The following is a 57,671-nucleotide window of genomic DNA, read 5'->3' as shown; positions in this document are numbered from 1 at the left end:
CGCCGTCACGCCGCGCCCAGGCCTGCGAACCGCTCACGCTACTTTTTCGGTACGCCGGAGCGCCGCCAGCAATGGTCAGCGTTCGCAGCGCCGGGCGCGCCGGGGGCCATGAGCGGCCGAAGCGCTGGGTGCCCCGGAGTGCCACGAGTAGCTGGAGCGCCGAGAGTGGCCCAACTCGCCCGTGACACCGGACTTGGGCCGAAGTTGTTGTTTCAACCTTGCATTTCCGTTTAGTTCGCGCCTCGTCGCCTCCGGAACGCGACCGTTTGGCCGGAAGGCTCGCGTGGAGAAAATCGGCGTCGGGGCGGGGTGTAGGGGACGGGCGGGTTGCGGCATCCCGGAGCCGGGCGTGGTGCCGTGGGGCGTACCGTTGAGGGGTGGATGCTGCCTTTGACGTCGCGGTCAACAACTTCGGGGACACCCGGTCCGGTGGGCTTGCCGGGCCGATGGGGCTCTTCATCATCGTGCTGATGTCCATCGCGACGGTGCTGCTCATCCGCAACATGAACAAGCGGCTGCGGCGGCTGCCCGACAGCTTCCCCACCGCGCGGGAGGCCGAGGTCGCCCGGCTCGAGGCCGATCTTGCCCGCAGTGAGAGCACGGCCACCGAGGTCCGCAGCGAGAGCACGGCCACCGAGGCTCGCGGCACGAGCGCCCCGGCCGCCGAGGCTCGCAGCACGGGCGCCCTGGCCGCCGACGCTCGCAGTGGGAGCGCCGCAGCTGCCGAGGCCCGCGCCGAGACCACCCCCGCCACCGACGCGCGCGCTGAGACGGCCCGCGCTGAGACCTCGACGGCCACCGAGGCCCGCGGCGAGGGAGTCGCCGGCGTCCAGGAGCAGGCCGGCAAGCTCGAGACGACCGCCACGACCGAGACGCTGCCCGCCGAGGCGACCGCGGCCGGTGCGCAGCCCGCCGACAAGTCTGAGGCCGGCACGGCGGCATCCGATGTGGCCGACGGCGCGCCCGGGTCCACGAGCGATGCCACGGCACCGGCGGGCGGCGGCGCGGCGAAGGGCGACTCGGTGCGCGGCTGAGGCGTCCGGCCGGGCCTCAGCGGGGCCTCGGCGGGCGTGAATAATCTCAGGTGCGACGTGAGTGAACTCATTCCACTTTGTCAAGGCGCCCAGGCCGGCCGCCCGGCCATGGTTCGGCCGCCGCCGATATAGGTGACCGTCGTCGCTCTACCCCTGTTGCGTTCCGCCGGATTGGCTTAGCCTTCCGCCGGGGGGCTTTACCGTCCCTCGACCCTGCGCGGAAAGGGGGACGTCGATGACTCGTTTCCCGCTTCCGCTCCCTCCACTGCAGATGCACGTGCATCCGCCAGTGCTGCTGGTCAGGGCTCTGCGGTGTGACCTCGGACAAGATCGATCAGGTGATCTGCGCGTCCGGGTCCGGGCCGGCTCGATCCACTGTCCGGAAAGCGCCGACCCGGCCGTGCGCCGGGTGCGTGCGAGCCGGCCTGGAGGTGCGACGCCCCTCCGCGGTGATCTCGCCGGCGCCCGTGCATCCGGCACGAGCGTGTCGACGTATGCACATGAAGCGAATTCGGACCGAGCGCCCCGGGCAAGCCGCACCGGCTGCGAGGGCATCAAGGTCACCGGGAGCCGCGTCACCCGCGGCTCGGTGACACCAGCCGGCCGCATCGGCGCCGGCATCACGCCCGATCGGGCATGGCAGACGTCGGTGCCCACCCGGGCGCCGCGGAACAAGGCGCCTCGGATGACCCCGGCGCTTCGGATCGCCCCGGACTCCGTGAACCGGAGAGCACCCGGGCGGGCTCGATCAGGCGAGGAGGTGTCATGACTTCGCCTTCCGCCGTTCCGGCTGTGGCTGCCCGTGACTCCGGTGGCGCGGTTGCTGCGCCTGTCCGGCGTGCTCACGGCGTACGCGTGCTGAACGGTCTTGTCCTTGCCGCCGCGGTGACGCTCGCCGTCGCCGGGCTGCTCGTCCCGTTGTCGCGTCCGTCGGCGTTCGACCTGACCCAGGCCACCGGCGCGGGGATCACCGTGCTGGTCGTGGCGGCCGCGCAGTTCGGCCGGCTGCGGTTCCGGGTCGGGCGTGGCGCCGTGAGCGTGTCGTGGGGCGAGGCAGCGTTCATCATCGGGTTCGCGCTCGCGCCGCCCGGATGGCTGCCCGCGATCGCCCTCGTCGGAGTCGCCGGCGCGTGGCTGCTCATCACGTGGCTGAACGATCAGCGTGCGGTCGCCGACGTGATCCATCTCGCCGCGTCACTGAGCCTCGGCGTCGCCGGTGCGACGCTGGTCACGTACACAATTGCGGGGCCTGCCACCCCGCTGGGCGACTCGCGCACCCAGGTCGCGCTGATCGCGGGCTCGGTGGCCTATCTGCTGATCTCGCTCGGCCTGGCCGTCCTGACGCTCACCGTGCACCGCGACGCGTCGCCGCGCGCGGCCGGCACGCGAGGGCTGCATGCGAAGCTGCCGATGTTCGTGGGCAATGTCATCGTCGGGCTCGCCGCGGTCTATGCCCTGCAGAACGGCCCGCTCTGGCTGATCGGGCTGCCCGCCGTGCTGTGGCTGCTCCAGCGCACCTACCGCTACCACCTGCGGGCAGAGGAGGAACGGCGGCTGTGGGAAGCGTTCGCGCGCGCCACCCGTACGCTCGGCGGCGCGACCGAGGCTCAGGTGGCCGCGGCCGGGGTGCAGGGTGCTCTGGACGTCTTCGGCGCTCGGAGGGTGGAGATAGAGGTCACGTTGACGGGCGGTAGCGAGGAGCGCCGCTACGTCGGCGAGGCGGCGCCCGATCCGATGCCCGCCCCGGCGCCCGGCCCGGTGATCACCCGGGCGATGACCGTGGGGACGACGCCTGTGGGCGATCTCACCGTGTGGCTCGCCGAGCCCCGGCTGCCCGCGGCGCAGGACGAGCTGGCCGTGTCGGCCTACGCCGATGCGCTGGCCGCGGCGCTGCATGATGCGGCGGCGCACGAGCGGCTGGCGCAGCTCGACGCGCGGCTGGCCCACGACGGCGTCCACGACCAGGTCACCGGTCTGGCCAACCGCGGCGCCCTGCTCGCCGACGGGGACGCGCTGCTCAAGGCGCTGCCCCGGGAACAGCCCGTCGCGGTGCTGCTGCTCGACCTCAACGACTTCCGGGACATCAACAGCACGCTGGGCTATCGGGCGGGCGACGACGTGTTGCGTACGGTCGCGGGCCGCCTCACCGCCCTGATGCGCGCGGGTGAGCTCGTGGCGCGGCTCGGCGACGACGAGTTCGCGCTGCTCCTGCCCATTGTGGCGACGCTCGCCGACGCGACGCCGCTGCTCGAACCCCCCACACCCCTGCCCCATGCCGTACGCCGCGCGCGTCACGTGATCGACGAGGTCAGCCGGCCCATCGACGCGCATGGTGTCCGGCTGGTGACCGACGTGGCCGTGGGCGTCGTGGTCGAGCAGGCCGGCTACGCGGATCTCGGTGAGCTGATCCGGCGGGCCAGTGTGGCGCTCGACCAGGCCAAGGAACTGAACGTGCCGGTCGCCGCGTACGACAGCGCCCACGACGCCACGAGTACCGATCACCTGGCGTTGCCGGCCGAGCTGCTCGACGCCTTGGGCGCGGAGGACCAGCTCGTGTTGATGCTCCAGCCCGAGGTCGACCTCGAGACCGGCGCGCCGACCGGCGTCGAGGCGCTGATCCGGTGGAACCATCCGCGGCGGGGCTTCCTGACGCCTGACTGCTTCGTGCGTACGGCCGAGAACGGTGAGCTGCTCGGCCCGTTCACGCGTTACGTGCTCGACCGGGCGCTGCATGCCGCTGCGAGCTGGGCGGCGGCTGGGCTGGACGTACCCGTGTCGGTCAATGTCTCTTCCCGCAGCCTGCTCGACGTGACCTTCCCCGCCCAGGTCGCGGAGGCCCTGCGCCGGCACCGGCTCACCGCGGAGAGCCTCGTGCTCGAAGTCACCGAGTCGCTGGCCGTCAGCGATTCCCCGATCGTCGACGAGGTGCTCGTCGCGCTGCGTGAGCTGGGCGTGCAGATCTCGGTCGACGATTTCGGTACGGGCTTCTCCTCGCTCGCGTTCGTCACCCGCGTCACGGTCGACGAGCTCAAGGTCGACCGCTCTTTCGTGATGAAGATGACCGACTCCGCTGCCGCCGACGCGATCGTGCGCGGCGCCGTCGAGCTGGGCGCGCGCCTCGGCGCCCGGGTCGTCGCCGAGGGCGTCGAGACCGCCGACCAGCGGGCCGCGCTGCTGGCGCTGGGCTGCACCACTGCTCAGGGCTACCACTTCAGCCGCCCGATGCCCGCCGACAAGATCATCCCGGCTCTGCAAGCACTGGCCGACGCGGCTCCGGCCAAGGTCGTGCCCCTGCGGGCCGACGGGGCTTCGTAGTTCGGATTCGTGTCGGACCCGGCGGGTAGGTTCGGTCCATGGCCAATCGTCTGGCGAGCGCGACTTCGCCCTACCTGCTGCAGCACGCCGACAACCCGGTCGACTGGTGGCCGTGGTCCCCGGAGGCGTTCGCCGCCGCCCGCGAGCGCGACGTGCCCGTGCTCATCTCGGTCGGCTATGCGGCGTGTCACTGGTGTCACGTGATGGCGCACGAGTCCTTCGAGGACGAGGCCGTCGCCCGCCAGATCAACGAGGGTTTCGTCGCGATCAAGGTGGACCGGGAGGAGCGGCCCGACGTCGACGCCGTCTACATGACCGCGACCCAGGCCATGACCGGGCAGGGCGGCTGGCCCATGACGGTCTTCGCCGCCCCCGGCGGGGAGCCCTTCTTCTGCGGTACGTACTACCCGAAGGACACCTTCACGCGGCTGCTCACCTCGGTGTCGTCCGCCTGGCGCGACCAGCGGGAGGAGGTCCTCAAGCAAGGCTCCGCCGTGGTCGAGGCCGTGGGCGGCGCGCAGCTGGTCACCGGTCCGACGGCGCCGATCTCGGCCGACCTGCTCGACACGGCCGCGCTCGCCCTGGCCAAGGAGCACGACACCACGCGCGGCGGGTTCGGCGGCGCCCCCAAGTTCCCGCCGCACATGAACCTGCTCTTCCTGCTGCGCCACCACCAGCGCACCGGCTCCGGCGACGCCCTCGAGATCGTCCGCCACACCGCCGAGCAGATGGCCCGCGGCGGCATCTACGACCAGCTCGGCGGCGGTTTCGCCCGCTACGCCGTCGACAACACGTGGACCGTGCCGCACTTCGAGAAGATGCTGTACGACAACGCTCTGCTCCTCCGCGTCTACACCCAGCTGTGGCGCCTGACCGGCGACCCGCTCGCGCGCCGCGTCGCCGACGAGACCGCGGCCTTCATGCTCCGCGACCTGTCCACGCCGGCCGGCGGTCTCGCCTCGGCCCTCGACGCCGACACCGACGGCACCGAGGGGCTGACCTATTCCTGGACGCCGGCGCAGCTGACCGCGGCGCTGGGCGAGGAGGACGGTGCCTGGGCCGCCGACCTGTTCGGCGTGACGGCGAAGGGCACCTTCGAGCACGGCACCAGCGTGCTGGTCCTGGCCCGCGACATCGACGCCGCCGCCCCGGAGCTGGTGGGGCGCTGGCAGGAGATCCGCTCGCGCCTTTTCCGGGTACGCACGGAGCGCCCGCAGCCGGCCCGCGACGACAAGATCGTGGCCGCCTGGAACGGGCTGGCCGTGACGGCGCTGGCCGAGCACGCGTCCCTGGTGTCCGCCCTCTCCGCGTCGTCGGGCGGGTCGTCTTCGCCGGCCGGGGACGCGGACGTGGCGGCGGCTTCGCGGGAGGCGGCCGTGGCGGTGGCGACGGTGCTGGCCGAGCGGCACTTCGTCGACGGGCGGCTGCGGCGGGTCTCGCGGGACGGCGTGGTGGGCGAGCCGGCCGGGGTGCTGGAGGACTACGGCGCCGTGGCCGAGGCGTTCTGTGCCGTGCACCAGCTCACCGGCGAGGGGCGCTGGCTCACGCTGGCCGGGCAGGTGCTCGACGTGGCGCTGGAGCACTTCGGCACCGAGCGGGGCGGCTTCTACGACACCGCCGACGACGCGGAGCAGCTGGTGACGCGGCCCGCCGACCCCACCGACAACGCCACCCCGTCCGGCGTGGCGGCCCTCACCGCGGGGCTGGTGGCCTACGCGGCGCTCTCCGGCGAGACCCGCTATCGCGAGGCGGCGGACAAGGCCCTCGAAACGGTCGGTCCGCTCATGGCCGGGCACCCGCGTTTCGCCGGCTATTCGGCCACGGTGGCCGAGGGGGCGCTCGCCGGCCCGTACGAGATCGCCATCGTCACCGACAACCCCCACGACCCCCTCATCGCCACCGCCCAGCGCCACGCCCCGCCCGGCACCGTGATCGTCGCCGGCCGCCCCGACCAGCCCGGCGTCCCCCTGCTCGCCGACCGCCCCCTCCTCGACGGCGCCCCCACCGCCTACGTCTGCCGCGGCTTCGTCTGCGACCGCCCCGTCACCACCCCCGCCGACCTGGAGGCCCGCCTGACTGCCTGACTCTCGCCAGTCGTCCGCCGGCGTGCCGGCCCCGGCAGGAGCGCCGGACCGCCTGCCGTGTCGCGGTGCGCCGGCTCACCTACCGTGTCGCGGCGTGCCGGACCGGCTGCTGTGTTGCGGTGCGCCGGACCTCTTGCCGTGTCGCGGTGCGCGGACCACCTGTCGTGTCGCGGCGTGCTGGCCCTGTGGGCACGCCGGATCACCTGCCGTGTTGCGTGTCCCGGGCTCGGCGGCGTCTGGCCCGGTCGGGGCCGGCCGACGCCGGTGGCGCCGCTGGCCGAGTTCGACCGGTCGGCTGCGGCTGGCTGCGTGGTGGGCCGGGGTGGTTCAGGCAGCCTGGGCGTTCAGGCAGCCGGAGGTCAGATGGTGGCGAGGACGGCGACCAGCAGCGTGGTGCTGAGGGCGCCCGCGACGATGCCGAAGATCGCTCGGCCGCCGCCGTGGGTGCCCTCGCGGGCGGCGCGGCGGAGAGCCCAGATGCCGATGGCTGTCGCGACGGGGCCGAGGATCCAGATCACCAGCGTCACCAGGCCCAGGTAGCCGGCGACGATCGACTGCCAGCTGCGACCGGTCGGGACGAGCCAGTGCGCCGCGTCCTTCGGGGAGCTGCCCATGGCGGGAGGCGTCGGGGCGGCATACCCGCCGTAGGGCTGCGGCGCGTAGCCGAGGTAGGGCGAGGCGCCTGGGTGGGGCGCGGTCCCGGGGTAGGCGCCGACGTGCGGCGCGGCGCCCGGGTAAGCACCGAAGTTGGGCTGTGGCGCGGCGCCTGGGTTAGCGCCGAAGTGGGGCTGCGGCGCGGCAGCCGGGTAGGCAGCGGTCCGGGATGCGGCCGGATAGGGCGCGGCAGGGGGCGGTTGGGGCGGTGGCCATGGGAGATGCTGGTCCGGCACGGGATGTCCCCTCGGCGAGCGGGTGGTTACAGAAGGTCGGGCGGGCGGTTGCGGAAGGTCGGGCGGGTGCTCTTCGGGAGACCGGGCGGGTGGTTCCGGGAGATTCGGCGGGGGCTGGGCCGAGCTGAGGGTGAAGTCGGTCTCACCCGGAAGCGGGCGCCGCACCTCGGCCGGGGCGGGCCGTCGGCGGGTGGTTAGGCTTGGCGCGCGATGGACACTCGAACTGGACTTCCTGTGGTCGGCATGGTGGGCGGCGGTCAGCTGGCGCGGATGACGCATCAGGCGGCGATCGCTCTGGGGCAGTCGTTGCGGGTGCTCTCCGAGTCGCCCGACGACAGTGCCGCGCTTGTTGCGGCCGATGTGCGAATCGGGACGCACACCGATCTTGCGGCCCTGCGGGAGTTCGCCAAGGGGTGTGACGCGGTCACGTTCGATCACGAGCACGTGCCGACCGGGCACATCGCCGTGCTGGCCGCCGAGGGTGTGAAGATTTACCCCGGTGCCGAGGCGATCGTCTTCGCGCAGGACAAGCAGCGGATGCGCGAACGGCTCACCGACCTCGGCGCGCCCGTTCCGCTCTGGCGCCCGGTGTCCAGCGTTTCCGACATTTCCGACTTCGCGGCCATGGTTGCCGCCAATCGCGCTGCCAAGCGAGCCACCGCGGGCGCCGCCCAGCAAGGCAGTCCCGCTCAGCGGATCGGCACCGGCGAGGCCGGCGCTGAGGACACCGGCTGGCCGGTCGTGGCGAAAGCCGTTCGCGGCGGCTACGACGGGCGAGGCGTCTGGATGCTCGACGGGCCCCAGGCGGCCGAGGAGCTGGTCGTCTCCGGGACGCCGCTCATCGTCGAGGAGCGCGTACCGCTGCGGCGGGAGCTCGCCGCCCTGGTTGCCCGGTCGCCGTTCGGGCAGGTCGCGGCGTACCCGGTGGTCGAGACCGTGCAGAAGGACGGCATCTGCGTCGAGGTGCTGGCGCCCGCGCCCGGGCTGAGCGAGGAGCGGGCCCTCGAGGCGCAGCAGCTGGCCATCGACCTGGCGAACGCGCTCGGGGTGGTCGGGCTGCTGGCCGTCGAGCTGTTCGAGACCGAGGCCGGCATCGTGGTCAACGAGCTGGCCATGCGCCCGCACAACTCCGGGCACTGGACGATCGAGGGCGCGCGGACGTCGCAGTTCGAGCAGCATCTGCGGGCCGTGCTCGACTATCCGATGGGGGAGACGTCGCTGACGGCGCCGGCCGTGGTGATGGCGAACGTGCTCGGGGGGCAGCCCGGCGGCATGTCGATCGACGAGCGGATGCACCACCTGTTCGCGAGCGACCCCGGCGCCCGGGTGCACCTCTATGGCAAGCAGATCCGGCCCGGCCGCAAGATCGGGCACGTGACGGTGCTCGGTGACGACATGAACGAGGTACGCGCCCGCGCCGTGCGGGCCGCCAAGTGGCTTCAGGAAGGCGAGTGATGGCACCCTCCGTCGGCGTGATCATGGGCAGTGACTCGGACTGGTCCACGATGGAGGCCGCCGCGCTGGCGCTCGCCGAGTTCGACGTGCCGTTCGAGGTGGGTGTCGTGTCCGCGCACCGGACCGTGCAGAAGATGGTCGAGTACGCGACCTCCGCCGCCGACCGCGGACTCAAGGTCATCATCACCGGGGCGGGCGGCGCGGCGCACCTGCCGGGCATGGTCGCCGCGATGACGCCGCTGCCCGTGATCGGCGTACCCGTGCCGCTCAAGTATCTCGACGGCATGGACTCGCTGCTCTCGATCGTGCAGATGCCGGCCGGCGTGCCCGTCGCCACGGTCTCGATCGGCGGCGCCCGCAACGCCGGCCTCCTCGCCGTGCGCATCCTCGCTGCGTCCGACCCGGTGCTGCTCAAGAAGATGCAATCCTTCCAGGCCGCCCTCGAACAGGTCGTCGCCGAGAAGGACGAAGCCCTCCGCCGCAAGCTGATGGGCTGAAACGAGCCGCAAGCTGATGGGCTGAAAAGACCCGCGAGGACGCAGGCGCGTGACCCGCGAAGGGCGCCGGCGCAAGAAGCGGAGGGCCGGACCTCAGCGCATCCGCACCAGCGCCCCCCGCAGCCGCTCCTGAGTCCGCCGCCGGCTCTCGTTCGTCGCGCCGAGGAAGAGCAGGACGACCCCGACCGGCACGAGCACCAGCCACGGCCCCACCAGCGTCGTCGCGAAGTGCAGCGTCGCCACCACGGTCGCCGCCGCGCCGATCACCACCGGCGCCTGTTGCTGCAGGCGCGAGCCGATGATCAGTGTCGCCACGGCGCCGAGCAGCAGCAACAGCTCCCTCAAGTCGCCGGCGTCGGTGGCGATGACCAGCGCGGTGGTCGGGACGAACGCGGCGAGCAGCGCCGGCCCGTACGCCGCCCAGCTGCTCAGCTCCGGCCGCTGCCGCGCCTCCAGGATGCCGACGAGCAGGGCCAGGGCGGCGAACGGCAGCGTGTACGCCTCGGGCAGCGCGACGTCGGCGATGGCTACGAAGAGCCAGATGCCGACGACCTCGACGCCCACCGCCAGCCAGAACAGGTTGCGGCGCTGGGCGGGGGAGCGGCCGGGACGGGTCGCCGCCAGCCCCAGGACCGCACCCCAGGCGGCGAGCAGGGCCGCGAGGTGGGCCGGCGAGCTGTACGCCAGCAGGCCCGCCAGCAGCGCCGACGCATAGCCGCTCCACTCGACGGTGGTGGCCTCCAGCCGGTATTCGGGCAGGCCCAGCCGGGGCAGCGTCGCCTCGAGGACGAGCAGAGCCGCGCCGACGGCCAGCACCCCGAACGCCGCCCACGGCGCGCTGAGCCCGGCGACCAGCGCCACGGTCAGCACGAAGAACTGGCCCATGACGGCGGTGAACAGCCAGCCCAGCATGCGGGCGTGACGGCTGCGCCCGGCGATCGCGGCGACCAGGCCGACGCCGACCGCGGCCCCGACCGTGAACATCGTCAGCTGTTGCGTCGCGAGGCTGCCCGCGAGGCCCGCGCCACCGGCGAGCAGGCCGAGGACGAAGACGACGATGCGGGTCCAGCGGATCATCTCGGCGCGCTCGGCGACCGGGGGCGGGGTCAGCGCCAGCCCGAGCATCGAGATGGTGAAGACCACCAGCGCGGCCGCGATCGCCGCGGACCATTCGGCCCCGAGCGCGATCGGCGCGATCAGCAGGGTGATGGCCAGACCCGGCAGGATCACCGGTACGGCCTCCGCCGGCCGCCCCCCGAACCCGAGCGCCGCCAGGGCCGCCGCCATGGTCAACAGCACGGCCGCGACCACGCTCGTCCCGTCGGCGCTGCTCGGAGCGGCGTCGGTGAGCGCGGCGACCGGGCCGTCCCAGATGGCGTTGAGCTGCTGGAGCGGGTCGACGAGCGCGGCACTCAGCGCGGGCGCCAGCGAGACCAGCGCGAGCGCCGTGGGCAGGGCGGCCACGACGACAGCGCCCTTGGCCGGGTCGACGATCCACCGGCTGCTGATGCCGCCGGGGCGGATCGGCATCCAGCGGGTCACGCCGTAGCGGCTGGCCATCGGGCGGCGGCCGTCCGGCAGCACCCGCTCGACGGCGGGCCCCGGGGCGGGCACGGCGCCGCGCAGCAGCTCGGCGATCACGCCGAGCAGGGCGGCCGCGGCGGCGTAGAGGGCCGTCGGATATTCGCTCGGGATCGACGCGATCGCGGTGACCATCGCCCCGCCGACCAGGCCGAATGTCGCCCACGGCAGGTACTGCGGGATGCTCTTGGCGACGAGGGCGAGCACGGCCAGCAACAGGCTGGACCCGGCGACGGCCGCGGTGAGCACGACCTGGGCCGAGTGCCCCTGGGACGCGGCCGTCGCGGCGAGCACACCCGGTGCCGCGGCGAGCGCGGCGGCGGTGGCAGCCCCACCCAGCTGTACGACGTGCCGGGGCAGACCGGTCTCGTCGACCACGAAGGCCGGCTCGTCGGTCGCCGATCGTCCCGTGCGCGCGAGCGCCGCGACCAGCGTGCCCGCCGCCACCACGAGCAGCAGGGCGAAGGCCGTGGACCAGGGGCGCACGAGCCCGGCCCCGGCGGCGTGCAGCCCCGCGACGGCGGCGACGGCGGCGCGGTCGAACGCGGCGCGCGGGTACTCGGCGGCGACCGCCGCGACGCCGTACCCGAGCATCACCGCGCCGCCGATCAGCAAGGGTGACCACCACGGGAGGCCGAACGCGGCCGGCGCGCCGACGGTCGCGAGCGCCATGCAGACCGCGCTGACGTCGTCGCGCCAGGGCCGCGGCAGGGCGGTCGCCGTCGCGATCGCCACGATGACCAGGGCGACCGGGGCCTGCCAGGCGCCGGCCGGGACGTCGCCGGGCACGTTGCTGACGTCCGACGCCCAGATCGGCCCGGGCGCGGCGAGGATCCGCAGGCCGAGGCCGAGCGCCTGCCACGCGGCGAGGGCGGCGACCACGAGACCGGCGAGGGTCAGCCCGCGTACGGGCCCCCGCCGCCAGTCCTCGGGCAGCGCCCGCACCCCGAAGCCAACCGCCAGCACGACGAGCGCGGCCACGACCAGCGGCGCGTCCGGGAAGGCGAGGGCCGCGACCCGGGCGAGCGCACCGCAGATCGCCACGGTGGCGGCGCCGGCCGCGATGTCCTGCCCGTCGACCATCCGGTCGGCCCGGCGCCCGTTGTCCAGCGTCTTGTTGAAGAGCAGCAGCCCGGCTGCGCCCAGCAGCAGGATGCCGACCCAGATGTCCGGGGCGGTGGAACCCGGGGCGACCAGCGCGGCGATGGCCAGCGCGATCGCGCCCAGCGAGCTGCCCGCGGTCAGCGGCAGGCTGATCTCACGCCGGGCCACCTGGAACACCGCGGCGTAGGTCAGCGTGCCCGCGACCGCGAGGAAGCCCAGGGCCAGCGCGGGCACGGTGACTGCTTCGGTGGGCGGGGGCCCGTCGCCGGGGTCGTTGACCGCGAGCGCCGCCGTCACCACGGCACCCGGGATGGCGAGAGCGGCCGCGCCGGAGGACCAGTCGCCGACCAGCCAGGCGTACAGGCGTACCGGAATCTGGCGGGCAGCGACCGCGACCATCACGCCCGCACCGGCCAAGGCAGTGAGCGTGGCGGCAGTGAGCCAGGACGCGCTCAGCGCCGAGCCCGCGCCGAACAGCCCGACCACCCCGGCGGCCGCGATGTGGGTGATGGCGACCCGGCGGGTCGGCGCGAGCAGGCCCGCCGCGCCGATGCCGATCGCCGCGAGCACCAGCGGCCACGGCGCCTCCGACCAGCGCAGGGCCAGCGAGGCGGGCACGGCCAGCGCGGTGAGGGCGACGCCGATCACGGCACCCTCGCGCCGCCACTCGGCGGGCAGGGCGACCGCGGCCGCCACGGTGAGCAGCAGGGCACTGAGCGCCAGCAGCCAGCCCGACTGGCCGGCCGCGGCGGCGATGCGATCCGCGTACGCGGCGGTGTCCGCGTGCCAGATCGGCCGCGCGGCCTGCACCGGGGCGAACGCGGCGCGCAGGGCGTCGACGGCGACCAGCACGCCGATGACCGTCAGCGCGGCGGCCGACGCCCACTGCGGACCCCGGCGCGCCTCCTCGGGCACCATGCCGACGACGGCACCGGTGAGCGCCACGGCGGCGGCCGCGGCGGCGAGCGTCCAGGCGGGCGTGGTCACGTCCGCGAGACGGGCGGCGACGCCGATCACGGTCAGCGTGAGCACGGCGCCGGAGATGTTGCGGGCCAGGACGTGCTCGGTCATCCGCGCGGCGGCCCAGGCGGCGACCGCGGCGACGAGCATGATCAGCCCGGAGCGCAGCGCGTCGGGCAGGACGTCGGCGCCGAGCAGCGCCCCCGTGCCGTAGAGCAGGGAGGCGGCCGCGGAGATCAGCAGCAGCAGGAAGGTCAGCTGGCGCAGCCGGCCCGCGGAGGGTGGCGTGGCGGGCGGCGCGAGCGGGACCGTGCCCGCGGCGGGCGCTCCCTCGGGGCGCGGGCCGGGGAAGATGCGGGTCGGCAGCCAGCGCCGGCGGCGGCGCCCGGTGAGCCCGTCGATGATCAGATCGGGTTCCTCCGGCTGCGACTCCGGGCGGAGGGGGGTCTCCAGCGACTCGTCGAAGTCGCGCTCGCCGATGCGGCGCGCGTCGGCCTCGGCCAGGGACTCGCGGTCACCCGCGACGGGCCGGCCCAGCGGCCACTTGGGCAGCAGCCGCCCCTGCCGGATCACGGTCGTGAGCAGCACGAGGTCGATCACCGCGGTCGCGGCGAGGGCGCCGGCCCACCCCGCGGGGCTTTCCACGATGGGGTACGCCAGCAGGGACGGGACGGGCTGGGCGGCGACGACCGTGGCATAGCGCGGCACCGCCAGCCGCGTGACCCCGGCATAGACGAAACTGGCCGCCGTCGTGATCAGCAGGGTCACGCCGAGGAAGACGGGGGCCGGCACGGCGGAGCCGCCGAACGTCTCGCTGCCGTGCAGGGCGTACAGGGTCATGGGGAGCAGGACCAGACCCACGGCCGCAAGCGTCTCGCCCGTGGACGTGAGACCGCGGCGCGCGATGGCCGGGGCCGCCGCGAGCGCGATGCCTGTGAACACGGCGAGGATCAGGGCCCGGCCGACCGCGTTGGTGGCCGCGCCGGCGAAGACGACCGCCGCGACGCCCAGGACCAGCGCGCTGAGGCCGAGCAAAATGTTTTGCACCGACTGCGACGAGGTCTCGGGCTCGTGCGGCGGCGGCTCGGGCAGCGGGGCGACCCGGGGCGGGCGGCGGCGCGGCGGCGCGGCGGCGTCGGTGGGCGGCGGATCGTCGACCAGCACGGTCACGCCGTCGGTGGCGGCCCCGGGCGGCGGTGGCGGCTCCTCGACCAGGGTGCGGGTGGCGCCGGGCGGCGGTGGAGGCGGCGGCTCGGGCGGCCGGCGCCGGGTGCGGCGCGAGGCGGCGGCAGCCCGCTTCTTCTGCTGGCCGGCGTGGGCGAGGATGTCCCGCTGGAACTGCGCGGCCTGGATCTGGCTGGCGATGAGCGAGCGCTCCTTCGCCGCGGCCATGTCCTTGATCTTCAGCTCCGCGATGGACCGGTCGATGCGGGCAAGATCATCCTCGTCGTACCTGTCCGAATCCTGGCCCTGTGCCACGGCACCTCCTCGACCCGGGCTATGCCCACCCGACACCTCATTAGAACAGTCTCAGCGGGGTCCAGATCAATGGAAACGGCCGCGAACCGTACAGGTTCGCGGCCGGTGCGTGAAAACGGTCAGTCGTCAGAGGGCTGGTGCGGGCCGTCCCATGCCGCGATACTCCCAGCCGGCCCGGGCCCACAACGCCGGGTCCAGGCAGTTCTTGCCGTCGATGATCCGCCGGGCCGCCACGAGGTCACCGAGCGCGTTCGGGTCGGCGTTGCGGAACTCGGCCCATTCAGTGAGCACGCACACAAGTTCCGCTCCGGCGACCGCGTCGGCCATGGACGCCTCGTACGCCAGGTGCGGCTGGACCACCCGGGCGTTCTCCATGCCCTGAGGGTCGTAGACGCGCACGTCGGCGCCGGCCTTGGACAGGGCGGCCGCGACGGCGAGGGCGGGCGCGTCGCGTACGTCATCGGAATTGGGTTTGAAGGCAGCACCCAGCACGGCGATGCGCGTGCCGGACAGATCGGGCCCCGCCGGGCCGGGCCGCCGGTCGAGCAGCTGCGCCGCGAGCTGGACCACGCGCGACCGGCGGCGCAGGTTGATCAGGTCGACCTCGTGCAGGAAGCGCAGCGCCTCGCCCGCGCCGAGCTCCTGGGCCCGGGCCTGGAACGCGCGGATGTCCTTGGGCAGGCAGCCGCCGCCGAAACCGACCCCGGCCTGCAGGAAACGGTTGCCGATGCGCGGGTCGTAGCCGATCGCGCGGGCCAGCTGCGTCACGTCGCCCCCGGCCACCTCGCAGACCTCGGCCATCGCGTTGATGAAGCTGATCTTCGTGGCCAGGAACGCGTTCGCGGCCACCTTGACCAGCTCGGCGGTCGCGAAGTCGGTCACCACCAGCGGCACCTCGCGGTCCTCGGTGGCGGCCAGGTCGAAGACGCCCTTGTGCGCGGCGTAGAGCATGGCGTTGGCCCAGTCGCTCTTGACGCCGACGACGATCCGGTTGGGCCGCAGCACGTCCTCGACGGCGAAGCCCTCCTGCAGGAACTCCGGCGACCACGCGACCTCGACACCCAGCTCGGGGGCGGTGTGCTTGGCGACCAGCTGCTCGACCCACTCCGCGGTGCCGACCGGAACCGTCGACTTGCCGACGATGAGGGCCCGGCGCTTCAGGTGCTTGGCGAGATTGGTGACGGACGTCTCGACGTACTTGAGGTCGGCGCCCATGCTGTCACCGCGCTGCGGCGTCCCCACGCAGATGAAGTGGACGTCGGCGAAGTCGGCCACTTCCTCGTACGAGGTGGTGAAGCGCAACCGGCCCGCGGCGAGGTTGGCCCGCAGCAGCTCGTCCAGCCCGGGCTCGTGGAACGGGACCTGTCCCGCGGCCAGCTTGGCTATCTTCGGCTCGTCGACGTCGAAGCCGAGCACCTCGTAGCCCAGCTCGGCGAAGCAGATGGCGTACGTCGCGCCCAGGTAGCCCGTGCCGAGGAACGCCAGCCGCGGCCGGGGCGCGCCGGACGGCACCTCGAGCTGCATTGTCGGAACCGGGATGGTCACGTGGAACTCCAGTCAAGACGGGGGGAGCACACCTTCTCACGGCGTCGCACAAAGCGTCCGAGCACCGTCCGGCGGAGAAGGATAGTGCGCGTACCCTACGCGTCGGTAACATAGGCTTTCTTTACCGGGAAGGCGGGGCCATGTCCGAGTTCGACGTGTATCAACTGCCCGAGGATCACGAGGCGATCCGCGCGGCCGTCCGCGAGGTCTGCGACGCCAAGGTGGCCCCGAACGCGGCCGAGGCCGACGAGACCAGCGAGTTCCCCAAGGCGTCGTACGACGCCCTGCGCGCCTCCGACTTCCACGCCCCGCACATCCCGGCCGAGTACGGCGGCGCCGGCGCGGACGCCCTGGCCACCGCCATCGTCATCGAGGAAGTCGCCCGCGCCTGCGCCAGCTCCTCGCTGATCCCGGCGGTCAACAAGCTCGGCACGATGCCCCTGATCCTGGCCGCCTCCTCCTCTCTGAAGGAGCGCTATCTCACGCCGGTGGCCGCCGGTGAGGCAATGTTCTCCTACTGTTTGTCCGAGCCGGAGGCCGGCAGCGACGCGGCCTCGATGACCACCCGCGCGGTCCGCGACGGCGACTCCTGGGTCCTCAACGGCGTCAAGCGCTGGATCACCAACGCCGGCGTCTCCGAGTACTACACCGTCTTCGCCGTGACCGATCCCACAGCCCGCTCGAAGGGCATCTCCGCCTTCGTCGTCGAGAAGTCGGACGAGGGCGTCAGCTTCGGCGCCCCCGAGAAGAAGCTCGGCATCAAGGGCAGCCCCACCCGCGAGGTCTACTTCGACAACGTCCGCATCCCGCTGGATCGCATGATCGGTGAAGAGGGCACGGGCTTCGCGACGGCGATGCGTACGCTCGACCACACCCGCGTGACCATCGCGGCCCAGGCGGTCGGCATCGCCCAGGGGGCGCTGGACTTCGCCCTGGGGTACGTCAAGGAGCGCAAGCAGTTCGGCAAGCCGGTCAGCGACTTCCAGGGCATCCAGTTCATGCTGGCCGACATGGGCATGAAGCTCGAAGCCGCCCGCCAGATGACCTACGTGGCCGCGGGCAAGAGCGAACGCGGCGACGCCGACCTGACCTACTTCGGCGCGGCGGCCAAGTGCTTCGCGTCGGACGCCGCGATGGAGATCACGACGGACGCGGTGCAGCTGCTGGGCGGGTACGGCTACACGCGCGACTACCCGGTCGAACGCATGATGCGCGACGCCAAAATCACCCAGATCTACGAGGGTACGAACCAGGTCCAGCGCATCGTCATGGCCCGCCAGCTGCTCAAAGGCTGATGTCCTCACCAGGGCTTGTCGTGCGTTAAGATGGGCGTATGAGCGCTGAAGCCTTCGGTAGGTACGTCCCTGCCGTGATCACGCTCGAAGACTTGGCGGTGTGGACCGCCGCCGATCGATACGGCCATCGTTATGAGTTGAGCCCTGGGGGGCGCTGTCTGTCATGCCGCGGCCCGACTCGGAGCACGCGGCGATCGCCAGTCGCCTCTTTGCCCGGTTGCTGCTTGCCGGTTGGCCGGCGGATCAGATCTTGCAGGCCGTCGGCATCCGGCTCCCCGGCGCGGATGTCGACGGCGGGCGGATCCCGGATCTGACGCTGTGGGCGGGCGTGCAGCCGCGCAGTGTCTGGCTCGATGTCTCGGAGCTGTTGCTGGTCATTGAGATCGTCTCACCGGGCTCGGCTGCGACGGACGAGGTCATCAAGGTCCGCGAGTATGCCGCGGCGGGCATCGAACGCTACTGGCTGGTCGAGCGGGACGCCGCACAGACGGTGACCATGCACGTCCTCGGCCCGGATCACACGTACGACGTCGCGGCGAAGATGCCGCTCGCCTGGCTGCTGCGGACTTCGCCGGCGGATCACCTCCCGGCTGTGTGACGACCCAGGCGGTTCCGCGTCTACCGTGGACGCTGTGGACACGCGTCCTTCGCCGGCGGACCGCCGGCCCTCGGTTGCTGAGTTGAGGCAGGCCGCGCGGCTCGTGCGGCGCGCCGAATTCGGGGCCGAGGTGCGCGACTGGCTGCGGCCGAGACACCTCGGGTTGCTGCGCGACCGTGGGCCCATCACTCTGCAACTGTTCCGCGCGGCGGCCGAGGGACGGCTGGTCTGGCGGGGCTTCGACTCGTTCGCGATGCTGCGCAGCCCGGGCGATCGGCCGGGACGGGGCGGCCGGTTCGCGGTGCTGCGAGCGGTTGACCACTCGTGGCACCTGGCCCTGGTGGTCGGCAGCTTCCTCATGTTCCTGGGCGGGGCGCTGATCCTCGTCGCGCTGCGGGACGTTCTCGATCATGCCGTGCTCTATCTGGTCGCGGTGCTGCTCGAGCTGGCTCTGCTGCTGGTTGTCGTCACTGACCAGGTGACCGGGCTGGTGCGTATGTGCGTGCGGGGTCTGCGGTCCCTCGGCCGCCCGGGCCTCGCACCGCACGAGGCCGCGGCCCAACGGTGGCCGTACGAGCGGTGGACCTTGGCCGTCTGTCACCACCCGGCGGCGACCGGCGGGTCGGAACTGCTCGACGAGGTGTGGCAGCGGCTTGTCGCGCTGGCCGGGCCCGACCCCGCACTGGCCTGCCCGCGCGCGGCGGTGAGCACGAGCGGCATGCGGACGCTGGTCGGCGACTGGGCCCACGGCGTCGACATGGGTGTGGACGACCCTGCCGTCCGGCTGCGCTTCACCGGCCGCAAGCCGCAGGTCGCGCAGCGGATGACCGAAACCGGAGCGTTCTTCTTCCTCTATCTGGCCGCTGTCGCGGCCCTCCTCGCGGGAGTCGCTCCGATGGTGGCTCAGGCGGAACGGGCCGGTTGCGCGGATACATGTGCCGAACGGCCCGCCACGTACGGGACCGCGCTCGAATGGCTGGCGTATCGACTGCTGTGGCAGAACCCGCAGGAGCCGCGGCCGGAGACGTTCGAGGCCACCAGCTTCGGGTTCGGTGCCTCGGTGCTGGGCCTGGTCGGAATCTTTGTCGGTGTGGCGGCGATGCTGCAGTACACGCGCCATCTGAGGAAGCAGGGAGCGGACGTGGACGCCTTGGTCGAGGAGTCGGGACGACGCGGGAAGGTTTTGCTGCTCGTGGCGACTCCCGTGGAACAGGCGGTAGTGCTGGACCGCGTCCGGCAGCGCACGGGTCGGGCGGCGGAGCGGCTGTTCGGCGGCTACCCGGTGCACAAGCTCGGCGTCCTCGGGGCCACGGAACTCGTGCTGGCCCGCACCGGCCCCGGCGTGACGAGCCCGGTCTCCGCCGCGTACGGCGTGCCGGAGCTGGTCCGTGAGCAACGGCCGGATTACGTGATCTCGCTCGGCATCTGTTACGGCCTTCGGGAGGAGTTTCAGGCCGAGTGCGATGTGATCGTTGCCCAGCGGCTACGCGTGATCAATGTGCGTGTAGGCGAGGGGGCGGACGGCGACATCGAGATTCGCGAGAGGGGGGACAGCGTGACTGCCGGTCCGAACCTCGTGGCGCGGTTCATGATGGCGGAGCCGCCGGCGGGTTTCCGGATCCACATGGGCGAGCTGCTGTCCTGGGACGTGCTGGTCGACAACTCACGGCTGCGGGAGGCGTTGCGGATGCGCTACCAGGACGCGCTCGGCGGGGAGATGGAAGGCGCGGGCGTGTACGCGGCGGCAGTTCGCAAGCAGACCGAGTGGATCGTGGTGAAGGGCATCTCCGACTGGGGGCACGGCAAGCGCGACGACGTGCAGGAGAAGGCGGCCGGCAACGCCGCGGCTGTGGTGCTCGACCTGGTGGGGGCGCGAGCGTTCGCCCGGCGGGACAGCGACGCGGAGCCCGCTTAGGAGTGGTGGTCGGCGAGGTGGCGGGCGAGGACGTCGTCGCCGAAGTCGTTGGTGGGGTTGCGCCAGACGGTGTGGACGTGGTTGGCGTTGCTCTGTGTGTTGTCGTATTCGGCGAGGAGGGACGGGCCCTGCAGGCGGTAGTAGTGCGGGGCGCCGGGTTCGGTGGCGCCGGCCCACGCGAAGTGGACCTCGTCCAGCAGTTTGCCGGCGAACTTCGCGGACTCAGCGGCGGCCAGGGCGGGCGGGATGCGGTCGATGAAGGTGCCGAGGAGGGCGCGGAGCAGGTCCTGCTGGGCCGGCGTCAGGGCGGAGCCGGGGATGCCCGCAAGCCCGATGTCCGGGACGCGGGAAAGGTTGCGGCTGAGGATGTCGCTCGGGGCGACGGCGTCGATGATCGTTGCCGGCAGCTGGTCCGGGGAGAGGGACGCCAGCAGGTCGCGGGCGAGGTCTTCGGTGGCGCCCAAGGGGCGGAGGAGGTGGCCGCCGAGCAGGGGGGCGGCGGCGGGGTCGGCGCCCAGGAAGCAGGGGGTGCTGGACTGGACCCGGCCGTCGAGGACGAGGTTGTGGACGGAGACGTGGTGGCCGCCGAAGCGCCACGACCAGGGGCCGGTCAGGCTGGGCTCGCCGAAGACGCGGAGCCAGTAGAGCTGCGGGTCACGCCGGCGTCGGCGTGCGTCCGTAACAGGCCAATTGTCCGACCTGTCGAGCACGTTCTCCAGGCCGATGATCGTTGACGCTGTCACGTAGCCGGCGTCGGACAGGCCCGTCGACAGCAGTCGCATGGCCGCCTGCTGCTGCGGAGCCGACATCTGGCCCAGGGGCAGGCCGCCGTGATCCACCGGGGTGTAATACCAGCGCTTCCGGTCCGAGGACGGCCAGGGCTGCCGCGCGGCGGAGAGCTGAGAAGAAGAAAGCGCCGCCAGCCACGCCGTCGCCGCTTCCACCATCTGTACGGCCGCATCGTCCACGAAGCGACCTTAGATCAGCGTGAGCGCCTCCGCGTAGTGACAAGCCGTTCGATGGCCCTCGCCGTGGTCGACGAGCGCCGGGACGTCGGAGATGCAGAGGCGCTGTTCCTTGTCGGTCAGGGTCGGGAACTTCGGGCAGCGCGTCCGGAAGCGGCACCCGCTCGGCGGGGCGACCGGGCTCGGCACGTCGCCGGTGAGGATGATGCGTTCGCGGGCGCGTTCCTTGTGCGGGTCGGGCACCGGGATCGCCGAGATCAAGGCCTGCGTGTACGGGTGCGCGGCCCGCAGGAACAGCTCGTCCACCGGCGCCGTCTCCACGATCCGGCCCAGGTACATGACGGCGACCCGGTCGGCGATGTGCCGGACGACGGACAGGTCGTGGGAGATGAACAGATAGGAGAGGCCGAGTTCGTCCTGCAAGTCCTCGAGCAGGTTGACCACGCCGGCCTGGATCGAGACGTCGAGCGCCGACACCGGCTCGTCCAGCACCAGGACGCGCGGCCGCAGCGCGAGCGCCCGGGCGATGCCGATGCGCTGGCGCTGCCCACCGGAGAACTCGTGCGCGTACCGGTTGCCGTGCTCGACGTCGAGGCCCACCGTCTTCAGCAGTGATCGCACCTGGGCCCGCCCGTCGGAGCCGTACCGGCCGTGGATCCGCAGGGGTTCGGCGATGATCTCGTTGACCGTCATCCGGGGGTCGAGCGACGCGTACGGGTCCTGGAAGACGATCTGCAGATCCTTGCGCAGCGGCCGCATCCGGGCCCGGGACAACGGCACGAGGTCGCGCCTCTGGAAGTGGACCGAGCCCGCGGTGGCCGGCTCGAGGTTGAGCAGCACGCGACCCGTCGTCGTCTTGCCGCAGCCGGATTCCCCGACGAGCCCGAGCGTCTCGTGCGTCAAGATGTCGAAGGACACGTCGCACACCGCGTGCACGTCACCGATGCGCCGCCGGAGGACCCCGCGGGAGCGTACGGGGAAATGCTTGACCAGTCCCCGTACGGACAAGATCGGATCGGAGGGCCGCGGCGCGACCGACGCGGGGGTTTCCGGCGCGGGGAAGGACGTGACCGAGTCGTGGAAGTGGCACGCGGCGAAGTGGCCCGGCCCGGCGGGCAGCAGCGGCGGCTCGGTGGTGGAGCAGATCGACTCGGCCCTGGGACAGCGCGGCACGAACGGGCACCCGGCGGGCAGGGTCAGCAGCGACGGCGGCGATCCGGTGATGGGCGTGAGCCGCTGCCGCCCGCTCTCGTCGATGCGGGGCAGACTGCTCAAGAGCCCCAGGGTGTACGGCATCCGCGGCCGATAGAAGATCCCGTCCACCGTGCCCGTCTCGACCAGCTTGCCGGCGTACATGACGTTGACCCGGTCGGTGTGCCCGGCGATGACCCCGAGGTCGTGCGTGATCAGGACCAGTGACGCGCCCGTCTCGCGCCGGGCCGCCTCCAAAGCCTCCAGCACCTGGGCCTGCACGGTGACGTCCAGCGCCGTGGTCGGCTCGTCGGCGATGATCAGCTCGGGGTCGTTGGCCATGGCGATCGCGATGACGATCCGTTGCCGCATGCCGCCGGATAGCTCGTGGGGATAGTTCTTCGCGCGCAGCGCCGGGAACGGGATGCCGACGATCTCGAGCAGTTCCGTGGCGCGTCTCATCGCCACCTGGCGCGGGACGTCGCGATGGGCCAGAACGGCCTCGGCGATCTGCGCCCCGACGGTGTGCACCGGGTTCAGCGACGTGAGCGGGTCCTGGAAGATCATTGCCACGGTGCGGCCGCGGATCTTCGAGAGCTCGGCGTCCGTACGGCCGAGCAACTCCTCGCCCAGCAGCCGGACCGAGCCGCTGACGCGCGCGTTGCGGGGGAGCAGGCCCATGACGGCGAGCGACGTCACCGACTTGCCCGACCCCGACTCGCCCACGATCCCGACGGACTCGCCCCGCCCGACCTCGTACGAGACCCCGCGTACCGCGGGCAGCACCCCGTCCTCGGTCGGGAACTCGACCGTGAGGTCTTCCACCTGGAGAAGCGCGGTCATCGGCGCACCCTCGTCTGCTTGGGGTCGAAGGCATCGCGCAGCCCGTCGCCGATGAAGTTGATGGTCAGCGCGATCAGGATGATGAACAGGCCGGGGAAGTAGAACAGCCACGGCCGCGTGTTGACGGCGTCCTTGTTGATGGAGACGAGCAGCCCGAGCGAGGTGTCCGGGGCCTGTACGCCGACGCCGAGGAAGGACAGCGCCGCCTCGCCGAGGATGCCCGTGGCGATGGTCAGCGTGGCGGTGACAATGATTGTGCCGAGCGCGTTGGGCAACAGGTGCCGCAGGATGATCCGGGCGTTGCCCGCCCCGAGCGCCCGCGCCGACTCGATGAACTCCTGCTCGCGCAGCGACAACACCACACCCCGGACCACCCTCGACACGTACGGCCACGTCAGCGCGCCGAGCACGAACGCGATCGCCCACCACTGGCTGCGGCCGACTCCCTGGGCGGCGACCGCGGCCGCGACGGCGATCGAGGGGAGCGTCAGGATGACGTCGACCAGTCGCATCATCAGGAAGTCGAGCTTGCCGCGATAGAGGCCGGCGATCGCGCCCCACAGCGCGCCGAAGACCGTACCGATCAGGGCGATGGCCAGCGCGATCTTGACCGATTGCTGCGTGCCCCGCATGACCTGGGCGAACGTGTCGTGTCCGATGAGGTCGGTGCCGAACGGGTGGCGCAGCGACGGCGACTGGGAGAGATCGTCGGTGATGTCCGCGTAGTCGTACCGCCAGAGCAGCGGCCCGGCGAACGCGAACAGCGTCACCACCAGAAGCGTCACCAGGCTCGTGACCGCGGCCCGATGACGCAGGAACCGGCGCAGGACCAGCTCCGCCTGCGACCGTTCGCGGACGGCTTCACTCATGGCGGATCCTCGGGTCCAGGACGGCGTAGAGGGCGTCGGCGATCAGGTTGCAGACGATGACGACGAGCCCGGCGAGCAGCAGCCAGCTGGCCACGGCGTCGGTGTCGGCCCGGGCGACCCCGGTCAGCAGCATCCGGCCGAGGCCGTTCCAGTTGAAGACCGTCTCGGTGATCACCGCCCCGCCGAGGATGCCGGCGACGTCCAGGGCGGTGACCGTGACGAGCGGGATCAGAGCGGTCCGGAGTACGTGCCGCGTGAGCACTTTGCGCCACGGCAGGCCCTTGGCCCGGGCCAGCCGGACGTAGTCGGAGTTCAGCACCTCCAGGACGGCTGACCGTTGGTACCGGCTCCATGCCGCGTACGTGATGAGCGCCAGCGCGAGTGTCGGCAGCACCAGGTGCCCGGCGACGTCGGCCAGCTTCGCGCCCGGGGACATGCCGCTGTAGCCCTGGGACGTCTCGCCGATCGTGAAGAAGACCGTCGTACCGGTGGCCTTGTTGTAGCGGACGGCCAGGTCCTTGAGCACGATCGCGACCCAGAACAGCGGCATCGCCAGGAACACGAAGCCGGTGAACGTCAGCGCGTAGTCCGACTTGGAGTACTGCCGCACCGCCCCGACCACGCCGGTCAGCACGGCCAGGACGAGCGCGAGCAGGATCGCGACGACGACCAGCCGCAGGGTCACGGTCGTGGCGCGGGTCAGGTTCGCGCCGATGTCGTACGTGCTCTGCACCGACTCGCCGAAGTCCCCGTGCAGAACGCCGCCGAGCCAGTGGCCGTACCGGACGACGATGTTGTCGTCCAGCCCGAGCCGCTCGGTCTCCAGGTCGATGGTCCGCTGCGGGGCCGGCGGGTTGCGCAGCTTCAGCGGCTCGAGCGGATCCCCCGAGAGCGCCACCAGGGCGTACGAGAGGAAGGACGCGACGATCAGCACGGGGATCGCGGCGAGCAGGCGCCGCACGACATAGGCGAGCAAGTCAGTTCGCCGTCGCCTTGAGACCCCACTCCTGCGTGTTGTACGTCGGGCCGGTGCTGGTGGCATTCGGCCTGATGTTCACGTACGCGTTCTGCGCCACCATGAAGTTGGGCCGCTGGAAGAGCGGCAGCACGTAGTAGTCCTGGGCCATCAGGGCATCGGCCTCGTTGAGCCGCGCGGCGCCCTTCGCCTCGTCGAGCCCCTCCTGAATGGCCTGCAACAGCACGGCGTCCGCCTTCTCGTTGACCCAGTGCCCATAGTTGGACTCGCTGTTCTTGCCCCACGTCTGCTGCGCGCCGGAGAAGAAGTACGGCGTCTGTACCCAGGCGAAGACGATCAGGTCGTAGTCGCCCTTGCTCGTGGTGTCGGACAGGTTCGCCGTGGTCTGAATGGCCAGCGGGATGCCGAGCTGCTTGAGCGACGCCTGCACCAGCTCCGACGTGGCGGCCCGGTTGACGTTGCCCTCGGTGTGCCGCATCCGCAGCGTCACCGGCTCACCGGCCGGGGTCTTGAGCGCCGTGCCGACTCCCGTGTATCCGGCGGCGGTGAGCACCTGCTTCGCCTTCTCGACGTCGCCCGCCCCGGCGCCGGTCGCGCTGACCACGTCCTTGTAGTGCGGGCTCTCCGGCACGAAGTTGTGGTTCTGGAGCGGCTTCGCGTCCTTCCAGAAGGTGCCGACCGTACGGTCGATGATGCCCTGCACGTTGATGGCCCGGAAGATGGCCTCGCGCAGCGCCTTGTCCTTGAGAAACTTGTTCTCGAGGTTGAGGTCGATGTGCTCCCACGAGAGCCCGCCGCTGATCCGGTAGTTGACGTCGGGCAGGTTCTGCACCTGCGTCACCATGTCGAGATTCGGCTGCGGGTCGCCCGCGTTGATCTCACTGTTCTGCAGGGCCGGCACGAACGACGACTGGTCCGTCACGACCTTGAACACGATCTTGTCCAGTGCCGGCTTGGCGCCCCACCACTTGGGGTTCGGCACCTCGACGAGCTCCTGCGCCTCGGCGTAGCTCTCGATCCGGAACGGCCCGCCCGACCACGTCGGCTGCGTCTTGCCGAACCACTCCCACGACTTGGCCAGGCCGGCGGGCGTACCGTCGTCGCCGTTCTGCTTCGCCAGATGCGCGGGATAGATGTCGCCGAAGAGCCCCTTCCAGTCCGGATAGACCTTGCCCGCCTGGAACGTCACGGTCACCGTCTTGCCGCTGTCCGCCCCCTTGACGTCCTGGATCAGGTCGTAGCCGGCGTTGCTCGACGACGCGCAGTCGGGGCAGTCCCGGGTGTTCCGCGTCCGGAACTGGTAGGCGAAATCGTCCGCGGTGATCGGCGTGCCGTCGCTCCAGACCGCTTCCGGCTTGAGCTTGTAGACCACGGTCTGCGGGCTGGTGCTCGCGAGCTTCGGCTCCTCGGCCATCAAGTCCTGATTGAGCAGCGGCTTGTAGTCCGGTCCGCCGTAGTAGACGGTCGGCAGCAGCGGCCGCATCATCACCGACGTGACGTAGTGGCCGCCGTCCGAGCTGACCGTGTTCCAGGTCGTGCGGTCCTGCTCCTCGTAGTAGACCAGGGTCCCGCCCGTTTTCGTCTCGCCCTTGTTGCAGTCGAAGGGGGAGCCGGAGCAGGACGCGAAGCCGAGCAGCTCGTCGTTCCCGTCGGACTCGCTCCCGCTGCAGGCGGTGAGTGCGAGCAGGGTGGCCGTCGCGATCACGGTCAGTCTGCGGATGGTCATGGTTCCCCTCCGGACGCCGGTGCGGAGTTGCAGTGTGAGCACATCCGACTGCAAAGAGTGCGGTCCGGAAAGATCATGGCATCGACTTGTGACTATCTCGTTACGCCATCTCCATCGATCAACTTCTTTCCGAGATCCATCCGGGCAGGCGGGCGTTGCCGGCCCAGCAACTCCGGCGCCGGCCCGGGCGTGCGGTTGACGGGTCAGCCGGCGGCGCGGGCGTCCTGGATCGCCTTGCGGCGGGCGAGGCGGTGTTCGCGGCGGATCAGGGCTTCGCGGAAGCGGCGTTCGTCCTCCGGCGTCTCCGGCTGCACCGGCGGCACATGGCGGGGGTGCCCGGACGCGTCGACGCCGACGAAGACGAGGTAGGCGGTGACCACGGTGAGGGCCTCGGAGCCGGCGGTGTCCCAGCGTTCCGAGGTCACCCGGACGCCGACCTCCATGGAGGTGGATCCGGCCCAGTTCACCTGCGCGTACGCGTGGACGAGGTCGCCCACCCGGACCGGCTCCAGGAAGACGATCTCGTCGATGGCCGCAGTGACGGCGGTGCCGCCGCTGTGCCGGGCCGCCGCGGCCCCGGCGACGTCGTCGACGAATTTCATCAGGTCACCGCCGTGGACGGTGCCGTAGAGGTTGACGTCGGTCGCGGTCATGATCCGGCTCAGGGTGACGCGCGAGTGGGAGGTGGGACGGCTGTCCGGCTGCTCACTCATGATCCTTACGGTAGAGAGTGTCCAGGATCGCCGTGATGCGGGCCGCCTCGGTCGAGCTCATCGAGGCCCAGAGCGCCCGCGCCCGCTCGTACTCCCGGCGCGCCTGGTCCGGGTCTGCCTGGGCGCGCCACGCGTGGCCCAGGCCCGTACGCGCGCGGGCCTGCTGCTCCGGATCGGTGACCCCGGGCTCGGCCGCGATCCCGTACGCCGCCGTGTGCTCCGCGATCGCGTCGGCGACCCGCCCGGCGACCAGCGCCGCCTCGCCCAGCCCGTTGTGCGCGCAGGCCTCGCCGTGCCGGTCTCCGAGCCGCCGGAAGATGGTCATCGCCTCCTGGTGGCGGGCGACGGCCCGGCCGGAGTCGCCGCGGCCGGTCCACAGCGTGCCGAGGAAGTCGAGCGTCGACGCCTCGAAGGCGGCGTTGCGCAGCTCGCGGTCGAGGTCCAGCGCCCGGTCCAAATGCCGTTCCGCCGCGTCGTAGCGGCCCAGCTTGACCTCGGCGCCGCCCAGATTGCTCAGCGCGACCGCCTCGCCGACCTTGTCGCCCTCCTCCTCGTGGAAGCGCAGGACCGCCTCGTAGAGCGGGACGGCCACCTCGTCGCGGCCGAGGCGGGACTCGAGGTTGGCCAGGTTGGTGCGGGCGCGGGCCTGGCCGGCGGCGTTGCCGGTGGTGCCGTGCAGGTTCATGGACTCGGTGAGGTGCCGGGCGGCGGTCTCGTAGCGGCCGAGGCGGGTCTCGGTGATGCCGACGGTGTTGAGGGTGCGGGCCTGGCCGGGGACGTCGCCGAGCACCTGGAAGATCTGCAGGGCGTGGCCGAGCCGGGCCAGCGCCGCCTCGTGCCGCCCGGTCAGCACCTCGGCGGTGGCCATGCCGGCGAGCGCGGTCGCCTGGCCGGCCAGGTCGCCCGTACGCTCGGCGGCCCGCGCCGCGCGCTCGTGCACGGTCATCGCCTCGAGGTGGTGCCCGCCGATCAGATAGCGGAAGAGCACGGCGCTGAACTGCACGGCGTGCGCGGGCAGACCGTTCTCCTCGGCGTGCACGGCCGCGGCGACGAGGTTGGTGCGTTCGTTGTCGAGCCAGGCGACGGGCTCGTCGAGGGCGGGCCGGGCCACGGGCGACGGGCTCACCTTGGGGCGGCGGCCGGCCTCCGCGGGGTCGAGCCGGTTCATGGCCTCGGCCGCGGTGGCCAGATAGAAGTCGAGCAGGCGGGTCACGGCCTCGCGACGTTCCGAGCGGCGGTCCTCATCGGCGGCCCGGGCGGCGGCGTAGGCGCGTACGAGGTCGTGCAGGGTGTACCGGCCGGGACCCGCGGGCTGCACCAGGTTGTTCGCCGCGAGCTCGGCCAGGCGTTCGGCCGCATGCTCCACAGTGGTCCCGCTCAGGGCGGCGGCCGCGTGCTCGCCGACATCCTGACCAGGGTGCAGGGCCAGCCCGCGGAGCAGCGCACGCTCCCCGTCCGGCAGTTCCCGGTACGACACGTCGAGCGCGAGCTCCACCCCGGTGTCCAGCCGCCCGGCGCCGTGCCGCTCCTCGAGCCAGTCGGCATGGTCGGTGAGCGTCCAGCCGCCCTTGGCGCGCATGTGCCCGGCGACCAGCGCGAGGGCCAGGGGCAGCTGACCGCAGAGCTGGGCGATCCGGGCCGTCGCGTCCGGGTCGTCGCCGGCCGGGATGCCGGGCATCGCCGCGTCGAGGAACCGGTGCGAGTCCGCCGGCCGGAACACGTCCACGTCGCAGTGCGTGGCCCCGGGCAGCTGCGGCAGCCGGCGACGACTGGTCACCAGCGTCACGCAGCCGGGCGCGCCGGGCAGCAACGGGCGGACCTGCTCCGCGCCGGCCGCGTTGTCGAGCACCACCAGCGTCCGGCTGCCCGCCAGACGGTCTCGCCACACGGCCGCGCGCTCGGCCAGCCCGTACGGGATCTGCTGGCCCGAGACCCCGAGCAGCCGCAGGAAGCCGTCGAGCACGGCGGCCGGATCAGCGGGCGGCTGCGCCGGGTCGGGGTGGAAGCCGCGCAGATCGACGAAGAACACGCGGTCCACCCGTTGCTCGCGGAGGAGCTCATGCCCCAGGTGGACGGCCAGCCGGGTCTTGCCCACGCCGGCCATCCCGACCAGGACCGGGATCCCGGCTTCCCGGGCGTACGCCAGCTCGGCCGCGCGGCCCGTGAAGCCGGGCAGATCCTCGGGCAGGCCGGCCTGGACGCGTACCTGGGCGGCAGCTCGGGTTTCGCCGTTGATCACCCGCAGCGCCTGCCGCCATTGCGTGACATAGCCGGTGTCGGGGTGCAGCGCGTGCACCACGGCGGCCACCAGCTCGCCGTCGAGGCGCCGGCGCCCCGCGCGGAAACAGTCGACGACGGTCGTCCGGCCGACCTGGTCGCTCGCCGGGCGCCCGGCGTTGACCCGGGCGGTGATGACCCCGTACGCGGGATCGCCGGCCCACACCTTCAGCGCCCGCAGGCCCGCGGCGAGCTCGTCCAAAGTGGTCGCCGGGCCGGGATCGGGCAGCGCCGAGGAAGTCACGGGCACGCTCCAGGTTTTCGGAACGATCGACACTACCGGTCGAAACCCTCCGGTGGGCACCCGTGCCGTCCGGCCTGCGGCGGGAGACCGCGTTCGGGATCGTTCGGGATTCCCCGTACGGGCTCCGCGCGGGCGCATCATCGAAAGCGACCGGACGGCCCATACGGGGGGTCGTCCTCGCCCGCGGCGGACCGGCCGGCGGTGCGCGGACGGCATGGGGCCGGATCAGGGACGGACTGCGGACCGTCCCCGCGGCGCCGGTCGTTTTCGGGGGAGACTTCCGGCGCCGCGTCCGACCTCTTCCCTCCGAGATCAGGACCATGACCACCACCAGAACGACGCTCGCCGAGATCGCCGCCGAGGCCGGAGTGGCGGTGTCGACCGTCTCCAAGGTGCTCAACGGGCACTCGGACGTGGCCGCCGCCACCCGGGTCCGGATCGAGCGCCTGCTGTCCCGGCGCGGCTACCGGCGCTCGCCCGTGGCGCGCCGCCCCGCCCGTACGGGCGTCATCGATCTGGTCGTCGACGAGCCGGACAGTCCCTGGGGTCTCGCCGTGCTGCCCGGCGTCGCCGAGGCGGCCGAGGAGTCGGGCCTCGGGGTGCTCGTCTCCGCCCGGCGCCCGGACATCCTGCTGCCCCGCGGCTCCCAGGGCGCCGTGCTGGCCGTCTCCGCCCTGACCGACCGGCAGCGCACCGGCCTCGACCGGCGCGCCATCCCGTTCGTCCTCGTCCACGGGGCCGGCCAGGCCCACCGCGACGCCCCCTCGATCGGCGCCACGGACTTCGCCGGCGGGTGCGCCGCCACGGAACACCTGATCGCCCTCGGCCACCGCCGCATCGGCATGATCGGCGGGCCCGACCGCCTCCCGCCCGCGCGCGCCCGCCGGGCCGGTCACGGGGCCGCCCTCGGCGCCGCCGGACTCCCCGCCGATCCCGAGCTGATCCGCACCGGCGACCTGACGCACGCCGGGGGCCTGGAAGCCGCCGCTGCCCTGCTCGCCCTGCCCGACCCGCCGACCGCCATCTTCGCCGCCGACGATCTGCAGGCGGGCGGCGTCTACGAGGCGGCCCGGCGGTCCGGGCGGACGATCCCCGGCGACCTGAGCGTCGTCGGCTTCGGCGATCTCCCGTACGCCCGGTGGCTCGCCCCGCCCCTGACCACCGTCCGGCAGCCGCTGCACGAGATGGGCGTGACGGCCACCCGTACGCTGCTGCGGCTCCTCAACGACGAACGCCTCGAGTCTCCGCGCGTCGAGCTGGCCACCGTCCTGGTGACCCGGGCGAGCACCGCGGCGGTCAGACGGGGAACTCGAAGTGCTGGTAGTCCTTGAGCGACTTCCAGTCGCCGCCCCAGGTGAACCCGTTGCTCGTGAAGGCCCGCCACACCTTGTCGCCGTGCCGGATCATCCCCGGGCGCAGGCGGGCGCGGTTCAGGAACTTCTTCCCGGCCGGCGGCTGCACGACCGATCCCTTGACGTACGGGTTCTGCACCGTGTTGATGTCGATGGCCTTGCCGTACGAGTGCACCGAGAACCCGCTCGTCGCCCCGGTGACCGGCCGGCAGTTGAACGCCGAGGTGTTGTTGGCGGCCATCGACGCGTCGTCGTCGGCGTCGAAGCGCTCCACGGGCAGCATCGACTTGATCGGGAAGCGGATCGCGTAAAGCTTGTGGAAGGCCGTCACCACCCGGCGCGCCACGCCCTTGTGGACGATCAGCTGACCCCCGTGGCGGACGCCGTCGAAGCCCCAGTAGGTCAGCCGCACCCGGCGCAGGTCCGAGATCGGCACCGGGCAGCCCCGGTGCCACGAGACGCCGGTCATAGCCTTCGCGGTCGCGGTGCCGATGGTCTCGATCGACGCCCGATAGCCGTCGGCGGCCGCGGCGGGCGCGGCGACGGCGACGGGGCCGAGCACCGCCCCGGCCACGGCCGACGCGATCGAGACAGAGAGAGAAAGACGCATTCCCTCACCCTGTCAGCCGGCGCAGGCGCCTCCCGTCGTTAAGGCCGGGCGTCACCTGACCGTGATCGCGGCCGGCCCGTGGACTTCTCAGGCGACGACGATGACCGTCTTGCCGGGCAGCTTGCTGGTGCTCGCTTCCTCGTGCACGGCCGGCAGGTCCGCGAGCGGCCGGCGGTCGGCGACGTGCAGCCGCAGCCGGCCGGCGTCGACGCGGGCCACGAGGTCGGCCAGGTGGGCGGCGTCGGGGCCGACCCAGACGCCGGCCGTGCGGACCGCTCGGGCCTCGTCGGCCGGCACCGGACCGGCGGAGCTGACGACGATGCCGCCGTCGGCCACGTAGGCGGTCAGCTTCGCGAGGTCGTCGGGCGCCAGCCGCACATGGTTGACCACCACGTCGAAGGGGCCGCCGACAGCCGCCGGGCCCGCGTCCAGATCCAGCGGGCCGACCACTCGCGCCGCGCCGTAACCGCTCAGCCGCTCGGTGTGCCGCGGGCCGTCGACGGCGGTGACCGTCGCCCCGGCGTCGGCGGCGAGCTGGACCACGATGCCGCCGACCGCGCCACCCGCGCCGTTGACCAGCACGGTCTGCCCGGCCTTGACGCCGGCGAGCTCGACGGCGGCCTGGCGCGCGGCCAGCCCGGCCAGGGGCAGCGCGGCGGCGTCGATCAGCGGAACGCTGCGGGGAGCGGCGGTCACCAGATCGGCCGCGACGACCGCGTACTCGGCGGCGCCGCCGTGCACGTCGAGCGGGACCATGGCGATGACCTCGTCGCCCTCCCGCAGGCCGCCGACCCCGTCGCCCAGCGCCGCGACCGTTCCGGCGATGTCGAGGCCGGGCGTGATCGGCAGCGGCGTCGGGATCATCTCGGCGAGCACGCCGAGCCGGATGTGGTCGTCGACGGGGTTGAACGAGGTGGCCGCGACCCGCAGCAGCACCTGGCCGGGGCCGGGCGCCGGCCGCTCGACCTCCTCCAGCCGCAGCACGTCGACGGGGCCGAACTCGTGGTATCGGAACGCCTTCACAGCACACCTCTCACTTGCCTGGGCAACTGAGAACGAGTGTTGCTGACTTGCCTGGGCAAGTCAACCGGGAAGATCGAGTAAGCTACGCGGCATGACCGAGTGGCTCGACGACGAGCAGCAGCAGCTGTGGCAGGACCTGCTCACCGTGGTCATCGGGCTGCCCGCGCTGCTCGACCGGCAGCTGCAGCGCGACGAGTCCATCTCCAACTTCGAGTACAGCGTGCTGGCCCGGCTCTCCATGACGGAGACGCACACCATGCGGCTCAGCGACCTGGCCGCGCAGACCACGAGCACGCTGCCGCGGCTGTCCAAGCTGATGGTCCGGTTCGAGCAGCACGGGTGGGTCACCCGGTTCCCCGACCCGGGGAATGGTCGCTACACGCTGGCGCGCCTGACCGCGAGCGGCCTGGAGAAGGTCGTGGAGTGCGCGCCGGCGCACGTCGAGCGGGTGCGGCAGCTGGTGTTCGACCCGCTGAGCGCCGCGCAGCAGCGAGCCCTCGCCGCCGCGCTCGCCCGCATCGCCGGCCCGGTGCGGGAGCAGCTGGACGGGCACTGAACAAGCGTTAAGGTGGCGGGATGACGGGCACAGTGCTGTGGACGCCGCCGGCCGACGTGATCGAGACCTCGCGGATGGGTCGCTTCCTCACCTGGGTGCGGGAGGAGCGCGGCGTCGACGTCCACGACTACGCCGGGCTGTGGGAATGGTCGGTCACCGATCTTGCCGGATTCTGGGGCGCCGTCTGGGACCATTTCGCCGTCGTCGCCCACGAGCAGCCGGCGAAGGTGCTCGGAGACGTGGCCATGCCCGGCGCGCAGTGGTTTCCGGGCGCCACGCTCAACTACGCCGAGAATGTCCTTCGCATGCCCGGGCTGGCCGACGACGATCCCGTTGTCGTGGCCCATTCGCAGACCCGCGCGCCGATCACCCTCACCGCCCGCGAGTTGCGTGAGGAAGTGCGGCGGGTCGCGGCGGGACTGCGCGGGCTGGGGGTGGTCGCGGGCGACCGGGTCGTCGCCTATGCGCCGAACATTCCGGAAACCTTCGTGCTGCTGCTGGCCACGGCGAGCATCGGCGCGATCTTCTCGTCCTGCGCGCCCGAGTTCGGCACGCGGAGCGTCATCGACCGGTGGTCGCAGATCGAGCCGGCGATCCTGGTGGCCGTCGACGGCTATCGCTACGGCGACAAGGAGATCGACCGCCGGGCCGAGGTGGCGGCCATCGCGGCGGCCCTGCCCAGCCTGCGCCACACCATCACGATCCCCTATCTGTACGACGAGGGCGGCTGGCCCGATCTGTCCGGCGACGGCGAGCTCACCTTCGCCGGGCTCCCGTTCGACCACCCGCTCTACGTGCTCTATTCGTCGGGCACGACCGGCCTGCCGAAACCGATCGTGCACGGCCACGGCGGCATTCTGCTCGAGCACCTGAAAATGCTCGCGCTGCACCACGATCTCGGGCCCGGCGACCGTTTCCTGTGGTTCACCACGACCGGCTGGATGATGTGGAACTTCCTCGTCTCCGCCCCGGCCGTCGGCGCCACCATAGTGCTTTTCGACGGCAACCCCGGGCACCCCGATCTGGGCGCGCTGTGGCGGCTCGCCGCCGACGCCGGGGTGACTTATTTCGGTACGTCCGCCCCGTTCATCCTCGCGTGCCGCAAAGCCGGAGTGCAGCCGCCGCCGACCGTCATCCGCGGCGTCGGATCGACCGGTGCGCCGCTGCCGCCGGAGGGCTTCCGCTGGATCTACGAAGTGCTCGGCGACCGCCCGCAGTTGCAATCGCTGTCCGGCGGTACCGACGTGTGCACCGGTTTCGTGGGCGGGACACTGCTGCTGCCCGTCGTCGAGGGCGTCATCTCGTGCCGGGCGCTGGGCGCGCGCGTCGAGGCGTACGACCCGGCGGGCCGGCCGCTGACCGGCGAGCTGGGCGAGCTCGTCGTCACAGCGCCGATGCCCAGCATGCCCGTCGGCTTCTGGAACGACCCGGACGGCCGCCGCTACTTCGAGGCCTACTTCGACGTCTTCCCCGGCGTCTGGCGGCACGGCGACTGGATCACGATCGGCGCGGACGGCACCTGCGTCATCACCGGCCGCTCCGACGCGACGCTCAACCGCGGCGGCGTACGGCTGGGGACCGCGGAGTTCTACTCGGTGGTGGAGGCGCTGCCCGAGGTCGCCGACTCGCTCGTGGTGCACCTGGACGAGCGCGACGACCTGCTGCTCTTCGTGGTGCTCGCCCCGGGCCACGTCCTCGACGACGCCCTGCGCGACCGGCTGCGGGCCGAGCTGCGGGCCGCGCTGTCGCCCCGGCACGTGCCCGACCAGATCCATCTCGTACGGGCGGTGCCCCGCACCTTGTCCGGCAAGAAACTCGAAGTCCCGGTCAAGCGGATCCTCACCGGGACACCCGTGGAGCTGGCCGCCGCGAAGGGCGCCCTGGCCAACCCCGAGTCGCTCGCGGACTTCGTCAGGTCAGCGTGACGGTGACCTTCTCGGTGGCGACGCGCTTCTCCACCGCGCTCGGGTCGAGGTGGGCGCAGAGCACGATGCTGGCCCCGGCGTAGAGCGGGGCGAGCAGCCAGTCGACCGGGTCGGGGTGGACGGCCGCGTCGATCAGGACCCGGCTGCCCGGGGTGATGCCCAGCTCCGCGGCACGCTCGGCGGCCGGGATGTCGCCGTGGGTGCGGTCGCCCAGCGCGAGGTCCGCGGCGGTCACCGGCTGAACCGGCGTGAAGTGGTCGCCGAACTGGCGGACCTCGACCGTGTAGTCGGCGAAGCCGGGCGGCAGCTCGCGCAGCGGCATGGCCAGCGGCAGGAGGCCGGTCGCGTAACGGTCGCCCGTGGTCTCGGCGGCGGCCTGCTCGAAGCCGGCCGGCGACGTGAAGAGGATGTCGCCCTTCGCGCCGGTCACCGCGAGGCCGGCGGACCAGGCGCCGAGCAGGATCGCGGCCGTCTGCCAGTGCGGCGGCAGCAGGACCACGGCCGTGTCGCCCGGGCCGAGCCCCGCGCCGTCGGCCAGCAGGTTGGCCGTCTTGGAGACCCAGTTGGCCAGCGTGGCGCCCGACAGCTCGGTGCGGTCGCCGGTCGCGTCGTCGTACCAGGTCAGCAACGGCACCGTCGGATCGCGGCGCACGGCGGCGGCGAGCGCGGCCGGAATGGTCTCAGTCATCGCCCGCGATCCTATCCAGTCACCCGGTCGAGGGTCGGGATGACGACAGAAGGGTGACACACAGTGAAACAGGCAGTGCGAACGTGGCGACTGCGTAACAGCGACGCGTCCGGCGGCATCGCGGTCGACATGGGATGCATTGTGCGGCGTACGCTTGCGAGTGGTCTGGCCCACAGATGTGAGGAGTCGCCCCGTGACCGCCGGTCGTCCGCCCCGTGTCCTCGTCGACGCCACGAGCGTCCCCGCCGACCGAGGCGGTGTCGGCAGATACGTCGACGGTCTGCTCGGTGCGCTTGCCTCGTTCGGTCCGGACCGCCTGGACCTGGCCGTCGTGGCCCAGCGTTCGGATGCGGAGCGTTACTCCCGGATGCTCGCCGGGGCCGAGGTCATCGCCGGCCCGTCCGCCGTCGCCCACCGCCCCGCGCGGCTGGCCTGGGAGCAGACCGGGCTGCCGCTGCTGGCCCAGCAGGTCGGCGCCCAGGTGCTGCACTCGCCCTTCTACACGTGTCCGTTGCGCGCCGGATGCCCCGTCACGGTCACCGTGCACGATGCGACCTTCTTCACCGAGCCGGAGCACTACGACAACACCAAGCGCACCTTCTTCCGCAGCGCCATCAAGACGTCGCTGCGCCGGGCCGCCCGGGTCATCGTGCCCAGCAAGGCGACCCGCGACGAGCTGATCCGGCTGCTCGACGCCGACCCGACGCACATCGACGTCGCCTACCACGGCGTCGACCACACGGCCTTCCACGCGCCCAGCGACGAGGAGAAGGCCCGCGTACGGGCCCGGCTCGGCCTCGGTGACGCCGGCTATGTCGCGTTCCTCGGGGCCAAGGAGCCGCGCAAGAACGTGCCCAACCTCATCCGCGGCTGGGCCCGCGCCGTGGCCGACTGGCCGCGCCCGCCCGCGCTGGTGATCGCCGGGGGCCAGGGCCACGACGACGACATCGACCGGGCCGTCGCCGAGGTCCCCTCGCACCTGCGGCTGCTGCGCCCCGGCTATCTGCGCTACGCCGACCTGCCCGGCTTCCTCGGCGGTGCCCTCGTGGCCTGCTACCCGTCGTTCGGCGAGGGCTTCGGGCTGCCGATCCTCGAGGCGATGGCGTGCGCGACGCCCGTGCTGACGACGCCGCGGCTGTCGCTGCCCGAGGTGGGGGGCGACGCGGTGGCGTACACGACGGAGGACCCGGACCGGATCGCGGCCGATCTCGCCGACCTGCTGCACGACGAGCCGCGCCGGCTGACGCTGGCCAAGGCGGGGTTCGACCGGGCCAAGGAGTTCACCTGGGCGTCGAGCGCGGAGGTGCACGTCGCGACGTGGAACCGCGTGGCCTCGTGAGGAACCGCTACACTCCGTGCGCATGAGTGAGAACCAGGGTGGGCTCTACGCTGTCATCCCCGCGGGTGGCAGTGGCACTCGTCTATGGCCGCTGTCCCGGGCCGGGCACCCCAAGTTCCTGCACCCGCTGACCGGCACGGACGCCTCGCTGCTGCAGGCGACCGTCGACCGGCTGCTGCCCATGACCTCGGCGGATCGCATCTTCGTGGTCACGGGCGTGGCGCACGCGGCCGCGGTGTCGCGTCAGCTGACCGCCGTGCCCGAGGAGAACATTCTCGTCGAGCCGTCGCCCCGCGACTCCTGCGCGGCGATCGCCCTGGCCGCGGCCGTCATCGCGCGCCGCGACCCCGAGGCGGTCATGGGCTCGTTCGCGGCCGACCATCTGATTGCTGACGGTGACCGCTTCATCACGGTCATCGAGCAGGCCATGAGCGGCGCCCGGCAGGGCCTGCTGATGACGCTCGGCATCACCCCCACCCGCCCCGAGACCGGCTACGGCTATGTCCAGTGCGGCGGCGAGGTTGGCGGCGGCCCGGTGCTCGCGGTGGAGGAATTCAAGGAGAAGCCGTCCTACGAGGTGGCCGAGGGCTACGTCAAATCCGGCAACTACCTGTGGAACGCCGGCATGTTCGTGTGGCGGGTCGACGTCTTCCTGGCCGAGCTGGCCCGGCAGCAGCCGCAGCTGCACGCCGGCATCGCCCGGATCGCCCAGGCGTGGGACTCCCCGGCGCGCGAGGACGTGCTCGGCGAGGTCTGGCCGACCCTGCCCCGCATCTCCGTCGACTACGCGGTGATGGAGGGCGCGGCGGCCAACGGCAAGGTCGGCACGGTGCCCGGCGACTTCGGCTGGAACGACGTCGGCGACTTCCACACGCTCGGCGAGGTGCTGGCCGCCGACGCCGCGGGCAACGTGGTCGTCGGCGCCGACCCGGGGGCCCAGGCCAACGTGATGCTGCGCGAGACCGACAACCTCGTCGTGGTGCCCTCGTCGGGCCGCCTGGTGGCCGCGCTCGGCATCCGCGACCTGATCATCGTCGACACGCCCGACGCGGTGCTGGTGCTGCCGCGCGACCGGGCGCAGGAGGTCAAGTCCATCGTGGACGAGCTGAAGAGCAAGGGCGAGCTGAGCTACATCTGAGGCCGCTGCTCCCCGCGCCCCGCTCGCTCAGCTCTCGCGCGCGGGGCGGCCTGCCCCTTCCGCGGGGCGGGTTGCTTGGGCCAGCCAGCTCCTTCCGCGGGGCGGGTTGCTTGGGCCGGCCTGCTCCTTCCGCGGGGCGGGTGCTGCTAGGGCCGGCCGAGGCGGGCGAACGCCGGGGCGAGCTGCTGGACGACGCCTTCCGCCAGAGGCGACGGCAGCTCGTCGGCGGCGAACCAGGCCAGGTCGGCCGACTCGTCGCTGACGATCGGCGTCGCGCCGGCCGGGCACACCGCCAGGAAGCGCACGTCGTAGTGCACCGACGGCCCGGCCGGGGTGCCGTCGCCCGCCCCGCAGCGCACCTCGTGCACGTCCACGTCGATCGGCACCGGATCGAGCCGCAGATCCGGAAGACCCGACTCCTCCCGGGCCTCCCGCAGCGCGGCCTCGGCCAGCGTCGCGTCGCCCGGCTCGCAGTGCCCGCCGACCTGCATCCACAGCCCCAGCCGCCCGTGCAGGCAGAGCAACACCCGCCGGTCCTCGGCCACGATCAGTGTGCTCGCGGTGACGTGCCCCGGCCGGTACGCCCGGGTCATCGCCACGGGACCGGCCGTCAGCAGCTCGAGCGTGCGCTTGCGGGCCACGTCCGCCTCGTCCGAGGTGGCCGGCCAGCCGCCCAGCACGTCGCGCGCGTCGTCGAACAGGCTCATCAGGCCGCCCGCGAGACGGCGATGGTGGCGCCGGACCCGTCGTAGCCGACGGCGGAGGCTAGACCCTCGGCCGCCAGCGCCGCCCGGAGCCGGTGCACGTCGGCGCCGAAGCGCATCAGGCCGGCGGGGGAGGGGTCGGGCGGCGTGCAGCGCAAAGTCTGCGGGGACGCCACGGCCACCGCCTCGTCCAGCCCCGCCCGGATGATCGCCCGGCGCACGGCCACCGCCGACGCGGGCAGGTCGGTGGCGGCGTCGGGAAGCGTGGCGGCCGCCGCGAGCCCCTCCGCGCGGGCCTCCTCCGTGCCGAGGGAGAACATGTCGCTGGCCGCGTCGCGGAGCAGCACCGCGGCGCCCGGGCCGTCCTCGCCGCCGGCGCCCGGGAACCCGCGGACCACGGCCACCGGCACCTGGTCGCACTTGCCCTTGACCAGCTCGCCCGCGGCGGCCAGCTCGTCGATGACGGCCACCTGGGTGAGGGAGAGCTCGTTCCCGTACGGATCGATCTCCCCGCGGTGGTCCCGGATCGGCGGCAGGCCCGCCGCGCCCAGGGCGACGTCCGTCAGGCCGTTGCGCCACGCCCGGCCCATCGTGTCGGACACGACGATGCCCACGTGCAGTCCCCGCTCCGCGAGGCCGGCCCGCAGCCGCCGCGCGGACTCGTCGGGCGACTCCGGCAGCAGCACCAGGTGCGTCTTGTCGACATTGGACGCGTCGATGCCCGCGGCCGCCATCACGAAGCCGTGGTGGGTCTGCACGATGGCCGTGGGTCCGCGCCGGGCGACCACCCGGCGGGTCTCCGCGGCGAGCACCCGGGCCCGGGCGGCGTCGCGCTCGGGACCGTCGGCGGGCACTTCGACCAGCCGGCCCTCCGCCTTGGACACGATCTTGCTGGTCACCACGAGCACGTCGCCGTCGCGCAGCCACGGCGCGTTGCGCGTGATGAGCTCGACCAGGTCGTCCCCGGCCGTCACGTCGCCGATGCCGTGCACCGGCAGCACTTGCAGTCCGTCGTCCATCACACCCCCGCCAGGTTCAACGCGGCGGCGACCATGGCGGTCGTCGCCGTCTCGTCACTCATCCACAGGGGGACCGCGCGCACGTTGACGCCGGGCACGTCGGCGCCCTCGTCCGTGGTGTCCACCAGCCAGCCGTCGAGCAGGCCGCCCTCGGCCCGCGGCCCGTAGAGCCGGCCCACCCCGGCCGCCGACACCTCGACGCCGAGGGTCGTGAGGCAGGTGTCGGCCATGCCGCGCACCGGCGACCCGCCGATGATGGGCGACACCCCGACGACCGGCGCCGGGCCGTCCGCCACGGCCTGCTTGAGCTCCTGTACGGCCAGCACCGGCGCGATCGACACCACCGGGTTGCTCGGGGCGATCAGCACCACGTCGGCCTCCGCCACGGCGTCCAGCACCCCGGGCGCGGGCTTCGCGGCATCCGCACCGACGAAGACGAACCGGTGCGTCGGGACCTTGCCGCGGTAACGCACCCACCACTCCTGGAAGTGGATCGCCTTCCGCTCGCCCTCGACGTCGGCGACCACGTGGGTCTCGAGCCGGTCGTCGGTGGCGGGGAGCATCGTCACCCCCGGCTGCCACCGCTCGCACAGCGCGGCGGTGACCTGCGACAGCGGATAGCCGGCGCTGAGCATCGTCGTGCGTACGAGATGGGTGGCGACGTCCTTGTCACCCAGGCCGAACCAGGTGGGCTCCGCACCGTACTGCGCGAGCTCCTCCTTGATGACCCACGTCTCACCGACGCGGCCCCAGCCCCGCTCGGGGTCGGCGGCGCCGCTCAGCGTGTACATCACACTGTCGAGGTCGGGACAGATCTGCAGGCCGTGCATGCGCACGTCGTCGCCCACATTCACCACCGCCGTGACGTCGGCATTGATGCTCCGGGCGTGGGCGCGCACGCCCTTCAGGAACCGGGCGCCTCCGATGCCCCCGGTCAGGACCACGATCCGCATCCGACCATCCTTGCGCACGCGGCGCCGGAAAGCGGCCCGCGGGTGGCGGGTGTGATGCGGCTATCGGGACTAGGCTGACCCCGCCTGCCCCGTAAACCGACCCAGGAGAGCCGCTGTGACCAGCAGTCCGCCGCCGCAGCCCCCGTCGCCGGAGCCCGACCGCCCGCAGTCCGGGCCGCCGCACGCCGGTGGCTTCGCGGGCCCCTCCGGCCCGCCGCCCGGCCCGGCCGGTCCCGGCTCTCCCGCCGGCCCGTCCTCCGGTGGCCCGGCCCTCGGCGGCCGGCCCGGCTTCGGCCCGGGCTCCGCGCCGGGTGGTCCCGGCGGACCTGCCGCCCACTCGGCCGTCGGTGGTCAGTCCGCTCCGGCCGGCAAGCCCGTCGCCACGGTGCTGCACCCGCTGCGTGACCTCGCGTCCTACGCCCTGGTCGGCGCGCCCGCGATCTGGCTCTTCGTCGCCGTCATCCGCCTGATCCCCTCCGGCGACGGCCAGACCTTCGCCACCCGCGCGCAGAACAGCTTCTACAGCTTCGTCAACCTCGAGACCATCCTCATGCCGCTCGCCGCGGTGCTGCTGGCGCTCCTGATCTCGCCGGTCCACCGCCACGCGAAGGTCATCGCCATCGCGGCCCTCGTCGAGTACGCCGTCGCCGCCTTCTTCGCGGTCGTCTTCGGCTTCCTCTTCGGCGTGGTCAATCTCGGCACGTTCAGCGTCCGGGTCGCCTTCGAGGAGTTCCTGGTCCGCGCGGCGTGGCTCGTGGTGCTCGCCCTCGCGGCCTATGCGACTTATCTCGTCTGGCGCAACGCCTACTACGCCCCGCGCCCGAAGCCGGCGCCGGGCGGCTACCCCGGTCAGCCGGGCCAGCCCGGTCAGCCGTGGGGCCAGCAGCCTTACGGTCAGCCCGGTTACGCGCAGCCGGGCCAGTACCCGGGCCAGCCCGCCGGCGCGCCGTATCCCGGCCAGCCCGGCGCCCCGTCGCCCTATCCCGGCCAGCCCGGCAGCGCGTCGCCGTTCCCGGGTCAGCCCGGCGGCGGCTCGCCGTTCCCCGGTCAGCCCGGCGGCCCGCAGTTCTCCGGCCAGCCTGGCGGCTCGCAGTTTGCCGGCCAGCCCGGCGGGGGCCAGTTCCCGGGTCAGCCGGGTGGGGCGCCGCAGCCGTTCCCGGGCCAGCCGACGCAGCCTTACGGTCAGCAGCCGCCGTGGGCGCAGCCGGCAGCCCAGCCGGGATCCCAGCCGCCGGCCTGGGGTCAGCAGCCGGGCCAGCCGCCCGCGCCGCCCGCGTGGGGCGGTCCGACCTCGCAGCAGCCGACGGTCGCCCACCCGCCGGTGACGCCGCCGTCGTCCGCCCCGCCCGCGTCCGCGCCGCCGGCCCATGAGCCGCCCGCGACCGGTCCGCAGTCGGATCAGCCCCGAGGGCACGAGCCCGAGACCACTCCGCTGTCGGCCCAGCCGCCGTCGTCGGCGCCGCCCGGGCCCTACGCACCCGAGCCGGGCAACCCGCACGCCCCCGGCACCATCGACCCGGACGACGAGCAGACCCGCTTACTCGGCGGCGGCGACCAGCCTCGTCACTGACCAGCCACCACGGACGGCCCCGGGCACACCGCCCGGGGCCGTTCTGTGTCGTCCGCTCGGTCGCCCAGCTCAGCCTGCCGGCTCGGTCGCCCGGCTCAGTCGGTCGGCGTCGTCTCGGCGCCCAGGCGGAGCTCCTCCGCGTCCAGCAGCGACTCGAACCGCCGCGCCACCAGGTCGTCGATCCGCTTGCCGTCGCGCATCCGGACCACGGCGCGGCGCTTCTCGGCGACCAGCGCCAGCCGCAGCTCCCGGTACTGCTCCCTCCGGCTCCGCCCACCCGGCTCCCGGTCACCGCCGTCGGGCCCCCGATCACCGCCGCTCGGCCCTCGGCCACCGGCGCGCGGCTCCCGATCACCGCTGCGCGGGCCCCGGCCACTGGCGCGCGGCCCCTGATCACCGCTGCGCAGGACCCGGCCACCGTCGCGCGAGTCGCCGTTTCCCGAATCGTCCGGCCCGGCCATCCCCATGCCCTCGTCGGCGATCTCCTGCTCGTCCGGGATGACGTGATCGGTGTCCGGCCCGTCCAGTTCGGCCCGGCTCTCGCGCAGCTCCGCGCGTACCAGGTCGGCGATCTCGTCCTCGACCCGCAACCGCGCCGCCTCCCGCGGCAGCAGCTCGAGCGCCAGGTCGATCGCGCGCCTTTCGGTGTACGCGTACTCGTCCTCCGACGTGTCCGGCGGCAGTTTCGCCCAGCGAAGCACGGCCGGCAGCGTCAGCCCCTGCACCCCGAGCGTGATCGCGATGACGCCGAAGGTCACGATGATGATCAGGTCACGCCCCGGCACTCCGGAGGGGATCGACAGCGCCGCCGCCAGAGACACCGCGCCGCGGAAGCCGGACCACGCCCCCGGTTGCCGCTGCCGGAAGGGCACGCGCCGCGCCCGTTGCTGCGGTCGCCGGTCGAGCAGACGCACGACGTACGGCGTGGTGTTGGTCCAGACCAGCCGCGTTCCGATGACCGCGGCGGCGACCAGCAGAGTGTCGAGGACCGCCGTCCCGATCGGGTAGGACGTGAGGTCGCTCACCGCGGTCCGCAGTTCGAGTCCCACCAGCACGAAGAGCGTGCCGTTGAGCAGGAATGACGTCAGCTGCCAGAACTGGCGCGCGCGGACGCGGTCCTGGGCGGTGATGATCAGCGATCCGGCCTGGCTCACGTAGAGGCCGGCGACGACGGCGCCGAGCACCCCGGAGGCGTGGATCTCCTCGGCCGCCAGGAAGGCCACGAACGGCGTGAGGACGCTCACCGTGTTGCTGAGCAGCGTGTCGTGGATCCAGCCCCGGGCGCGCACGTTGAGCCAGCCGGCGGCCAGGCCCACGGCGAGCCCCCCGCCGTACGAGATCAGGAAGTCACCCGCGATCCCGCCCGCGCCGACGCCGTCGTGGCCGGTCGCGACCTCCACCGCGATGCCGAGGATGACCAGGGCCGTGCCGTCGTTGATGAGGCTCTCGGCCCGGAGGATGGTCAGCTGGCGCCGGGGCATGCGGCCGGCCACCGCGGCGACGGCGGTGGCGTCGGTCGGGGCGAGCACGGCGCCCAGCACCCACGCGACCGGCCAGCTCAGCCCGAGCGAGTGGCCGATCCAGGCGACGGCCGCGGCGGTGGCGACGACCAGCCCGACGGCGCTGAGGATGACCACGCGCAGGTTGGCCCGGATCTCGTTGAGCGAGACGTCCAGCGACTCGGCGTAGAGCAACGCCGGCAGGAAGATGAAGAGCACGAGCGCCGGTTCGAGGTGCACGCCGTCGAGGGCGGGGACGAAGGCCAGAGGTACGCCCCCGAGCAGCAGGACGATCGGCGGTGGCACGCGAAGCCGGCGGGCCAGAAGTGTGAGCCCCCACACAGCCGTCCCGAGGAGAACGACCACTTCCAGCGCGGCGGTGTCCATGGCGTGCTCTCCCGGGGTGTCGAGGCCCACTGTCGCCCGATGCTTACCCCGAAGTCGACCGCATTCCGGCCTAGGCTGCACGAGTGGCAGCCCAGGAGAGTTCCCCGACCGAGGCCGAGATCCGTCGTGCGCTGAAGCGGGCGGCCGACGGCAAAGCTATCGACGTGCAGGAGGCGAGCGCGCTCCTCGCGGCCCGTGGCGACCAGCTGGAGGAGCTGCTGGGCGTCGCCGGGGGCATCCGCGACGCCGGGTTGCGCGAGGCGGGGCGGCCGGGTGTGGTCACGTACTCGAAAAAGGTCTTCATTCCGCTCACCCGGCTCTGCCGTGATCGCTGTCACTACTGCACCTTCGCGACCGTGCCGCACAGGTTGCCGGCGGCGTTCCTGGAGCGCGACGAGGTGCTGGCCATCGCCCGCGAGGGCGCCGCGCAGGGCTGCAAGGAGGCCCTCTTCACGCTCGGCGACCGCCCGGAGGAGCGCTGGCCGGCCGCGCGGCAGTGGCTCGACGAGCGGGGCTACGACTCGACGCTCGACTATGTCCGCGCGTGCGCCATCGCGGTGCTCGAGGAGACCGGCCTGCTGCCGCACCTCAACCCCGGCGTCATGAGCTGGGCCGAGCTGCAGCGGCTCAAGCCGGTCGCGCCGAGCATGGGCATGATGCTGGAGACCACGGCGACCCGGCTGTGGTCCGAGCCCGGCATGCCGCACTACGCGTCGCCCGACAAGGAGCCGGCCGTCCGGCTGCGGGTGCTCGAGGACGCCGGCCGCACCAACGTGCCGTTCACCACCGGCATCCTCATCGGCATCGGCGAGACCCGGGCCGAGCGCGCCGACGCGATCTTCGCGATGCGCCGCGCCGCCCGCGACTACGGCCACATCCAGGAAGTCATCATCCAGAACTTCCGCGCCAAGCCCGACACGGCGATGCGTGGCATGCCCGACGCCGAGCTGCACGAGCTCGCGGCCACGATCGCGGTGGCCCGGGTGCTCATGGGCCCGCGCGCCCGGATCCAGGCGCCGCCCAACCTCATCGACAGCGAGTACGACCTCTTCCTGCGGGCCGGCATCGACGACTGGGGCGGCGTGTCGCCGGTCACCCCCGACCACGTCAACCCCGAGCGCCCCTGGCCGCAGATCGAGCAGCTGCGCGAGATGTCGGCCCGGTCCGGCTTCGAGCTGCGCGAGCGCCTGACGATCTATCCGGAGTACGTGCGCCGGGGCGAGGGCTGGCTCGACCCGCGCCTCTCCGCCCACGTCGCCGCGCTCGCCGACCCGGTCACGGGGCTGGCGAACGAGGCCGCGATGCCGGTCGGGCGGCCGTGGCAGGAGCCCGATGACGCGTACGCGGGGGGCCGCACCGATCTTTTCGCCACGATCGACACCGAGGGCCGCACCGAGGACCGCCGGGGCGACTTCGACTCCGTCTACGGTGACTGGTCGTCCGTGGCGTCGCAGGTGTCGGAGGGCACCTTCGAGCGCACCGACTCCGACGTGCTGGCCGGCCTGCGCCTGGCCGCGGAGAGCCCGGCCGATCTGCTGCTGCCGGAGCACGAGGACAAGGCGATGGCCCTGTTCCACGCGGACGGCTCGGCGCTCGACGAGCTCGCCCGCCTCGCCGACGACCTGCGCAAGGAGGTCAACGGCGAGGACATCACCTACGTGGTGAACCGCAACATCAACTTCTCCAACGTCTGTTACGTCGGGTGTCGCTTCTGTGCGTTCGCGCAGCGGGAGAAGGACGCCGACGCCTATCGGCTCTCCGTCGAGCAGGTGGCCGACCGCGCCGAGCAGGCCTGGGCCGACGGCGCGACCGAGGTCTGCATGCAGGGGGGCATCGACCCCAAACTGCCGATCACCGCGTACGCCGAGATGGTGCGCGCCATCAAGCAGCGCGTCCCCGGGATGCACGTCCACGCGTTCTCGCCCATGGAGATCGTGACCGGGGCGGCCAAGGCCGGCGTCTCCGTGCGCGACTGGCTGACCGAGCTGCGCGAGGCCGGGCTCGACACCATTCCGGGCACTGCCGCCGAGATCCTCGACGACGACGTCCGGTGGGTCCTCACCAAGGGCAAGCTGCCCGCCGCCGCCTGGGTCGACGTGGTCACCACCGCGCACCAGGTGGGCATCCGGTCCAGCTCCACCATGATGTACGGGCACGTCGACCACCCGCGGCAGTGGCTGGGCCACTTCCGGGTGCTCGCCGGGATCCAGGACGTGACGGGCGGCTTCACCGAATTCGTGGCGCTGCCGTTCATCCACACCAACGCGCCGATCTATCTGGCCGGCATCGCCAAGGCCGGCCCCTCGTGGCGGGAGAACAGGGCCGTCCACGCGATGGCCCGGGTCCTGCTGCATGGCCGGATCGGCAACATCCAGTGCTCCTGGGTGAAGCTCGGCGACGAGGGCACGATCGCCATGCTCAACGGCGGCTGCAACGATCTCGGCGGCACGCTGATGGAGGAGACGATCTCCCGGATGGCGGGCTCGGAGCACGGGTCGGCGCGCACGGTCGCCGAGCTGAGGGCGCTGGCGGTCCGCGCCGGTCGTCCCGCCGCCGAGCGCACCACGGTGTACGGACGCCGCTGACAAAATTCCTTCGGAAGTGTGGTTTGAACCCGGCCGTCGCGGGGTAGCACCCGCGCGGCCGGGCGGAGGCTGATCGATCCGATTTCGTTCGTCCGGGTTTCCGGATTTTGTCGGGCGGGCGCTTTCCGGGGGTTTTCTCGCGCGCATCGCTGTCTATTTCCGGACCCACGGGGCCGGACGCCGGGGCGGATGACCGAATGGGGGAGGAGTCACTCGCCCGAGTGTCACGTTGTGCGTCAACACGTGTACTGTGAGCAACCTCAAGCGATCATGCGGCGTCGGTCAGCGGGTCACAAAACGGGCTAATTTGGACGGGCTGCGCGGACTGTGCGTTACCTGAGGGCTGCTCCGAGAGATACGACAGGAACGGGACCGCGAGGGGACCATGAAGCCTCGTGGAAACGGGCCTATTTATCAGGTTCGGCTTGACGACGCACGTCTTACACGCGTGTAATTTTGGTGGGGTTGCGGGAAAGCGGCGTCGCGAACCGTCTTTTCCGCAAGAAACACGCCGCGTGCGTGGGGGGTCAGTGCCGGCATCGCTGCCGGCGCGGAGAAGGAGGCACGCCGATGGAAGCTCAGGTTGAAGGGGTCGACCTGCTGGGGGACGCGCCCGAGTGGCAGGAGCGGGCGCTGTGCTCGCAGACCGACCCGGAGGCTTTCTTCCCGGAGAAGGGCGGATCGACCCGCGAGGCGAAGCGCATCTGCGGCCGGTGCGACGTGAAGGCGGAGTGCCTGGAATACGCACTCGGCCACGACGAGCGCTTCGGCATCTGGGGCGGGCTGTCCGAACGGGAGCGCCGCAAGCTCAAGCGCCGGGTGGCCTGACCCGGCGGCTCTCGCTCGCGTGACATTGCCGGGGGGCCGCGTCGCGGGAGCTCAGCACTGTGTTCGCCGGGACTGCATCATGCTTGATCGGGCGTGGATCCGTGACGACAGCTCGCCGGGCCCGCGGTTCTTGCGGGCTTGCCGGGCCGGCGCGTTGCGCGGGGTTTTCGCGCCGACGGTTGCGCGGGCTTGCTCAGCCGGCGCGTTGCGCGGCCCGGGGCTTGCCGGGTCCGCGAGGCGCGGGGGCTTGCGCCTGGCCGGCGGGTGCGCCGGCCAGCGGTCATGACAGCTCGTCGGGATCCACGCCGAGCAGATTGGCGACCTGCTCGATGATGACGTCGTGGACGAGGTCGGCCAGGTCCTCGCGGTCCATCGCCCGGAACTCGAGCGGCCGGCGATAGAGCACGATGCGCGGCGGCAGCTCCTGGCGCCCGGGGCGCCCGGGCAGCAGGCGGGCGAGGGGCACCTCGCCGTCCTCGAGCACGTCGGAGTCGTAGACGTTGAGCTCCGGCGGCACGTCCTCGACCGCGAACTCGACGCCGGCCAGCTCCTTGGCGTAGCGGCGCTCGAGGCTCTCGACCGTGTCGAGCACGAGGTCGTCGAAGATCTCCGCCTTGGTGCGGGCGAGGGGAACGGTGGCGGGCACGAGCCGGCCCCGGAGCCCGCGCCCGTGCCGATCGCGGCGGGCGGGACGACCCGGTCCGGCGGCACGCCCGGCCCGGCCCGGCTCGGAGCCGGCCCGGCGGCGGTCGGGGCTGGTTGTCACGCAGCCAGCCTAGCCCGCCGGAGCGCTCCGCCGCGGTCAGGCTGTGACGCCCGCGTTTCGCCGGGGCAACATCTCGGCCCGAGCGACCCTCCGGCGCGCCCGGCCCGAGTGCCCGCGCGGACCGGCTGCGGCGCTTCCAGGTGATTCGTCCCATTGAGGCGGCGTGTCGGACCGTCAACGCAAAATCGTGATGCATGGTGGCTCGGCGTGTCGCGGCTGCATCGGCCCCACGCGAGCGCGGTTGGGGATAACGTGCCGCCGTGAGGTCTCCACGGCGCTGCTCCCGGAACGGCTGTCCCCGACAGGCGGTCGCCACCCTGACCTACGTCTACAGCGACTCGACGGCTGTGGTGGGCCCGCTGGCCGCCTTCGCCGAGCCGCACACGTACGACCTCTGCGAACCCCACGCCCGCAGCCTCACCGCCCCCCGAGGCTGGGAACTGGTCCGCCACGACGGCGACTTCGCCCCGCCGCCCCCCACCACCGACGACCTCGTGGCCCTGGCCGACGCCGTCCGCGAGGCCGCCCGCCCCGCGCCGCCCCCGCGCCCCGAGGAGCACGACAACCTCCCCGGCCACCAGACCGGCCGCCGCGGCCACCTCAGGGTCATCCCGCCCAGCTGAGCTGATGGCTGTATTGATGGCCTCGCCTCCGGCCCGGCGGGCGCTGTATTGATGGCCTCGCCTCCGGCTCGGCGGGCGCTGTATTGATGGCCTCGCCTCCGGCTCGGCGGGCGCTGCGCCCCTGAAGACGGTGGCTCGGACACCCAAAATCCGCGAAGAAGAGCGCTTCGCGGATTTTGCGCGCCCAAACCACCGCCGGGCGCAGTGCGGGGGCTGGACTGACGGCGGGGTGACACGCGAGTCGCGCGTCGAAGCCGGGCGTTACGCCGGGGTGCTCAGGGGAGGGCGATCAGGTCGTAGCGGTCCTTGAGCCAGGGCAGGAGCTTGCGGTACGCCTGGATCGTGTCCGGCTGCGCGTAGTCGTGGGAGAGCACGATCGCGCCCTTGCTGGTGTGCTTCTTGACGGCCTTGACGACGCTGGTGACATGGGCCGCGTCGGACTCGCCGCCGGAGTGGTCCCAGTCGCGGGTGTCGACCTGCCAGTAGATGCTGGTCATGCCCAGCTCGGCGGCCGTCTTGACGAAGGCCGGGGTGAAGTTGCCGCCGGGCGCCCGCATGTACTTGATCTCGGCGTCGGGGACGGCCGCGCGGATGGCGGCGTTGGTCTTCTCGAGGTCGGCGCGGATGGCGGCCGGCTTCTTCTTGCCGAGTGTCAGGCTGTGGTTCCAGGTGTGGTTGCACAGGGTGTGGCCCTCGTCGGCGATCCGGCGTACGAGATCGGGGAACGCCTTCACGTTCTCGCCCACCAGGCAGAAGGTCGCCTTCACGTGCTGCTTGGCGAGCAGGTCGAGCAGCTGCGGCGTCGTCGCCGGGTCGGGCCCGTCGTCGAAGGTGAGCGCCACGCCCTTGGTGCCGGTGACCATGAGGCTGTTCGCCGGGCCGCCGTGATGTTCCTGCGTCGCCGACGGTGAAGCGGTCGCGGAAGCCGGCGCCGAAGTCGGGTCAGCGGCCGGCTCGGAGGAAGCCGGGCCGGACGAGGCCGGCGCGGAGGAGGGCTTGGACGAGGGCGAGGACGGGGTCGCGGGAGCCGGCGGCGGGGCCTCGGAAGGAGCCGCCGGGGACGAGGGAGCCGGGGGACGGGCGGCCACCCAGACCGGGGCGTTCTCGGCTGCCAGGGCCGTCCCGCAACCGGCCAGGCCGGCCAGGGTGAGGCCGATCACGTACAGCTTCGCGCCACGCATCGTGTTCCACTCCGCTCATCCGCTTGCTCGAACGGAGGACAAAACTCCGCTCGACCCGCTGCTCGAACGGAGGGCAACTCCGCTCGATCTTTTCGCTCGAACGGAAAGGAATATGGTCGCCCGGCGGCCGCTGGAGGGCGAGTCCCCGAAGGGGTGGCACACATCGGGGAGATCGACATCGGACGCGCCGGCCCCCAAAGGAGGACCGGCAGGCGGCGAGCGCGCCGGAAGAGCAAGCGCCGGGCACGCGGAGGGGCAGGAGCTGGACACGCGGAGGGGCAAGCGCCGGGCACGTGGAGGGGCAAGAGCCGGGCACGCCGAAGGGGGACCGGCGAGTGCCGATCCCCCTTCGGGAGGTGCTAGGGGTCAGCCCCAGAAAACGTACGTGGCGCCGTAGCGGACCGCGGCGGTCTGGCCGTCGGTGCAGGCGCGGGTCGGGGCCACGCCGCCGGTGGTGTTGAGGCGCTGGATGTACTGGGCCTTGGCGAGCACGCCGGTGGCCGGGCCCTCGTGCGTGGCGACCTGGAGGAGCAGCTCGGCGATGGTGCCCGTACGCGGCTTCTCGGCGATCTTGGTCGCGGTGACCAGCGACTCGTCCCGGGTGGACTGCCAGCTCGGGCCCTTGAAGTGGTGCAGCCAGCCGCCCGTGCCGAGCAGCTTGGCCTCGGGGACCGACGCGCCGGCGAAGGAGCCGTTGGCGCAGGTGTAGGTCTGGGTGCCGGTGACGACCTGGTAGGTGCCGATGCGGCGGAGGCCGGCCGGCGGGTTGATCGACGGGGGAGTGCTGGCCGAGGGGGCCGGGGTGCTCGCGACCGGCCGGGGCCGGGCGGAGGTCTCGGCGGCGCTGGCGTTGAAGGTCACAGCGGTGAGCGCGCCGACGACGGCGACTGCGGCCGTTCCCAGCATGGCGGTACGGAGGCTGGTCCGCATGAGCGGTACTCCTAACAAACAAGACTCGGGTGTCGCCCGGGAGCACGGGCGGGCGGGGTTCAGCAGTTCAGCGGTTGCCCCTTGTGGCACGGTGAATGGTCCGTTCGGCCCCTCTGGATCCATGAACATCGAAATGACGAGGAGATCGCGTGACCGACAGTGACTGGGCCGAGCTGTGGGGTGACGTGCCCGAGCCGGTCTGGCGAGCCGTTCTCCAGCCGATGACGGAGGGCGACAGGGTCCTCGATGTGGGGTGCGGGGCAGGACACTTCCTCGCGTACGCCCGGAGCGCCGGCCTCCGCACGTCCGGCGCTGACGTCGTACCGGAGCTGGTGGAGCTGGCGCGGCAGCGAGCGCAAGAGGCGGTCGTGGCCGAGGCCGAGCACCTGCCGTGGCCCGATGCGACGTTCGAGCTGGTGACCGCCTTCAACGCGCTGCAGTTCGCCGACGACACGGATGCCGCGCTCGCCGAGATGGTGCGAGTGACGAAGCCCGGCGGGTACGTGGCCGTGGCGAACTGGGCGGAAGCGGCGCGCAACGACCTCGACGCGATCGAGCGGGCGCTGAACGACGGCGAGTCCGCTCCGGACGGTGATTTGCGACACGAGGGCGGCCTGGCGGAGCTGTTGACCGGCGCGGGGCTGTCCGAGGTGGCCGAGAGCCTGGTCGCCGTGCCGTGGCGGGTGCCCCACGAGGAGGCGCTGGTCCGGGGCATTCTGCTGGGCGAGCAGCCGGACCTCGCCCCCGAGGTTGTCGCGGCTGCCCGTCCGTACCGGAAGGGTGATGGCAGTTATGAGCTGGTGAACCACTTCAGGTTGGCGACAGGGCTCACAGCACCCGGCTCCTGATGAGGAAGCGCACCCCCTCCGGCGCCTCCAGACTGAAGCCGCTGCCCCGCCCCGGCACGACGTCCACCGTGAGGTGGGTGTGCTTCCAGGTCTCGTACTGGGCGGTGCTCATCCAGAACGCGATGGGCTCGGCGACGCCGTCGATGCGCAGCTCCTCGAGCAGGATGTCGCTGGAGCCCGTACGGAACTCGCCCTCCAGGTAGCACATCGGAGCGCTCCCGTCGCAGCAGCCGCCGGACTGGTGGAACATCAGCGGACCGTGCCGCCCCCGCAGCGACCGGAGCAACTCGGCCGCCGCGGGGGTGACATCCACACGATCGCCCATCAGAAGAGTCCGACTGCCTTGGTCGAGTAGCTGACGAGCAGGTTCTTCGTCTGCTGGTAGTGGTCGAGCATCATCTTGTGGTTCTCGCGCCCGATGCCCGACTGCTTGTACCCGCCGAAGGCCGCGTGCGCCGGGTACTGGTGGTAACAGTTCGTCCACACCCGCCCGGCCTTGATCTCGCGACCGGCGCGATAGGCCTGGTTGACGTCCCGCGTCCACACGCCGGCGCCGAGGCCGTACAGGGTGTCGTTGGCGATTTTGATCGCGTCGGCGAAGTCGGTGAACGACGTCACCGAGACGACCGGCCCGAAGATCTCCTCCTGGAAGATCCGCATGGCGTTGCTGCCCTCGAAGACGGTCGGCTGCACGTACCAGCCGCCGTCGTACTCGACGCGCTCGCCGCCGGTCAGGATCTTGGCGCCCTCCTGCTTGCCGATGTCGATGTAGGACAGGATCTTCTCGAGCTGGTCGTTGGAGGACTGCGCGCCGACCTGCGTGTCCGTGTCCAGCGGGTTGCCCTGCTTGAGGTTCTCGACCCGCTTGACGCCCGCGGCCAGGAAGTCCGAGTAGTGACCCTGCTGGATCAGCGCGCGCGACGGGCAGGTGCACACCTCACCCTGGTTGAGCGCGAACATCGCGAAGCCCTCGAGCGCCTTGTCGAAGTAGTCGTCCTGCTGCGCGCTGATGTCGTCGAAGAACAGGTTCGGGCTCTTGCCGCCGAGCTCCAGCGTGACCGGGATGATGTTCTCGGAGGCGTACTGCATGATCAGCCGGCCGGTCGTGGTCTCGCCGGTGAAGGCGACCTTGGCCACCCGCTTCGACGACGCGAGCGGCTTGCCCGCCTCCACGCCGAAGCCGTTGACGATGTTGACCACGCCCGGCGGCAGCAGATCGCCGATGATCGACATCAGATAGTGAATGGACGCCGGCGTCTGCTCGGCCGGCTTGAGCACGACGGCGTTGCCCGCGGCCAGCGCCGGGGCGAGCTTCCAGACCGCCATGAGGATCGGGAAGTTCCACGGGATGATCTGCGCGACCACGCCCAGCGGCTCGTGGAAGTGGTAGGCCACGGTGTCGTCGTCGAGCTCGCCGAGGCTGCCCTCCTGGGCCCGCACGGCGCCGGCGAAGTAGCGGAAGTGGTCGATCGCCAGCGGGAGGTCGGCGGCCAGCGTCTCGCGGACGGGCTTGCCGTTCTCCCAGGTCTCCGCGATGGCCAGCCGCTCCAGGTTGGCCTCCATGCGGTCGGCGATCTTGTTGAGGATGTTCGCCCGCTCCGCGACGGAGGTACGGGCCCAGCCGGGCGCCGCCCCGTGCGCCGCGTCCAGCGCGCGCTCGACGTCGTCGGCGGTGCCGCGAGCGATCTCGCAGAAGGGACGGCCCGTGACGGGGGAGGGGTTCTCGAAGTACTGACCCTGGGCGGGCGGGACGTACTCGCCGCCGATCCAGTGGTCGTACCGGCTCGCATAGTCTTCCGGGGGCGAATAAACCGTCATGCCGCCGAAGGCTAGTTACGGGGACGTTGCACAGACGTTGCAAGCCCGTACTCGCGGGCGAGGTGGGCGACCTTCTGCCCGGCGATCCGATGCAGCGGTGAGCCCGGCGCCAGCGCCGCCTCATAGGCCTCCCACATCTGCAGGTCGTCGGCGCCCCACGGGGCGTTGACCCAGGTGCGCAACAGGTCCGGCGCGCCGGCCGCCAGCACCGCCGTGCGCAGCCGCGCGTCGATCAGGTCGCGCAGCCTGGACACCCCGGGTGCGTCCGAGGAGGGCAACAACGGACCTGTGTACGCGGCGAGCGCCTCCGCCACGCGCCCCTGCTCCAGCAGCCGCGTCACGTCCAGGAAGTCGGCGTCGAGTCGCTTGCGGATCCGGTAGGGCCGTGAGTCCAGCAGCTCGCCGCCCAGGATCCGGCGCAGCCGCGACATCTCCGCGCGCACCGTGACGGGATTGAGGTCGCCGGCATAAAGATCAAGAGCGAGCTGCTCGCCCGTACGCCCATCGGGGTGCACCAGAAGCAGGCACATCAGCTCGGAATGCCGCCTCCCCAGCCGCTTGCCCTGGAGGAACGCCTCGTCCCGCCCCAACATGGACACCGCGGGCGCGCCGGGTGGCTGATGCGCCCCCAGATAAGCCTCGGCCGCCAGCGCTGTCGCCCGGACCAGCGCCAAGCTGTGCGGGTGCGCCAGGTGATCGCCGCCCGTCACGTCGATCGCCCCGAGCAGCCGTCCGGTCGCCGGATCGTGCACCGGAGCCGCCGCGCAGGTCCACCGCTGCACCCCGCGGCTGAAATGCTCGGTCGCGAAGATCTGCACCGAGTGATCGAGCGCCAGCGCCGTCCCGGGCGCGTTCGTCCCGGCATGTGCCTCGTCCCAGCGCGCGCCGGGCACGAAGTTCATCGCCTCCGCGCCCTTCCGCACGGCTGCGGCGCCCTCGACCCAGAGCAGCCGACCGTAGGCGTCGCACACCGCCATGAGATGCGCCCCGTCCTCGGCCAGCCCGCCCAGCAGGTCCCGGAAGATCGGCAGCACCCGGGCGAGGGGATGCTGCGCCCGATAGGCGTCGAGGTCGCCGTCGGTGAGCTCGATCGGCGCCGTCCCGTCGGGGTTCATCGCCGCCCCGGCCGAGCGCCGCCACGAATCGACGACGATCGGGCGTACGGCCGGCTCGGCTCCTGACAGAAACCGCTCGTACGCGCGGCCGATCTCGGTCATGCGCTCCGCGGGGTCGGAGCCGAGGTCAAGGGCGAGCCAGGGGTTGGACATGGGGGCACCTCCGGTCGCCTCATCGTGACCCGGATCACGTCCTCAGACAACAGCGGGCGAGCTATCCACAGGCTGTGTCCAGCCGGGGCGCGAAGGCGCGCGACGGGCATAGGGTGACTTCGTGACAGCTTTCTATGTGGCCGGCGCCCCGGCCGACGGTGACGACGAGGTGCTGGTGACGCACCCGTTCGACGGACGCCCCGTCGGCACGACGACGTGGGCGACCGAGGCCCAGGTCGAGACGGCCGTGGCCGCGGCGGCCGCCTTCGCCGCCGAGGCTGCCGCGCTGCCCGCCCACGTCCGGGCGGCCGCGCTGGATCACGTGTCCCGCCGCATCGCCGAGCGGCGGCAGGAGATCGCCGAGCTGATCACCGCGGAGAACGGCAAGCCGCTCAAGTGGGCGCTGATCGAGGCGGACCGTGCGGTGTCGGTCTTCCGCTGGGCGGCCGAGGAGGCGCGGCGCTTCTCGGGCAGCCTGCAGCGGCTCGACACCGACCCGGGCGGCGCCGGGCGCATCGCCGTGGTCAAGCGGGTGCCGCGCGGGCCGGTGCTGGGCATCTCGCCGTTCAACTTCCCGCTCAACCTGGTCGCCCACAAGGTCGCCCCGGCGCTGGCCGTGGGCGCGCCGATCGTGCTCAAGCCGGCGCCGGCGACCCCGCTGACCGCGCTGCTGCTCGGGTCGATCCTCGCCGAGACCGGCCTGCCGGCGGGCATGTTCTCGATCCTGCCGGTCCCCAACGAGCGCGCCGAGGCCCTGGTCACCGATTCGCGGCTGCCGATCGTGTCGTTCACCGGCTCCGGGCCGGTCGGGGCGCGGATCCGCCGGGCGGCGCCCGACAAGCACGTGACGCTCGAGCTCGGCGGCAACGCGGCGGTGCTGGTCTGCGGCGACTACGGCAGCGACGAGGATCTCGACTGGGCCGCGACCCGCATCGCCACGTTCAGCAACTATCAGGCCGGGCAGAGCTGCATCGCGGTCCAGCGCGTCTTCGTCCACTCCGGGCTCGGGCTCCAGGAGCGGCTCGTCCGGGCGGTCGAGGGCCTGCGCACCGGCGACCCCACCGACCCGGGCGTCGACGTCGGCCCGATGATCAGCGAGGAGGCGGCCAAGCGCGTCGAGGCGTGGGTCGACGAGGCGGTCGCGGCCGGCGCCACGGTTCTCGCCGGGGGCAAGCGCGACGGCGCCACCTATCCGCCCACGGTCCTGTCCGGAGTGCCCGCCGGCGCCAAGGTCACCACCGAGGAGGTCTTCGGGCCCGTGCTCGTGGTCTCCGAGGTGCCGAGCGACGAGGCCGGCTTCGAGGCGATCAACGACTCCGCGTACGGGCTCCAGGCCGGCGTCTTCACCCACAACGTCCAGACGGCGTTCGCCGCCCACCGCCGGCTGGAGGTCGGCGGCGTGATCGTGGGCGACGTGCCGAGCTACCGGGCCGACCAGATGCCCTACGGCGGGCAGAAGGGCAGCGGCGTGGGGCGCGAGGGCGTGGCCAGCGCGATGGAGGACTACACCGAGCCGCGCGTGATGGTGCTGACGGGGGTGGAGCTCTGACTGCCCTTGATCGGCAGGTGGGGGCCGACCGGGCGTGCCGGGACGGGCTTCTGTAACCGCACCGAGACGGTGGTGGCATCGGTTTGACGCCTTCTGTCTGCTGACGCTCCGTTAGTCTCTGCGGGACGGAAACCAGCTGAGGAGCGTGCGTTGACTGACCTGTCCCAGCTCGTGAAGGCGTACGACGTGCGGGGTGTCGTGCCCGACCAGCTGAACGAGACCGTGGCGCGGGCCCTGGGTGTCGCCTTCGTGGAGATGCTGCGGGAGACCGGCGACGCCGCGGAGAAGATCGTCATCGCCCACGACATGCGCGAGAGCGGCCCGGGTCTCGCCGCGGCGTTCGCCCGGGGGGCCAATGCCGCCGGGGCCGCGGTGACGCACATCGGGCTGGCGTCCACGGACCAGCTCTACTACGCGTCCGGGGTGCTGCAGCTGCCCGGGGCGATGTTCACGGCCAGCCACAACCCGGCGCAGTACAACGGGATCAAGCTGTGCCGCGCCGGCGCCAAGCCGGTCGGCCAGGACAGCGGGCTCGTCATCGTCCGCACCCGGGCCGAGCAGTTGCTGGACGACCTGGACGCGATCGCCGACATGCCGCCGAACGTCGAGCACGTGAGCCTGCTCGGTGGCTACGCCGAGCACCTGCGCGCGCTGGTCGATCTGTCCGGCATTCGGCCGCTCAAGGTCGTGGTCGACGCGGGCAACGGCATGGGCGGCTACACCGTGCCCGCCGTGCTGGGCGACCAGCTGCTGGCGGCGCTGCCGCTGGAGATCGTCCCGATGTACTTCGAGCTGGACGGCTCGTTCCCCAACCACGAGGCGAACCCGCTCGACCCGAAGAACCTCGTCGACCTGCAGGCGGCCGTCCGTGAGCACGGCGCCGACATCGGGCTGGCCTTCGACGGCGACGCCGACCGGTGCTTCGTGGTCGACGAGAAGGGCGACCCCGTGTCCCC

The 57,671-nt window shown here is 72.4% G+C and carries 43 protein-coding genes; 20 read left to right on the top strand and 23 right to left on the bottom strand.

Going from position 1 to position 57,671, the window contains the following annotated elements:
- Window positions 1–377: 377 nt before the first annotated feature.
- The 3 genes from RAN62_RS39730 (at window position 378) to RAN62_RS39720 (ending at window position 6,433) form a co-directional block, all read left to right on the top strand.
- Entirely contained in the window at window positions 378–1,034 is a 657-nt protein-coding gene (locus RAN62_RS39730) for a hypothetical protein (RefSeq protein WP_305790075.1), read from the top strand.
- A 765-nt stretch (window positions 1,035–1,799) separates the two neighbouring features.
- Window positions 1,800–4,349, top strand: coding sequence for an EAL domain-containing protein (locus tag RAN62_RS39725; protein ID WP_438874606.1), 2,550 nt, complete (start codon window positions 1,800–1,802; stop codon window positions 4,347–4,349).
- Window positions 4,350–4,387: 38 nt separating this feature from the next.
- Entirely contained in the window at window positions 4,388–6,433 is a 2,046-nt protein-coding gene (locus tag RAN62_RS39720; RefSeq protein ID WP_305790056.1) for a thioredoxin domain-containing protein, read from the top strand.
- A gap of 359 nt (window positions 6,434–6,792) precedes the next feature.
- Here RAN62_RS39720 and RAN62_RS39715 read toward each other — a convergent pair whose 3' ends face one another.
- Window positions 6,793–7,047: a DUF4190 domain-containing protein gene (locus RAN62_RS39715; RefSeq protein WP_305790055.1), complete on the bottom strand. Its 255-nt coding sequence runs from the start codon at window positions 7,045–7,047 to the stop codon at window positions 6,793–6,795.
- Between the two features lie 486 nt (window positions 7,048–7,533).
- Between RAN62_RS39715 and RAN62_RS39710 the strand changes: the two genes are divergently transcribed.
- Both RAN62_RS39710 and purE read left to right on the top strand, forming a co-directional pair.
- A complete protein-coding gene (locus RAN62_RS39710; RefSeq protein WP_305790054.1) occupies window positions 7,534–8,778 on the top strand; it encodes a 5-(carboxyamino)imidazole ribonucleotide synthase in 1,245 nt (414 codons plus the stop codon).
- A complete protein-coding gene (purE, locus tag RAN62_RS39705; protein WP_305790053.1) occupies window positions 8,778–9,275 on the top strand; it encodes a 5-(carboxyamino)imidazole ribonucleotide mutase in 498 nt (165 codons plus the stop codon). The genes RAN62_RS39710 and purE overlap by 1 nt, the downstream gene beginning before the upstream one ends.
- A 93-nt stretch (window positions 9,276–9,368) precedes the next feature.
- On the opposite strand, the gene RAN62_RS39700 is transcribed toward purE, so the two are convergent.
- Both RAN62_RS39700 and RAN62_RS39695 read right to left on the bottom strand, forming a co-directional pair.
- On the bottom strand, window positions 9,369–14,399 hold the full coding sequence (locus tag RAN62_RS39700) for an SCO7613 C-terminal domain-containing membrane protein (protein WP_305790052.1): 5,031 nt from the start codon (window positions 14,397–14,399) through the stop codon (window positions 9,369–9,371).
- A gap of 126 nt (window positions 14,400–14,525) precedes the next feature.
- Complete coding sequence (locus tag RAN62_RS39695) at window positions 14,526–15,923, bottom strand: UDP-glucose dehydrogenase family protein (protein ID WP_305790073.1); 1,398 nt, start codon at window positions 15,921–15,923, stop codon at window positions 14,526–14,528.
- A gap of 161 nt (window positions 15,924–16,084) precedes the next feature.
- Between RAN62_RS39695 and RAN62_RS39690 the strand changes: the two genes are divergently transcribed.
- The 3 genes from RAN62_RS39690 (at window position 16,085) to RAN62_RS39680 (ending at window position 19,752) form a co-directional block, all read left to right on the top strand.
- Window positions 16,085–17,239 carry an acyl-CoA dehydrogenase family protein gene (locus tag RAN62_RS39690; RefSeq protein ID WP_305790051.1) on the top strand — a complete coding sequence of 385 codons (1,155 nt, stop codon included), beginning with the start codon at window positions 16,085–16,087 and terminating at the stop codon, window positions 17,237–17,239.
- A 163-nt stretch (window positions 17,240–17,402) separates the two neighbouring features.
- Window positions 17,403–17,837: a Uma2 family endonuclease gene (locus RAN62_RS39685; protein ID WP_305790050.1), complete on the top strand. Its 435-nt coding sequence runs from the start codon at window positions 17,403–17,405 to the stop codon at window positions 17,835–17,837.
- Window positions 17,838–17,871: 34 nt separating this feature from the next.
- Entirely contained in the window at window positions 17,872–19,752 is a 1,881-nt protein-coding gene (locus RAN62_RS39680) for a 5'-methylthioadenosine/S-adenosylhomocysteine nucleosidase family protein (protein WP_305790049.1), read from the top strand.
- On the opposite strand, the gene RAN62_RS39675 is transcribed toward RAN62_RS39680, so the two are convergent.
- The 7 genes from RAN62_RS39675 to RAN62_RS39645 all read right to left on the bottom strand — a co-directional run bounded on the left by RAN62_RS39675 (window position 19,749) and on the right by RAN62_RS39645 (window position 29,562).
- Window positions 19,749–20,720 (bottom strand): DUF3500 domain-containing protein, encoded by a 972-nt coding sequence (locus RAN62_RS39675; protein ID WP_305790048.1) that lies wholly within the window; start codon window positions 20,718–20,720, stop codon window positions 19,749–19,751. The two genes, RAN62_RS39680 and RAN62_RS39675, sit on opposite strands and share 4 nt — an antisense overlap.
- A 9-nt stretch (window positions 20,721–20,729) precedes the next feature.
- Window positions 20,730–22,751: a dipeptide ABC transporter ATP-binding protein gene (locus RAN62_RS39670; protein ID WP_305790047.1), complete on the bottom strand. Its 2,022-nt coding sequence runs from the start codon at window positions 22,749–22,751 to the stop codon at window positions 20,730–20,732.
- Window positions 22,748–23,620: an ABC transporter permease gene (locus tag RAN62_RS39665; RefSeq protein WP_305790046.1), complete on the bottom strand. Its 873-nt coding sequence runs from the start codon at window positions 23,618–23,620 to the stop codon at window positions 22,748–22,750. The genes RAN62_RS39670 and RAN62_RS39665 overlap by 4 nt, the downstream gene beginning before the upstream one ends.
- Window positions 23,613–24,596 carry an ABC transporter permease gene (locus tag RAN62_RS39660; protein WP_305790045.1) on the bottom strand — a complete coding sequence of 328 codons (984 nt, stop codon included), beginning with the start codon at window positions 24,594–24,596 and terminating at the stop codon, window positions 23,613–23,615. The genes RAN62_RS39665 and RAN62_RS39660 overlap by 8 nt, the downstream gene beginning before the upstream one ends.
- Before the next feature lies 1 nt (window position 24,597).
- A complete protein-coding gene (locus RAN62_RS39655; RefSeq protein ID WP_305790044.1) occupies window positions 24,598–26,322 on the bottom strand; it encodes an ABC transporter family substrate-binding protein in 1,725 nt (574 codons plus the stop codon).
- A gap of 203 nt (window positions 26,323–26,525) precedes the next feature.
- Window positions 26,526–27,035: an acyl-CoA thioesterase gene (locus RAN62_RS39650; RefSeq protein ID WP_305790043.1), complete on the bottom strand. Its 510-nt coding sequence runs from the start codon at window positions 27,033–27,035 to the stop codon at window positions 26,526–26,528.
- A complete protein-coding gene (locus RAN62_RS39645) occupies window positions 27,028–29,562 on the bottom strand; it encodes a tetratricopeptide repeat protein (protein WP_305790042.1) in 2,535 nt (844 codons plus the stop codon). Before RAN62_RS39645 ends, RAN62_RS39650 begins: the two co-directional genes overlap by 8 nt.
- 314 nt (window positions 29,563–29,876) lie before the next feature.
- Here RAN62_RS39645 and RAN62_RS39640 point away from each other — a divergent pair, with 314 nt between their 5' ends.
- A complete protein-coding gene (locus RAN62_RS39640) occupies window positions 29,877–30,887 on the top strand; it encodes a LacI family DNA-binding transcriptional regulator (protein ID WP_305790041.1) in 1,011 nt (336 codons plus the stop codon).
- Here RAN62_RS39640 and RAN62_RS39635 read toward each other — a convergent pair.
- Both RAN62_RS39635 and RAN62_RS39630 read right to left on the bottom strand, forming a co-directional pair.
- Complete coding sequence (locus RAN62_RS39635) at window positions 30,853–31,518, bottom strand: M15 family metallopeptidase (RefSeq protein WP_305790040.1); 666 nt, start codon at window positions 31,516–31,518, stop codon at window positions 30,853–30,855. The two genes, RAN62_RS39640 and RAN62_RS39635, sit on opposite strands and share 35 nt — an antisense overlap.
- 87 nt (window positions 31,519–31,605) lie before the next feature.
- Entirely contained in the window at window positions 31,606–32,541 is a 936-nt protein-coding gene (locus RAN62_RS39630; RefSeq protein ID WP_305790039.1) for an NADP-dependent oxidoreductase, read from the bottom strand.
- A 91-nt stretch (window positions 32,542–32,632) separates the two neighbouring features.
- Here RAN62_RS39630 and RAN62_RS39625 point away from each other — a divergent pair, with 91 nt between their 5' ends.
- Together RAN62_RS39625 and RAN62_RS39620 are read left to right on the top strand one after the other, a co-directional pair.
- On the top strand, window positions 32,633–33,097 hold the full coding sequence (locus RAN62_RS39625) for a MarR family winged helix-turn-helix transcriptional regulator (protein WP_305790038.1): 465 nt from the start codon (window positions 32,633–32,635) through the stop codon (window positions 33,095–33,097).
- A 20-nt stretch (window positions 33,098–33,117) separates the two neighbouring features.
- On the top strand, window positions 33,118–35,022 hold the full coding sequence (locus tag RAN62_RS39620) for an acetoacetate--CoA ligase (RefSeq protein WP_305790037.1): 1,905 nt from the start codon (window positions 33,118–33,120) through the stop codon (window positions 35,020–35,022).
- On the opposite strand, the gene RAN62_RS39615 is transcribed toward RAN62_RS39620, so the two are convergent.
- Window positions 35,009–35,710 carry a TIGR03089 family protein gene (locus tag RAN62_RS39615; RefSeq protein ID WP_305790036.1) on the bottom strand — a complete coding sequence of 234 codons (702 nt, stop codon included), beginning with the start codon at window positions 35,708–35,710 and terminating at the stop codon, window positions 35,009–35,011. The genes RAN62_RS39620 and RAN62_RS39615 overlap by 14 nt on opposite strands.
- A 193-nt stretch (window positions 35,711–35,903) precedes the next feature.
- Between RAN62_RS39615 and RAN62_RS39610 the strand changes: the two genes are divergently transcribed.
- Together RAN62_RS39610 and RAN62_RS39605 are read left to right on the top strand one after the other, a co-directional pair.
- A complete protein-coding gene (locus RAN62_RS39610) occupies window positions 35,904–37,049 on the top strand; it encodes a glycosyltransferase family 4 protein (protein WP_305790035.1) in 1,146 nt (381 codons plus the stop codon).
- Window positions 37,050–37,071: 22 nt separating this feature from the next.
- Window positions 37,072–38,187 (top strand): mannose-1-phosphate guanylyltransferase, encoded by a 1,116-nt coding sequence (locus tag RAN62_RS39605; RefSeq protein WP_305790034.1) that lies wholly within the window; start codon window positions 37,072–37,074, stop codon window positions 38,185–38,187.
- Between the two features lie 146 nt (window positions 38,188–38,333).
- Here RAN62_RS39605 and RAN62_RS39600 read toward each other — a convergent pair whose 3' ends face one another.
- The 3 genes from RAN62_RS39600 to cofD are packed head-to-tail and all read right to left on the bottom strand — an operon-like array spanning window position 38,334 to window position 40,863.
- Window positions 38,334–38,894, bottom strand: coding sequence for an NUDIX hydrolase (locus RAN62_RS39600; protein WP_305790033.1), 561 nt, complete (start codon window positions 38,892–38,894; stop codon window positions 38,334–38,336).
- Window positions 38,894–39,910: a coenzyme F420-0:L-glutamate ligase gene (locus RAN62_RS39595; RefSeq protein ID WP_305790032.1), complete on the bottom strand. Its 1,017-nt coding sequence runs from the start codon at window positions 39,908–39,910 to the stop codon at window positions 38,894–38,896. The genes RAN62_RS39600 and RAN62_RS39595 overlap by 1 nt, the downstream gene beginning before the upstream one ends.
- Window positions 39,910–40,863, bottom strand: a complete 954-nt coding sequence (gene cofD / locus RAN62_RS39590) for a 2-phospho-L-lactate transferase (RefSeq protein ID WP_305790031.1) — start codon at window positions 40,861–40,863, stop codon at window positions 39,910–39,912. Before cofD ends, RAN62_RS39595 begins: the two co-directional genes overlap by 1 nt.
- A 115-nt stretch (window positions 40,864–40,978) precedes the next feature.
- Between cofD and RAN62_RS39585 the strand changes: the two genes are divergently transcribed.
- Window positions 40,979–42,433, top strand: a complete 1,455-nt coding sequence (locus RAN62_RS39585; RefSeq protein WP_305790030.1) for a hypothetical protein — start codon at window positions 40,979–40,981, stop codon at window positions 42,431–42,433.
- 95 nt (window positions 42,434–42,528) lie between these two features.
- On the opposite strand, the gene RAN62_RS39580 is transcribed toward RAN62_RS39585, so the two are convergent.
- Complete coding sequence (locus RAN62_RS39580; RefSeq protein ID WP_305790029.1) at window positions 42,529–44,319, bottom strand: Na+/H+ antiporter; 1,791 nt, start codon at window positions 44,317–44,319, stop codon at window positions 42,529–42,531.
- Window positions 44,320–44,402: 83 nt separating this feature from the next.
- On the opposite strand from RAN62_RS39580, the gene RAN62_RS39575 reads away from it, so the two are divergent.
- Both RAN62_RS39575 and RAN62_RS39570 read left to right on the top strand, forming a co-directional pair.
- Entirely contained in the window at window positions 44,403–46,904 is a 2,502-nt protein-coding gene (locus tag RAN62_RS39575) for a bifunctional FO biosynthesis protein CofGH (protein WP_305790028.1), read from the top strand.
- 570 nt (window positions 46,905–47,474) lie between these two features.
- The gene (locus RAN62_RS39570; protein WP_015619224.1) at window positions 47,475–47,732 is read left to right on the top strand and encodes a WhiB family transcriptional regulator; all 258 of its coding nucleotides are present in this window, start codon (window positions 47,475–47,477) and stop codon (window positions 47,730–47,732) included.
- A 280-nt stretch (window positions 47,733–48,012) separates the two neighbouring features.
- Here RAN62_RS39570 and RAN62_RS39565 read toward each other — a convergent pair whose 3' ends face one another.
- Window positions 48,013–48,498, bottom strand: a complete 486-nt coding sequence (locus RAN62_RS39565) for a metallopeptidase family protein (protein WP_438874605.1) — start codon at window positions 48,496–48,498, stop codon at window positions 48,013–48,015.
- Window positions 48,499–48,758: 260 nt separating this feature from the next.
- Between RAN62_RS39565 and RAN62_RS39560 the strand changes: the two genes are divergently transcribed.
- Window positions 48,759–49,121 (top strand): DUF3499 domain-containing protein, encoded by a 363-nt coding sequence (locus RAN62_RS39560; RefSeq protein ID WP_305790027.1) that lies wholly within the window; start codon window positions 48,759–48,761, stop codon window positions 49,119–49,121.
- Between the two features lie 275 nt (window positions 49,122–49,396).
- Here the strand turns inward: RAN62_RS39560 and RAN62_RS39555 are convergent, their stop codons facing one another.
- Both RAN62_RS39555 and RAN62_RS39550 read right to left on the bottom strand, forming a co-directional pair.
- Window positions 49,397–50,302 carry a polysaccharide deacetylase family protein gene (locus RAN62_RS39555; protein ID WP_305790026.1) on the bottom strand — a complete coding sequence of 302 codons (906 nt, stop codon included), beginning with the start codon at window positions 50,300–50,302 and terminating at the stop codon, window positions 49,397–49,399.
- Between the two features lie 366 nt (window positions 50,303–50,668).
- Window positions 50,669–51,232, bottom strand: a complete 564-nt coding sequence (locus RAN62_RS39550) for a DUF3455 domain-containing protein (protein WP_305790025.1) — start codon at window positions 51,230–51,232, stop codon at window positions 50,669–50,671.
- 149 nt (window positions 51,233–51,381) lie between these two features.
- Between RAN62_RS39550 and RAN62_RS39545 the strand changes: the two genes are divergently transcribed.
- Window positions 51,382–52,080, top strand: a complete 699-nt coding sequence (locus RAN62_RS39545; RefSeq protein ID WP_305790024.1) for a class I SAM-dependent methyltransferase — start codon at window positions 51,382–51,384, stop codon at window positions 52,078–52,080.
- Here RAN62_RS39545 and RAN62_RS39540 read toward each other — a convergent pair.
- Genes RAN62_RS39540 through RAN62_RS39530 form a run of 3 tightly spaced genes read right to left on the bottom strand, consistent with a single transcriptional unit; the run spans window position 52,061 to window position 55,166 of the window.
- Window positions 52,061–52,405 carry a DUF779 domain-containing protein gene (locus tag RAN62_RS39540; protein ID WP_305790023.1) on the bottom strand — a complete coding sequence of 115 codons (345 nt, stop codon included), beginning with the start codon at window positions 52,403–52,405 and terminating at the stop codon, window positions 52,061–52,063. The two genes, RAN62_RS39545 and RAN62_RS39540, sit on opposite strands and share 20 nt — an antisense overlap.
- The gene (gene exaC / locus RAN62_RS39535; RefSeq protein ID WP_305790022.1) at window positions 52,405–53,898 is read right to left on the bottom strand and encodes an acetaldehyde dehydrogenase ExaC; all 1,494 of its coding nucleotides are present in this window, start codon (window positions 53,896–53,898) and stop codon (window positions 52,405–52,407) included. Before exaC ends, RAN62_RS39540 begins: the two co-directional genes overlap by 1 nt.
- Before the next feature lie 11 nt (window positions 53,899–53,909).
- The gene (locus RAN62_RS39530) at window positions 53,910–55,166 is read right to left on the bottom strand and encodes a GAF domain-containing protein (protein ID WP_305790021.1); all 1,257 of its coding nucleotides are present in this window, start codon (window positions 55,164–55,166) and stop codon (window positions 53,910–53,912) included.
- A gap of 121 nt (window positions 55,167–55,287) precedes the next feature.
- On the opposite strand from RAN62_RS39530, the gene RAN62_RS39525 reads away from it, so the two are divergent.
- Window positions 55,288–56,715 (top strand): aldehyde dehydrogenase family protein, encoded by a 1,428-nt coding sequence (locus tag RAN62_RS39525; RefSeq protein ID WP_305790020.1) that lies wholly within the window; start codon window positions 55,288–55,290, stop codon window positions 56,713–56,715.
- A 150-nt stretch (window positions 56,716–56,865) separates the two neighbouring features.
- Window positions 56,866–57,671 (top strand): phosphohexomutase domain-containing protein (locus RAN62_RS39520; RefSeq protein WP_498371889.1); only part of this gene is annotated, 806 nt, incomplete at its 3' end.

Source organism: Symbioplanes lichenis, assembly GCF_030709675.1.
In the GTDB taxonomy this organism is placed as follows: domain Bacteria; phylum Actinomycetota; class Actinomycetes; order Mycobacteriales; family Micromonosporaceae; genus Actinoplanes; species Actinoplanes lichenis.
Note: the sequence above shows the minus strand (reverse complement) of the source record. Positions and strands in the feature narration are given on the sequence as shown.

Coding starts and splice junctions, on each gene's coding strand:
- RAN62_RS39550 (WP_305790025.1), bottom strand. CDS start 51,232: ATGCGGACCAGCCTCCGTACCGCCATGCTGGGAACGGCCGCAGTCGCC.
- RAN62_RS39725 (WP_438874606.1), top strand. CDS start 1,800: ATGACTTCGCCTTCCGCCGTTCCGGCTGTGGCTGCCCGTGACTCCGGT.
- exaC (WP_305790022.1), bottom strand. CDS start 53,898: ATGACGGTTTATTCGCCCCCGGAAGACTATGCGAGCCGGTACGACCAC.
- RAN62_RS39555 (WP_305790026.1), bottom strand. CDS start 50,302: ATGCGTGGCGCGAAGCTGTACGTGATCGGCCTCACCCTGGCCGGCCTG.
- RAN62_RS39710 (WP_305790054.1), top strand. CDS start 7,534: ATGGACACTCGAACTGGACTTCCTGTGGTCGGCATGGTGGGCGGCGGT.
- RAN62_RS39640 (WP_305790041.1), top strand. CDS start 29,877: ATGACCACCACCAGAACGACGCTCGCCGAGATCGCCGCCGAGGCCGGA.
- RAN62_RS39580 (WP_305790029.1), bottom strand. CDS start 44,319: ATGGACACCGCCGCGCTGGAAGTGGTCGTTCTCCTCGGGACGGCTGTG.
- RAN62_RS39685 (WP_305790050.1), top strand. CDS start 17,403: ATGCCGCGGCCCGACTCGGAGCACGCGGCGATCGCCAGTCGCCTCTTT.
- RAN62_RS39635 (WP_305790040.1), bottom strand. CDS start 31,518: ATGCGTCTTTCTCTCTCTGTCTCGATCGCGTCGGCCGTGGCCGGGGCG.
- purE (WP_305790053.1), top strand. CDS start 8,778: ATGGCACCCTCCGTCGGCGTGATCATGGGCAGTGACTCGGACTGGTCC.
- RAN62_RS39570 (WP_015619224.1), top strand. CDS start 47,475: ATGGAAGCTCAGGTTGAAGGGGTCGACCTGCTGGGGGACGCGCCCGAG.
- RAN62_RS39600 (WP_305790033.1), bottom strand. CDS start 38,894: ATGAGCCTGTTCGACGACGCGCGCGACGTGCTGGGCGGCTGGCCGGCC.
- RAN62_RS39690 (WP_305790051.1), top strand. CDS start 16,085: ATGTCCGAGTTCGACGTGTATCAACTGCCCGAGGATCACGAGGCGATC.
- RAN62_RS39615 (WP_305790036.1), bottom strand. CDS start 35,710: ATGACTGAGACCATTCCGGCCGCGCTCGCCGCCGCCGTGCGCCGCGAT.
- cofD (WP_305790031.1), bottom strand. CDS start 40,863: ATGCGGATCGTGGTCCTGACCGGGGGCATCGGAGGCGCCCGGTTCCTG.
- RAN62_RS39720 (WP_305790056.1), top strand. CDS start 4,388: ATGGCCAATCGTCTGGCGAGCGCGACTTCGCCCTACCTGCTGCAGCAC.
- RAN62_RS39695 (WP_305790073.1), bottom strand. CDS start 15,923: ATGCAGCTCGAGGTGCCGTCCGGCGCGCCCCGGCCGCGGCTGGCGTTC.
- RAN62_RS39625 (WP_305790038.1), top strand. CDS start 32,633: ATGACCGAGTGGCTCGACGACGAGCAGCAGCAGCTGTGGCAGGACCTG.
- RAN62_RS39530 (WP_305790021.1), bottom strand. CDS start 55,166: ATGTCCAACCCCTGGCTCGCCCTTGACCTCGGCTCCGACCCCGCGGAG.
- RAN62_RS39670 (WP_305790047.1), bottom strand. CDS start 22,751: ATGACCGCGCTTCTCCAGGTGGAAGACCTCACGGTCGAGTTCCCGACC.
- RAN62_RS39655 (WP_305790044.1), bottom strand. CDS start 26,322: ATGACCATCCGCAGACTGACCGTGATCGCGACGGCCACCCTGCTCGCA.
- RAN62_RS39665 (WP_305790046.1), bottom strand. CDS start 23,620: ATGAGTGAAGCCGTCCGCGAACGGTCGCAGGCGGAGCTGGTCCTGCGC.
- RAN62_RS39540 (WP_305790023.1), bottom strand. CDS start 52,405: ATGGGCGATCGTGTGGATGTCACCCCCGCGGCGGCCGAGTTGCTCCGG.
- RAN62_RS39595 (WP_305790032.1), bottom strand. CDS start 39,910: ATGGACGACGGACTGCAAGTGCTGCCGGTGCACGGCATCGGCGACGTG.
- RAN62_RS39715 (WP_305790055.1), bottom strand. CDS start 7,047: ATGGGCAGCTCCCCGAAGGACGCGGCGCACTGGCTCGTCCCGACCGGT.
- RAN62_RS39605 (WP_305790034.1), top strand. CDS start 37,072: ATGAGTGAGAACCAGGGTGGGCTCTACGCTGTCATCCCCGCGGGTGGC.
- RAN62_RS39620 (WP_305790037.1), top strand. CDS start 33,118: ATGACGGGCACAGTGCTGTGGACGCCGCCGGCCGACGTGATCGAGACC.
- RAN62_RS39650 (WP_305790043.1), bottom strand. CDS start 27,035: ATGAGTGAGCAGCCGGACAGCCGTCCCACCTCCCACTCGCGCGTCACC.